The organism is Nannocystis sp. RBIL2 (genome assembly GCF_026626745.1).
Classification (GTDB): domain Bacteria; phylum Myxococcota_A; class Polyangia; order Nannocystales; family Nannocystaceae; genus Nannocystis.
Window position 1 is genome coordinate 2,304,877 of sequence record NZ_JAPNJW010000002.1, and the last position, 57,671, is coordinate 2,362,547.

General features: G+C 72.2%; 47 protein-coding genes (1 of these 47 running past the window's edge). 19 read left to right on the plus strand and 28 right to left on the minus strand.

The features are described from left to right. Nucleotides 1-89: 89 nt before the first annotated feature. The 4 genes from OV090_RS34255 to OV090_RS34270 are packed head-to-tail and all read right to left on the minus strand — an operon-like array spanning nt 90 to nt 4,014. Nucleotides 90-941, minus strand: coding sequence for a LysR family transcriptional regulator (locus OV090_RS34255; protein WP_267708896.1), 852 nt, complete (start codon nt 939-941; stop codon nt 90-92). Nucleotides 942-954: 13 nt separating this feature from the next. Then, nucleotides 955-1,254: a zf-TFIIB domain-containing protein gene (locus OV090_RS34260; protein ID WP_267708897.1), complete on the minus strand. Its 300-nt coding sequence runs from the start codon at nt 1,252-1,254 to the stop codon at nt 955-957. A 49-nt stretch (nt 1,255-1,303) separates the two neighbouring features. Then, nucleotides 1,304-3,733: a zinc-ribbon domain-containing protein gene (locus OV090_RS34265; RefSeq protein WP_267708898.1), complete on the minus strand. Its 2,430-nt coding sequence runs from the start codon at nt 3,731-3,733 to the stop codon at nt 1,304-1,306. A 53-nt stretch (nt 3,734-3,786) separates the two neighbouring features. Continuing rightward, entirely contained in the window at nt 3,787-4,014 is a 228-nt protein-coding gene (locus OV090_RS34270) for a hypothetical protein (RefSeq protein WP_267708899.1), read from the minus strand. Between the two features lie 154 nt (nt 4,015-4,168). Between OV090_RS34270 and OV090_RS34275 the strand changes: the two genes are divergently transcribed. Genes OV090_RS34275 through OV090_RS34290 form a run of 4 tightly spaced genes read left to right on the plus strand, consistent with a single transcriptional unit; the run spans nt 4,169 to nt 7,528 of the window. Next, entirely contained in the window at nt 4,169-4,900 is a 732-nt protein-coding gene (locus tag OV090_RS34275) for a response regulator transcription factor (protein ID WP_267708900.1), read from the plus strand. Further along, nucleotides 4,897-6,315, plus strand: a complete 1,419-nt coding sequence (locus OV090_RS34280; RefSeq protein ID WP_267708901.1) for an ATP-binding protein — start codon at nt 4,897-4,899, stop codon at nt 6,313-6,315. The genes OV090_RS34275 and OV090_RS34280 overlap by 4 nt, the downstream gene beginning before the upstream one ends. A 7-nt stretch (nt 6,316-6,322) precedes the next feature. Then, entirely contained in the window at nt 6,323-6,970 is a 648-nt protein-coding gene (gene pyrE, locus OV090_RS34285; protein ID WP_267708902.1) for an orotate phosphoribosyltransferase, read from the plus strand. A 15-nt stretch (nt 6,971-6,985) separates the two neighbouring features. Beyond that, nucleotides 6,986-7,528, plus strand: a complete 543-nt coding sequence (locus tag OV090_RS34290; RefSeq protein ID WP_267708903.1) for a hypothetical protein — start codon at nt 6,986-6,988, stop codon at nt 7,526-7,528. Between the two features lie 213 nt (nt 7,529-7,741). Here the strand turns inward: OV090_RS34290 and OV090_RS34295 are convergent, their stop codons facing one another. The 4 genes from OV090_RS34295 to OV090_RS34310 all read right to left on the minus strand — a co-directional run bounded on the left by OV090_RS34295 (nt 7,742) and on the right by OV090_RS34310 (nt 12,594). After that, a complete protein-coding gene (locus OV090_RS34295; protein ID WP_267708904.1) occupies nt 7,742-8,236 on the minus strand; it encodes a Spy/CpxP family protein refolding chaperone in 495 nt (164 codons plus the stop codon). Nucleotides 8,237-8,582: 346 nt separating this feature from the next. Further along, complete coding sequence (locus tag OV090_RS34300; protein WP_267708905.1) at nt 8,583-10,304, minus strand: protein kinase; 1,722 nt, start codon at nt 10,302-10,304, stop codon at nt 8,583-8,585. A gap of 165 nt (nt 10,305-10,469) precedes the next feature. Beyond that, the gene (locus OV090_RS34305; protein WP_267708906.1) at nt 10,470-11,756 is read right to left on the minus strand and encodes a sigma-70 family RNA polymerase sigma factor; all 1,287 of its coding nucleotides are present in this window, start codon (nt 11,754-11,756) and stop codon (nt 10,470-10,472) included. A gap of 85 nt (nt 11,757-11,841) precedes the next feature. Next, nucleotides 11,842-12,594, minus strand: coding sequence for a hypothetical protein (locus OV090_RS34310; protein WP_267708907.1), 753 nt, complete (start codon nt 12,592-12,594; stop codon nt 11,842-11,844). A 129-nt stretch (nt 12,595-12,723) separates the two neighbouring features. Here OV090_RS34310 and OV090_RS34315 point away from each other — a divergent pair, with 129 nt between their 5' ends. After that, entirely contained in the window at nt 12,724-15,681 is a 2,958-nt protein-coding gene (locus OV090_RS34315) for a serine/threonine-protein kinase (RefSeq protein ID WP_267708908.1), read from the plus strand. A gap of 234 nt (nt 15,682-15,915) precedes the next feature. Continuing rightward, on the plus strand, nt 15,916-17,619 hold the full coding sequence (locus OV090_RS34320; RefSeq protein ID WP_267708909.1) for a proprotein convertase P-domain-containing protein: 1,704 nt from the start codon (nt 15,916-15,918) through the stop codon (nt 17,617-17,619). 171 nt (nt 17,620-17,790) lie between these two features. Here the strand turns inward: OV090_RS34320 and OV090_RS34325 are convergent, their stop codons facing one another. Next, nucleotides 17,791-19,341 (minus strand): sporulation protein, encoded by a 1,551-nt coding sequence (locus tag OV090_RS34325; protein WP_267708910.1) that lies wholly within the window; start codon nt 19,339-19,341, stop codon nt 17,791-17,793. Nucleotides 19,342-19,781: 440 nt separating this feature from the next. Here OV090_RS34325 and OV090_RS34330 point away from each other — a divergent pair, with 440 nt between their 5' ends. Both OV090_RS34330 and OV090_RS34335 read left to right on the plus strand, forming a co-directional pair. Then, nucleotides 19,782-20,210 carry a helix-turn-helix transcriptional regulator gene (locus OV090_RS34330; protein WP_267708911.1) on the plus strand — a complete coding sequence of 143 codons (429 nt, stop codon included), beginning with the start codon at nt 19,782-19,784 and terminating at the stop codon, nt 20,208-20,210. A gap of 60 nt (nt 20,211-20,270) precedes the next feature. After that, on the plus strand, nt 20,271-20,660 hold the full coding sequence (locus tag OV090_RS34335; RefSeq protein WP_267708912.1) for a VOC family protein: 390 nt from the start codon (nt 20,271-20,273) through the stop codon (nt 20,658-20,660). Nucleotides 20,661-20,723: 63 nt separating this feature from the next. Here OV090_RS34335 and OV090_RS34340 read toward each other — a convergent pair whose 3' ends face one another. Beyond that, complete coding sequence (locus tag OV090_RS34340; RefSeq protein ID WP_267708913.1) at nt 20,724-21,326, minus strand: hypothetical protein; 603 nt, start codon at nt 21,324-21,326, stop codon at nt 20,724-20,726. Nucleotides 21,327-21,542: 216 nt separating this feature from the next. Next, on the minus strand, nt 21,543-22,013 hold the full coding sequence (locus OV090_RS34345) for a hypothetical protein (RefSeq protein WP_267708914.1): 471 nt from the start codon (nt 22,011-22,013) through the stop codon (nt 21,543-21,545). Between the two features lie 261 nt (nt 22,014-22,274). On the opposite strand from OV090_RS34345, the gene OV090_RS34350 reads away from it, so the two are divergent. Together OV090_RS34350 and OV090_RS34355 are read left to right on the plus strand one after the other, a co-directional pair. Beyond that, entirely contained in the window at nt 22,275-22,937 is a 663-nt protein-coding gene (locus OV090_RS34350) for a hypothetical protein (RefSeq protein WP_267708915.1), read from the plus strand. A 243-nt stretch (nt 22,938-23,180) separates the two neighbouring features. Then, nucleotides 23,181-24,242, plus strand: a complete 1,062-nt coding sequence (locus OV090_RS34355) for an ADYC domain-containing protein (protein ID WP_267708916.1) — start codon at nt 23,181-23,183, stop codon at nt 24,240-24,242. 242 nt (nt 24,243-24,484) lie between these two features. On the opposite strand, the gene OV090_RS34360 is transcribed toward OV090_RS34355, so the two are convergent. From OV090_RS34360 to OV090_RS34370, 3 genes are read right to left on the minus strand one after another with little or no spacing between them, the layout of a single operon-like run. After that, nucleotides 24,485-25,597: an aromatic ring-hydroxylating dioxygenase subunit alpha gene (locus tag OV090_RS34360; RefSeq protein WP_267708917.1), complete on the minus strand. Its 1,113-nt coding sequence runs from the start codon at nt 25,595-25,597 to the stop codon at nt 24,485-24,487. 2 nt (nt 25,598-25,599) lie between these two features. Then, on the minus strand, nt 25,600-26,127 hold the full coding sequence (locus tag OV090_RS34365; RefSeq protein ID WP_267708918.1) for an emopamil-binding family protein: 528 nt from the start codon (nt 26,125-26,127) through the stop codon (nt 25,600-25,602). A gap of 10 nt (nt 26,128-26,137) precedes the next feature. After that, nucleotides 26,138-27,562: a cytochrome P450 gene (locus OV090_RS34370; protein ID WP_267708919.1), complete on the minus strand. Its 1,425-nt coding sequence runs from the start codon at nt 27,560-27,562 to the stop codon at nt 26,138-26,140. A 493-nt stretch (nt 27,563-28,055) separates the two neighbouring features. Between OV090_RS34370 and OV090_RS34375 the strand changes: the two genes are divergently transcribed. Continuing rightward, nucleotides 28,056-28,772: a hypothetical protein gene (locus OV090_RS34375; protein WP_267708920.1), complete on the plus strand. Its 717-nt coding sequence runs from the start codon at nt 28,056-28,058 to the stop codon at nt 28,770-28,772. 13 nt (nt 28,773-28,785) lie between these two features. Here the strand turns inward: OV090_RS34375 and OV090_RS34380 are convergent, their stop codons facing one another. Next, nucleotides 28,786-29,148, minus strand: coding sequence for a DoxX family protein (locus OV090_RS34380; protein WP_267708921.1), 363 nt, complete (start codon nt 29,146-29,148; stop codon nt 28,786-28,788). Nucleotides 29,149-29,227: 79 nt separating this feature from the next. Here OV090_RS34380 and OV090_RS34385 point away from each other — a divergent pair, with 79 nt between their 5' ends. Then, nucleotides 29,228-30,028 carry an enoyl-CoA hydratase-related protein gene (locus OV090_RS34385; protein WP_267708922.1) on the plus strand — a complete coding sequence of 267 codons (801 nt, stop codon included), beginning with the start codon at nt 29,228-29,230 and terminating at the stop codon, nt 30,026-30,028. 74 nt (nt 30,029-30,102) lie between these two features. Here the strand turns inward: OV090_RS34385 and OV090_RS34390 are convergent, their stop codons facing one another. Both OV090_RS34390 and OV090_RS34395 read right to left on the minus strand, forming a co-directional pair. Then, nucleotides 30,103-30,546 carry a hypothetical protein gene (locus tag OV090_RS34390; RefSeq protein ID WP_267708923.1) on the minus strand — a complete coding sequence of 148 codons (444 nt, stop codon included), beginning with the start codon at nt 30,544-30,546 and terminating at the stop codon, nt 30,103-30,105. A 21-nt stretch (nt 30,547-30,567) separates the two neighbouring features. Next, nucleotides 30,568-30,873: a S24/S26 family peptidase gene (locus OV090_RS34395; RefSeq protein WP_267708924.1), complete on the minus strand. Its 306-nt coding sequence runs from the start codon at nt 30,871-30,873 to the stop codon at nt 30,568-30,570. A 56-nt stretch (nt 30,874-30,929) separates the two neighbouring features. Between OV090_RS34395 and OV090_RS34400 the strand changes: the two genes are divergently transcribed. Both OV090_RS34400 and OV090_RS34405 read left to right on the plus strand, forming a co-directional pair. Beyond that, a complete protein-coding gene (locus tag OV090_RS34400; RefSeq protein ID WP_267708925.1) occupies nt 30,930-32,945 on the plus strand; it encodes a hypothetical protein in 2,016 nt (671 codons plus the stop codon). A gap of 307 nt (nt 32,946-33,252) precedes the next feature. Continuing rightward, nucleotides 33,253-34,020: a hypothetical protein gene (locus OV090_RS34405; protein ID WP_267708926.1), complete on the plus strand. Its 768-nt coding sequence runs from the start codon at nt 33,253-33,255 to the stop codon at nt 34,018-34,020. 102 nt (nt 34,021-34,122) lie between these two features. Here OV090_RS34405 and OV090_RS34410 read toward each other — a convergent pair whose 3' ends face one another. Continuing rightward, nucleotides 34,123-35,016 (minus strand): carbon-nitrogen hydrolase, encoded by an 894-nt coding sequence (locus tag OV090_RS34410; protein ID WP_267708927.1) that lies wholly within the window; start codon nt 35,014-35,016, stop codon nt 34,123-34,125. 82 nt (nt 35,017-35,098) lie between these two features. On the opposite strand from OV090_RS34410, the gene OV090_RS34415 reads away from it, so the two are divergent. After that, nucleotides 35,099-36,349 carry a DUF2330 domain-containing protein gene (locus tag OV090_RS34415; RefSeq protein ID WP_267708928.1) on the plus strand — a complete coding sequence of 417 codons (1,251 nt, stop codon included), beginning with the start codon at nt 35,099-35,101 and terminating at the stop codon, nt 36,347-36,349. Nucleotides 36,350-36,432: 83 nt separating this feature from the next. Here OV090_RS34415 and OV090_RS34420 read toward each other — a convergent pair whose 3' ends face one another. Beyond that, nucleotides 36,433-40,593, minus strand: coding sequence for a TOMM system kinase/cyclase fusion protein (locus OV090_RS34420; RefSeq protein WP_267708929.1), 4,161 nt, complete (start codon nt 40,591-40,593; stop codon nt 36,433-36,435). A gap of 353 nt (nt 40,594-40,946) precedes the next feature. Here OV090_RS34420 and OV090_RS34425 point away from each other — a divergent pair, with 353 nt between their 5' ends. From OV090_RS34425 to OV090_RS34435, 3 genes are all read left to right on the plus strand, one after another. Further along, on the plus strand, nt 40,947-41,621 hold the full coding sequence (locus OV090_RS34425; protein ID WP_267708930.1) for a carbonic anhydrase family protein: 675 nt from the start codon (nt 40,947-40,949) through the stop codon (nt 41,619-41,621). Between the two features lie 639 nt (nt 41,622-42,260). Then, nucleotides 42,261-44,582 carry a DUF4215 domain-containing protein gene (locus OV090_RS34430; protein ID WP_267708931.1) on the plus strand — a complete coding sequence of 774 codons (2,322 nt, stop codon included), beginning with the start codon at nt 42,261-42,263 and terminating at the stop codon, nt 44,580-44,582. Between the two features lie 251 nt (nt 44,583-44,833). Continuing rightward, nucleotides 44,834-46,903, plus strand: a complete 2,070-nt coding sequence (locus OV090_RS34435; protein WP_267708932.1) for an isopeptide-forming domain-containing fimbrial protein — start codon at nt 44,834-44,836, stop codon at nt 46,901-46,903. A gap of 176 nt (nt 46,904-47,079) precedes the next feature. Here OV090_RS34435 and OV090_RS34440 read toward each other — a convergent pair whose 3' ends face one another. Next, nucleotides 47,080-48,132: an STAS domain-containing protein gene (locus OV090_RS34440; RefSeq protein WP_267708933.1), complete on the minus strand. Its 1,053-nt coding sequence runs from the start codon at nt 48,130-48,132 to the stop codon at nt 47,080-47,082. Nucleotides 48,133-48,137: 5 nt separating this feature from the next. Next, nucleotides 48,138-49,349, minus strand: coding sequence for an FIST N-terminal domain-containing protein (locus OV090_RS34445; RefSeq protein WP_267708934.1), 1,212 nt, complete (start codon nt 49,347-49,349; stop codon nt 48,138-48,140). 475 nt (nt 49,350-49,824) lie between these two features. On the opposite strand from OV090_RS34445, the gene OV090_RS34450 reads away from it, so the two are divergent. After that, nucleotides 49,825-50,370, plus strand: coding sequence for an MAPEG family protein (locus tag OV090_RS34450; protein WP_267708935.1), 546 nt, complete (start codon nt 49,825-49,827; stop codon nt 50,368-50,370). 72 nt (nt 50,371-50,442) lie between these two features. Here the strand turns inward: OV090_RS34450 and OV090_RS34455 are convergent, their stop codons facing one another. The 7 genes from OV090_RS34455 to OV090_RS34485 all read right to left on the minus strand — a co-directional run. Further along, nucleotides 50,443-52,536 (minus strand): DUF4215 domain-containing protein, encoded by a 2,094-nt coding sequence (locus OV090_RS34455; protein ID WP_267708936.1) that lies wholly within the window; start codon nt 52,534-52,536, stop codon nt 50,443-50,445. 233 nt (nt 52,537-52,769) lie between these two features. Beyond that, the gene (locus OV090_RS34460) at nt 52,770-53,234 is read right to left on the minus strand and encodes a hypothetical protein (RefSeq protein WP_267708937.1); all 465 of its coding nucleotides are present in this window, start codon (nt 53,232-53,234) and stop codon (nt 52,770-52,772) included. Between the two features lie 6 nt (nt 53,235-53,240). Further along, entirely contained in the window at nt 53,241-54,374 is a 1,134-nt protein-coding gene (gene cfa, locus OV090_RS34465) for a cyclopropane fatty acyl phospholipid synthase (protein WP_267708938.1), read from the minus strand. Between the two features lie 4 nt (nt 54,375-54,378). Then, a complete protein-coding gene (locus OV090_RS34470) occupies nt 54,379-55,137 on the minus strand; it encodes an enoyl-CoA hydratase/isomerase family protein (RefSeq protein WP_267708939.1) in 759 nt (252 codons plus the stop codon). An 8-nt stretch (nt 55,138-55,145) separates the two neighbouring features. Then, a complete protein-coding gene (locus OV090_RS34475) occupies nt 55,146-56,012 on the minus strand; it encodes a fatty acid desaturase (protein WP_267708940.1) in 867 nt (288 codons plus the stop codon). Nucleotides 56,013-56,016: 4 nt separating this feature from the next. Next, on the minus strand, nt 56,017-56,808 hold the full coding sequence (locus OV090_RS34480; protein ID WP_267708941.1) for a fatty acid desaturase: 792 nt from the start codon (nt 56,806-56,808) through the stop codon (nt 56,017-56,019). Nucleotides 56,809-56,951: 143 nt separating this feature from the next. After that, on the minus strand, nt 56,952-57,671 hold the 3' portion of the coding sequence (locus tag OV090_RS34485; RefSeq protein WP_267708942.1) for an HTTM domain-containing protein. 129 nt of this gene lie beyond the right edge of the window; only the last 720 of its 849 coding nucleotides appear in the window; its start codon lies beyond the right edge, outside the window; it ends in the stop codon at nt 56,952-56,954.

Genomic DNA, 57,671 nt, shown 5'->3' on the forward strand with positions numbered 1-57,671 from the left:
GGACATGTCCGATGGGGCATGTCTCGCGCGACATGACGCCCGGGACATGTCCGATGGGGCAGCTTCTGGGCGTCGCCGCGTCGTGGGGCTCAGCCCTCGGGCTGCGCCAGGTGCCTCGCCAGCGTCTTCATCACCGCCGACACGCGGGCGTCCTTGCGCAGGTCGGGGTGGGTCAAGATCCACGCGGGCCGGGTCAGCGCGGCGGTGGCGGCGCGGAACTGCTTGAGCTCGACCAGCTCGGGGTGCTCGGCGGCCAGGCGCGCGGGCATGAGGTTGAGGCCGACGCCGGCGGCGGTCAGGTCGACGAGCAGGCGCCGCGACGGGGTGGCGAAGGCGATCCGGTCGCGCGGCACGTGCTCGCGCTCCCACTGGCCGAGCCAGGTCGTGTGCAGCGGGGCGCCGAGCACCAGCCAGCGCGCGTGCTCCGGCTCGGCCGCGAGCGCCCGCGTGCCGAACACGCCGAAGTGGACCGGGAACAGCTTGCGCCCGACCAGGGTGTTCGGCGGGTCTGCCAGCAGGCCGAGGCCGATCTCGGCCTGGCCCTTGCGCACGCTGAGGCCGGCGTCGGAGATGTGCACGTCGACCCGCAGCAGCGGGAAGGCGGCCGCGAGCGCGGCGATCGGCGCGACCAGCAGCGGACCGAATCCGTCGATGGTGGTGACGGTGATCGTGCCGCGCACCTCCTCGCGGCGGTCGCGGGCGCGGCGGGCGATGCCTGCCAGGCTGGCGCCGGTGGTGCGCGCGAGCGCGGCCAGCTCGCGGCCGGCCGCCGTGATCCCGCGGGTGCGCTCGAGGCAGGCGAAGCCGACGGCCTGCTCGAGCGCGGCGATCCGGCGGTACACGGTGGAGGCGGCGACGCCGAGGTCGCGACCGGCGGCGGTGGCCGAGCCGAGGCGCTCGAAGGCCTCGAGGTAGCGCAGGTCGTCGAGCGAGCCCAGCATCGACCGCGGCGGCTCAGCCCTTGAAGAACCGCAGCATGCTGTCGAACCAACCTGGCTTTCCGGTCAGCTGCTCGAGCTCCCCGTCGTCGAGGAACACGCCGTTGCACGAGAAGCACTTGTCGACCTTGACGGCCCGGAACTGCACCTCGACCAGCTCGCTGCCGCACTTGGGACAGCGCATCCAGTGCAGCCGGCGCTGCTCCTCGCGCTCGTCGGACGAGAACTGAGACTGACGGATCTGGACGGCCTCGCGCCGGCGCGCGAGGTCCTCGCGCAGCTTCTGTTCCTGTTCGCTGAGAGTTCCGCTGCTCATCACGCCCTCCCCGGGCCCCGAAGTTGAGTTGAGCAGCCGCGGCGACCGCTCAGGGCGACTTCTTCCCGACCGGCAAGAGGTCCCCCGGATCCTCGGGCGGCGGGGGGTTCTTGCCGGCGCTGTCGTGCTTGGCGAGGTAGTTGCGGGCCGTCTGGTTGCCCGGCTCGACCTCGACGAGCTTGCGGTAGTACTCGACTGCGACGCCGTGCTTGCCGGCCAGCTCGGCCGCACGGGCGGCCCCGGCGATGGCCTCGCGGTTGGCGGGCGCCTGGCCGACCGCGCGCTTGAACCACGAGAGCGCGGAGTCGTGGGTGTTCTTGGCCAGGAAACCTGTCCCGAGGCACAGGCACAGATCGAGGTTCTTCGAGCCGCCGAGCTTGTCGTGGGCCTGCAGCAGGAGCTTGATGCCGCCGTCGGGGTCGCCGCCGCGGACCTTCTCGCAGCCGGTGGTGATGAGCGTGCCGGTGGCCTCGTTCTCGGGCGACGGCGTGGGGCGCACCGACGGCGCGCGCGAGCCGGGGTCGCCCGCCGGCAGGATCGGGTCTTCGGGCGGCGCCCCCGAGCCGGTCGGGTCGGCCGGCGTGGGCTCCGGCGGCGGCTCGGGCGGCGGCGGCAGGGTCTCGCCCTTCTCGGCGGCGCTGCGGTCGAGCGCGGCCCGCAGGGCGACCGCGGCCTGCATGTCGCCGACGCGGCCGAGCACGCCGTCGAGCACCTTGCGCGCGCCCTCGTCGTCGCCGCCGCGCCACAATGCCAGCGCGAGCAGCGACTGGTGGAGCGCCGACGGGTTGGGCACGCCCTGCAGCGAGGTGATGAGGCCGCTGGGGATCGGCGCGGTGGGTTCGCGCCACAGCGGGGCGCCGAGGACCAGCACGCGCAGCTCGGGCGCGGCGCCCTCGGGCGGAGCGTCGAGCTTGGCCTGCGCCAGGGCCAGCAGCGCCTGCACGCGCGCCGCCTGGATGGCGTCGGCGCTGGCGCTCGCGGCCTCGACCAGCGCGCTCGCGTCGGCCAGGTCGGCGTCGACGGCCTGCGGCAGGTCGCGGTTGCTCGGCTCGAGCATGATCGCGATCTGGGCCGACAGCACGCGCAGCAGCATGACCTCGGCCTGCGTCAGCTTGGCGGCGGCGACCACCGCCGGGTCGCGCTCGGGGTCGTCGACGACGCGCTCGAGGTCGGTGATGGCCTGCTTCGTCTTCGCCAGGCCGAGCGTGCGCATGGCGTTGCGGGCCGCGGCGAACTCGCTCGGTTCTTGCACCGGCGGCTTGACCTCGCCCTTGACGGCCACCGGCGCGTCGCCGCCGAGGTTCAGCACGCGCTCGCGGATGCCGGGGATGCCGAACACGATGCCGAGCGCGACCAGCACGCCGGCGAGCGCGTAGACCCCGGCCGCGCCCTTCTGCGGGCCCTCGACCTTGACGATGACGACGTCGGGCGCGCGCGGGCCCTCGGGGGCGGTGAGCGAGGCGGTGGCCGGGTGCGACGGCTCGAGCCCGGGGTTCGAGCCGAGCGGCGACGTCGGCGGCACCGAGATGGCCGCGCCGGCGACCGCGGCGCTGACCGCCGCCGAGGTGGCCGAGCGCTCGCCGCTCTCGCGCACCGGGCGGCGCTCCGAGACGTCGAACTCCGCCGAGCGCTCGCCGAGCCTGGCCGAAAGTTCAGGTCCGGGCCGCGACGACTCGGAGCTCGAGCGCGACTTCTCGCGCGCGGCGCGTTCGGTGGCCCGCTGGCCCTCGACGCGCTGCACCGCCGCGGCCACGCTCTGGGCCGCGCGCCGGGCCAGGTCGGACACGAGGATCGGCTGGCTGCGCTCGCGCGTGTCGCCGCGCGGGCTGTCGTCCTCGTCCTCGACGCGCGGCAGGCTGTCGCTGCTGACCGCCTTGGTGACCGCGTCGAGCATCGACGACACGTTGCCGGTGCGCCGCTGCGAGCGAGAGGTGCGCGGCGGCGGCGACGGCGTGTCGAACTGCGGCGGCGCCGGCAGCGGGCCGTCGTCGTCGAGCAGCGACAGCGCGGGCTCGGGCAGCTCGCCGCCGAGGTCGAAGCGGTGCGTCTCTTCGCGGCGGATCGGCGCCGGCTCGTCGACGCCGGTGCCGAACGTCGGCGGCGGACCGAGCTCCATCGCCGAGGGCGCCTCGATCGCGCGGAACATCCGCGAGAGGCCCTCTTTGCCGATGAACAGCGGCGAGAACTCCGGGATCTCGCCGAGCTTGATCCAAAACTGACCGGTGTGGGAGATCTGGTCGTCAGGGCGCAGGCGGCCGTCTTCGACCTGCTCGACGATCTCGCGCAGCGTGGGCAGCTCGAACAGGTGCTTCTCGACCGTCGCCATGCGCCACGGGCCGCCGCCGAGCTCGGGCTCCGGCTCCGGCTCCGCGTGGAACATGTGACTGCAGACCGAGCAACGCAGCGTCACGCCCTCGGGACCGACCTGGCTCGGGTCCAGGTCGAACTCGGTGCTGCATTTCGTGCAACGGATAATCAAGGGCTAGCTCGCTGGCGGCACCATAGCACAAAGCAGAAGGGGGCGGACACCTGTCAGCCCGCGCCCGAACCCGGGGCCACCGACATCACCAGCGAGGCGACGACCGCGACGAGGGACAGCCCCAGGAACACCGCGAACAGCTTCATCGGCAGCGGCGGGGCGTGCTGCGCCTCGAGCCCCGCCTCGGCCTTGCACCGCGGACACTGGAGCTCGCCGCCGTCGCCGTCAGTCCCGGCGGGCGCCGTGAGCACGTAGTGGCAGCGGGAGCAGTGGTACTGCATGGCTCATGGGGTACTCTGGGCCCGCTGTCGTGTCAACCACGGCACGCGCCCCGGCACCCGCGTTCACCCCCGAGCCACCGGCGCCACGCGGCTTCCGGCCGGCTTGCGCTCCCCCGCTCCCCCACCACCCGCTCCCACCCCACGAAGGGGAACCATGCAAACCCCGGCGAAGGTGCTCCTGATCGAAGACGATGTCCGCCTGGCCGAGCGCACCGCGGAATACCTCCAGGGCCACGAGCTCGCGGTCGAGATCGCCGGCGACGGCGAAACCGGGCTCACCCGCGCCCTCAGCGGCGAATTCGACGTGATCCTGCTCGATCTCATGCTCCCGCGCCTCGACGGCCTCGAGGTCTGCCGGCGCCTGCGTCAGCGCTCGGCGCTGCCGGTCATCATGCTGTCGGCGCGCAGCGAGGAGATCGACCGCATCCTCGGCCTCGAGCTCGGCGCCGACGACTACCTGCCCAAGCCCTACAGCCCGCGCGAGCTGGTGGCCCGGATCCGGGCGGTGCTGCGGCGGGCGGTGCCGTCGCCGGAGGGCCCCACGAGCACGCTGCGCTGCGGGCCGCTGGTCGTCGACCGCGCCCGCCGCCGGATCGAGGTCGCCGGCGCCGTCTGCGACCTGACCGCGCACCAGTTCGACCTCCTCTGGCTGCTGCTCGAGGCCCGCGGCCAGGTGCTCTCGCGCGAGCAGCTGTACCAACGTCTGCGCGCGCTGAGGGGTCAGCCGCCCGGCGCCTACGACCCCTCGGTCGACCGCAGCATCGACGTCCAGCTCAGCAAGATCCGCGGCACCCTCGCCGCCGCCGACGCGCGCGCCGCAGGCCTCATCCGCACCGTCCGCGGCGTCGGCTACGTCCTCGACGACTCGCCCGAGGGCGCCGCGTGAGCGATCCGGCCCCGGCCCCGCGCGCCCGCCCGCCGGCGCAGCCCCGCTGGCGCCGCGGCCTGTTCGGGCGCGTGTTCTTCACCTTCTTCGCCGCCGTGCTGGCGTTCGTGACGCTGGCCTCGATCGTCCTGTTCGCCACCGCCGAGCGCCACGACGCCGGGTGGGTCGAGGCCGCCGACGCCGTGGTCGAGGCCCACAAGCCGGCGCTGCTGGCGGCGCTGGCCGGTGAGGGCGACCTCGAGGCCGCGGCCGGGGCGCTGGCGGGCGCGCTCGAGCTGCGGGTGGCCGTGCGCAGCCCCGACGGCGCGCACCTGGCCGGCGACCCCGCCACCCCGCCGCTGCGGCCGCTCAGGCCGCGCCAGCGCAGCCGGCTCGAGCGCGGCGCGCCGGTGATGCTGCGCGAGAAGTCAGGCGAGCCGCAGCTGGCGTTCCCGATCGGCGACCGGGCGATCCTGATCGCCGACACCGGCGACCACGCCAGCCGGCGCATGCGCACCCTGGTGCTCGGCGTGGTCGGCCTCGTCGGCCTGCTCGGCGCCTCGGCGTGGCTGCTGGCGCGCTCGCTGACGCGGCGGCTCGCGCTGCTCGAGGACGGCGCGGCCCGGATCGCCCGCGGCGAGCTCGGTCACCGCGTGCAGGTCGACCCGCGCGGCGACGAGATCGATCGCCTCGGCCAGGAGATGAACGACATGGCCTATCAGCTCGGGGAGCTGATCCGCGGCCAGCGCTCGCTGCTGACCAACGTCTCGCACGAGCTCAAGACCCCGATCGCCCGCCTGCGGGTGCTCGCCGAGCTGCTGACCGAGCGCGCCGAGACCCTGCCCGATCACCCCGCGAGCGCGCGGATCCGCAAGGGCGCGGTCGAGCTCGAGCAGGACCTCGGCGAGCTGGCCACGCTCGTGCAAGACCTGCTGACCTCGGGCCGGCTCGAGCTGTCGGGCCCGCACGCCTCGCCGGTGCAGCGCACGCCGATCGACCTGGCGCCGTTCCTCGGCCGCCTCGGCGCGCCGTTCGCCGCCGAGCTCGAGGTCACGCCGCCCGGGCTGTCGCTGACCGGCGACCCGCTGCTGCTCGACCGGCTGTTCACCAACCTGCTGAGCAACGCCCGCCGGGCCTGTCCTCAAGGACATGTGTGGATCACGGCCAGCGGCGCGGCGACGGACGTCACGATCGCGGTCGAGGACGAGGGCCCGGGCATCCCGCCGGCCGAGCGGGCCCGCGTGTTCGAGGCGTTCTACCGCCTCGACGACGCCCGCGCGCGCGACCACGGCGGCGCCGGCCTCGGGCTCTACTTGTGCGCGCAGATCGCACGGGCCCACGGCGGCACGATCGCGGCCGAGAGCCGCGAACAGGGCCCCGGCGCGCGGCTGGTCGTCCGCTTGCCGCTCGCTGGCCCGCCCGCGCCCGTGCTATAGGCGCCGCGTGGACAGCTACAAGCAGCGCTTCATCGATCTCCTCGTGCGCCACGAGGTGCTCCGCTTCGGCGACTTCACGCTGAAGTCGGGGCGCCGCTCGCCCTACTTCATCAACGCCGGCCAGCTGCGCACCGGGGCCGCGATCGCCGGCCTCGGCGAGGCCTACGCCGAGTGCCTGCAGCGCGAGGGCCTCGCCTGCGACCTGCTGTTCGGGCCGTCGTACAAGGGCGTGCCGCTGGCGGTGGCGACCGCGATCGCGCAGGCACGGGCCGGCAGCGACGTGGCGTTCTGCTTCGACCGCAAGGAGGCCAAGGACCACGGCGAGGGCGGCGTGTTCGTCGGCACCGCCCCGTGGGACGGCGCCCGCGTGGTCATCGTCGACGACGTGATCACGTCCGGCAAGTCGATCCACGAGGCCGCCGACCTGCTGCGCAAGGCCGCGGCGGTGACCGTCGCCGGGGTCGTGGTCGCGGTCGACCGCATGGAGCGCGGCCGCGGGACCGTCAGCACCCTGCAAGAGCTGCAGAGCGAGCTGGGCGCGCCCGTGCGGGCCATCGTCACCATCCGCGAGATCGCCGCCTACCTCCACCCGCGCGTGATCGACGACGCGCGCCTGCGCGCGATCGAGGGCTACCTCGCCGAGCACGGCGCGTAGTGCTACGGTGACGCCGTGCGCCGCCGCGGGCTTCTGGCTGTCCTTTGCGCCCTGTCCCTCGGCGCATGTCCTGAAGGGCAGGCCGACCCGCTCGACCCCGACCTGCTGATCGCGCTGTCCGAGGCCGGCGGCGACGGCCGCGGCGAGGCGCTCGCCGGCCGCTACGTCACCGCCGCCCAGGTGCTCGAGTGCGACTGCCCGCCGCGCATGGGCGTCGACCTGTGCGCCGGCGGCTCGGCCCAGCTGATCGGCATCAACGGCCCCGCGCGGGTCGAGCACGTCGACGGCTGGCTCACCTTCGAGCCCGAGGTCACGTCGCTGCCGTGGTCGCTGTCCGGCGCGGTGGGCCGCGACCGCAGCTTCGTCCTCGGCGGCATCTCGGGCCTGGCGATCGGCCTGTTCACGGTCGGCATGTACGCCCGCTTCGACGGCGAGTTCACCGAGGCCGGCGGCCTGCGCGGGGAGCTCGCCCATCGCCTCCTCGGCGAGCTCCCCGACGGCCGCATCGACTGCCGCACCACCTACGCAGTGACCGGCGCGCGGGTCCCCGACGCCTGAGCGCCGCAGTCGCGCAGGCATCGCAGCGCCGTGACCGACGCCTGAGCGCCGCAGTCGCGCAGGCATCGCAGCGCCGTGACCGACGCCTGAGCGCCGCAGTCGCGCAGGCATCGCAGCGCCGGCTCGTCGCGCTTCACCGCGGACCCGGCAGATGGGAGCCGGGTGCGGTGACTCGCGGTGGTCGGCCGTCGCGCGGCCGCCACTCGCCGCGCTTCACACCCCGAGCGCGCGGCCCTTGCGGTCGCCGCGGCCGTCACGCGGGCCGCCGCGGTGGTGGCCCTTGCCCTTGCCGTCCTTGTGCTTGGCCTTGAACTCGGCCAGCTTGGTGCGCTGCGCCGGGGTCAGGACCGCGTCGATCTTGGTCTTCATCGCCTCGCGCTCGCTCTTGGCGACCGTCTCGTGGGCCGCGAGCTGCTCGCGCAGGCCCTTGACCTTGGCCGCGTCGAACGAGGGCTTGGCGTACTCGGCGGCGATCTGCTGCTCGAGGTCACGGATGGCGGCGCGCTCGGCGTGGAGCGTCGGCTTGTGGCTGGCGCGGATCTGCGTCAGCTGAGTCTTCTGCGCGTCGGTGCATTCGAGCTTCTCGCACATCTTCGCCCCACGGTCGCCGCGGTCGCCGTGGTGCTTGCCCGCCTCGGCGTCGCCCGCCGCGAACACGGTCAGCCCGAACACAGTCGTCATCACCAGCTTGGAAATCGTGGTCAGCATCGTGGTTCCTTTCGTCACGGCCCTTTCGACGCCCCCCGGCCGCGGCTATGCGCCCCCGCTCGCAAAGCGACGGCCAAGGAGGCGTAAAGCGACCGTAACCACCGCGCGCCCGCGCCCGTCGCGGCCGCTCCGTCCTCTACACGGCCGAGCTCGCTGAGCGACTGCACGCGACGCGCGACCGCTCCGCGCGCACCTGCTCGACAAGGCTCTCGCCGAGCGCAGCCCCAGCGCCGGGCGCCACGAACGCATGCGACAGCGGCGCCGTATCCGTGCGTCATGCATCGTCGCCTGTCCGTTCAGACAGGCGACCCGCTCCCGTCACGGCCTGTCCCTCCGGACAGGCGAATCACTCCGCCTGGTTCGGCGGGTGGAACACGTAGTTGTGCTGGGCCTGGCGGGCCGCGCGGGGGAACTCGAGCTTGAGCACCACCTTGCGCAGGCAGTCGGACAGCGGGCCAGGGGCCATGCGCAGCTTGAGCACCTTGCCGCCGCGACCGACCAGCGCGACCACCTCGACGTCGCCGGGGCCGTGCTCGTCGTAGCACTGGCGGACCCGCGGCGAGCGGTTGGTGCGCAGCAAAACCTTGCGGAAGTCCCCCGCGCTCAGCTGGTCGGCGCCGCCGTTGCCGGGCGCGACGTCGTCGATCGCCTCTCCGGCCGTCTCGACGATCACCACGTCGTCGTCGTCGGCCGGGGCCTCGGGCTGGGCCGACCCGCTGGTGAGCAGCTGCGAGGCGACCGGGAACGACCGCGGCTCGCTCGTGGCCGCCGCGGGCATCGACTCGCTCGCGGCCGCGACCGGCGAGAGCGGCGACGCGGCCATCGGCGGCGCGGTGGGCGGGCGCATCGGCGGCTTGGTGGCGGGCCGGCTCGCGGCCTTGGCCGGCCTGCTGTCGGGCTTGCTCGCGGCCCTGGTCTCGGCCTTGTCTTGCTTGCTCGCCGGCTTGGCCTCGGCCTTCTCGTGCTTGCTCGCGGCCTTGGCTTCGGGCCTGCTCGGCTTGAGCGGCGTCGCGGCGACCTCGGGCTCGAGCTCCTCGACCAGCGCAGTCAGCGAGGTGAGCGACGTCGCCGACAGCCCCTCCGGCGACGGCTCGTCGTCCTGGGCCTCGGGCGGCGGCTCGGGCTCGACCTCGACCTCGTACGACAGCACCGCGAGCTGCGGCGGCGGCTCGATGCGGTGCAGGCCGGTGTCGATCGTCACCTTGCCCTTCGCCGACGGCCGGTACGGCAGGTCGGCGCTCTCGAACACCTGGTCCCACGCCGAGTCGATGGCGCCCTCGGCGTGCTTGGCGGCGTCGGCGACGCCCGGCTTGAGCGCGTCGATCTCGGCGTTGCGCAGCTGTTGCGCCCACTCGGCCGCGCTCGGCCGCGCCTCGCCGCGGACCACCCGCGCGATCGGGGCGATCCACGGCGCCTCGTCCTCGCGCACCCCGGCCACCTCGAGCAGCACCGACGCCAGCATCGACACGTCGGTCGACGCGACCGGCTCTGCCCCTCCGGACAGGTGACTCGGCGCCTGCACGTCGAGGTCGACGAGCTTCACCCCGGCCTGGCTCCACACCAGGTTGCCCGGCGAAATCGCCCCGTGCGGGGCCCCGAGCGCGTGCAGCGTGGCCAGGCCCTCCGCCAGCTCGGCCGCCAGCTTGAGCAGGCCCGCGCCCTCGAAGCGTGGGTCGCCGTCGGCGTGGTAGAGGTTCTTGCCCTCCGCGTGCTCCATCACGGCGTACCACAGGCCGCCCATGGTGCCCTCGGCGAGCACCGCGGCGACGCACGATTGACGCACCCCGAGGCGACGGCGGGCCCGCTCGGCGATGCGCGCCACCACCTCGCGCTGCTCAGGCGCCGCCAGCACCTTGACCACGACCTGCTGGTTGCTGGCCTGGTCGCGGCCGGAGTACACGCAGCCGAGGTCGCCGGATCCGAGCAGCTCGGTCAGCACGTAGCGCCCGGCCAGCACGTGGCCGCGCAGGTCGCCCAGCACCTCGACCTCGGACGGCTTGCCTCCGGGGCCGATCGGCCCGCCGAGGGTCTCCGGCAGCGGATCCTCGTCGATCGGGATCGAGTGCATTGTCCAGCTGCGTGGCCGACGCGGCTTGGGCCTGGTGTCGGAGGGACTTGCCGGTACAACCATGAGCGGGGGTGGCGAAAGCGTGCAACGGTTGGCGCCCGCGGTCAACGGCCTGCCCGCGGGCCGGGCGCCGCACCCGGTCCATTCGGCCGCCCGCCGCCCCGGCTACAACAGGTTCCGGCGGCGGAACTCCCCGCGCAGCTTGGTGAGCGCCTGCTCTTGGAGCTGACGGATCCGTTCACGCGAGAGCGAGTAGCGCTCGCCGATCTCCTTCAGCGTCAGCTCCGGCTCCTCGCCGATGCCCATCCGCTTGCGCAGGATATCGGCCTCGATCGGGCTGAGCTGGCCGAACACCTCCTGCAGCTGCGACAGCAGCAGCGCGGCGTCGATCTGCTCGGCCGGCGCGACGTGGCTGGTGTCCTCGACCGCGTCGAGCAGCGACAGCCCGGAGTCGTCCGACAGCGGTTGGTCGAGGCTGATCGGCGCCTCGACCAGCGACCAGCGCATGCGCGCGATCCGCTCGGTGCTGACCCCCGTGAGCGCCGCCAGCTCGCTGTCGGTCGGGCGGCGGGCGTGCAGCGCCTCGAACTCGCGCCGCGCGCGGCTGACCTTGTTGTAGGCGTCGATCATGTGGACCGGCAGCCGCACGCTGCGCGCCTTGTCTGCGATCGAGCGGCTGATCGCGTGGCGGATCCACCACGAGCCGTAGGTCGAGAAGCGGAAGCCCTTGCGGTGGTCGAAGCGATCGACCGCCTTCATCAAGCCGATGTTGCCCTCCTGGATGAGGTCCTGCAGCGGCATCTTGCCGTGGTTGTAGCGGCGCGCGATCGTGACGACGAGGCGCAGGTTGGCGCGCACGAACGCGTTCTTGGCCAGCACCAGCGCGTGGTGGTCGCGGCGGACCGCCGTCGCGTACTGGAAGAACGGCGCGCTGCCGCGGCGGGGCAGCTTGACCTTCATGCTGAGGCCCGACGCGACCCCGAGCTCGACGCTGGCGAGGTCGGCGAGGATCTGGTCCGACACCACGCTGTCGACGTCCGCCAGCCCCATCTGCTCCGCCAGCGCCTCGCGCGCGGCCTCGAACGCTTTCTGGTGCGTCAGGAGATCGCGGTCACGCAGCGCGCGCGACGTCTGGCGCATCGCCGTCAGCGCCGCCACCGGGGAGGTCTCGGGCGGCAGCACCTCGGTGGCGAGCCCGCAGATCCCGTCGACGAACGGCGGGTAATTCAGGATCGAGCGCCAGAACCCCTTGCGCAGCTCGGCGATCTGGATCGCGGCCGCGAGCTCCTCTTCCTTGGTCATCACCTCGACCCCGGCGAGATCGCGGAAGTAGGGCGCGAGCAGGTTGCCGGCCTCCGCGGCGACGCTGACCGCGGAGACGGAAGCGTCGCCGTCGACGGGCTCGCGGGCGGGCGCGGGGGTGACGACGGCATTCGGCGATTGACGCAGCATGTGCAGTCCTTTCGTTCGCCGCTCACGATCGCAGGCGCGCGATCAATCGGGCGTCAGGAGTGCATCGGCTGCGATCAACATCCGATCAAGGTCGGGCCTGCTCCTGTGACACGGATCCGGGCGCCGCTGCCGCCGCGTCCGCGTCGACGTGTCCGCGCAGGTACGCGACGTAGACGATGACCGGGATCGTGTAGCGGAACGCCGGCCCCGCCCACTCCCACAGACGAATCGCCTGATACACCGGCCCGGCCGCGCCGCGCAGCACCAGCTTGAGACCCGCGCGGAGCAGGCGGTGCCGCACCTGCACCACCGCCTGATCGCGCAGCTTGTCGGTCGCCACGTGCGCCACGTGCCCCGGCTGCAGCGCCTTCCGCTCCGGCTGCGTATGCGTCACGAAGTCGTGCAGCACCCCGAGGTCGCGGACCCCCTCGGCGTAGGTGTCGCCGGCGCGGAAGCGGTCGAGCAGCACCTGCTGGGTCTCCGGCGGCAGCGCGTCGAAGTTGGCGTCGAGCGCGTAGCGGACCACGCGTCGCTCGATCCCGGGGAGCCCGTCCGCGGCTGGCTCTTCGGACAGGCGCAGCTCGACCAGCGCGTCGCACACGATCTGCAGGTACGCCTGCTTGCCCGGCCCCGTGCGCCCGAGGACGCTGTGCGAGCCGAGCCGCAAGATCCGCTCCACCACCGCCGCGACCCGGTCGGCGCGCGAGGAACGGGGGTCGCGGAGCCGGCGGTCGAACCACAACAGGCCGGACGGCGGCCGGCCGAGGAACTCGATCAGCACGGCCAGCTCCGCTTCGCTGCAGGCCATGAGCACGGGCGTCAGGTGTTCGTCGACCATGGTCGCCCGCAGGGTACTCCTCGCGGGGCCCGGCGACCATCGCCTGCGAACCGCGACGGGTCGCCGGCCGCGCGTGGGCGCGCCCGGGCCCATTGAGGCGGCCGGGCCGGTCGGGCAAGATCGGGCGCGGTGGAGGTCGAACGGACGCCCTCGCAGGAGACCTCGGTGTCCGGCGAGATCACCCGCGAGGGCGAGCTCCCGCAGGCCGCGGGCGCGGCCGTCGACGACCTGTCCACCGGGACATGTGTCGGCCGCTACATCATCCTCGGCCGCCTCGGCGCCGGCGCCATGGGCGTCGTCTACAGCGCCTTCGACCCCGAGCTCGACCGCAAGATCGCCCTCAAGCTGCTGCACTCGCGCGGCAACGCCAGCCTCGACGCCCGCGCCCGCCTGCTGCGCGAGGCCAAGTCGCTGGCCCGCCTGTCGCACCCGAGCGTCGTCGGCGTCCACGACGTCGGCACCTACGGCGAGCACATCTTCCTCGCCATGGAGTTCGTCGCCGGGCGCACCCTCACCGCCTGGCTCAAAGAACAGCCGCGCCGCTGGCCCGAGGTGCTCGCGGTCATGCGCTCCGCCGGCGAGGGCCTGGCCGCCGCCCACGCCGCCGGCCTCGTCCACCGCGACTTCAAGCCCGACAACGTCATCATCGGCGACGACGGCCGCGCCCGCGTCCTCGACTTCGGCCTCGCGCGCGCCTCCGGCGAGGCTCCCGAGAGCCTGTCGGGCGGCGACAGCGACGCCCTCGCCGCCATCGCCTCCGCCTCGACCTCCGCCGCGACCCGCTCGCGCGAGCACGAGGCCGAGCACGTGCTCATCACCCGCACCGGCGCGCTGATCGGCACGCCCGCGTACATGTCCCCGGAGCAGCACCTCGGCCAGCCCGCCGACGCCCTCAGCGATCAGTTCTCGTTCTCCGTCGCCCTCTACCAGGCGCTCTACGGCGTGCGCCCGTTCAGCGGCGGCCGCCTGTCGGCCCTCGCCTACCAGATCGTCAAGGGCAAGGTCGAGGCCGCCCCTGCCGGATCGCAGGTGCCGAACTGGCTGCGCAAGGTCGTCGTCCGCGGCCTCGCCATCGACCCCGACAGCCGCTGGCCGTCGATGCACGCCATGCTGACCGCCCTCGCCCACGAGCGCGGCCTCGGTCGCCGCGGCGCCTGGCTCCTCGGCGGCCTCGGCGGCCTCGGCCTCGGCCTCGGCCTGTGGCTCGCCGGCAATGCCGGCCCGAGCCCGTGCCAGGGCGCCGAGCAGCGGCTCGCGGGGATCTGGGACGCCGCCCGCGTCGCCGAGATCGAGCAAGCCTTCCTCGCCTCGGGCGCCCCCTACGCCGCCGACGCCTGGCAGAGCGTCCACAAGGCCCTCTCGGCCTACGCCGACGACTGGTCGGAGGCCCACCACGACGCCTGCGCCGCCACGCACATCTACGGCGAGCAGTCCGAGCGCCTGCTCGACCTCCGCACCCGCTGCTTGAACCGCCACCTCGGCCGCTTCAAGGCCCTCAGCGACGGCCTCGCGCACGCCGGCGCCGGCACGATCGAGCACGCCCCCGAGGCCGCCTCGCTGCTCGGTGACCTGTCCACCTGCGCCGTCACCGACGCCCTCGACAGCGTCGTCCCGCCGCCCGACGACTCGACCAAGGTCGCCGCAGTCGAGGCTCGCCTCGACGACGCCGGCGCGCAGGAGCTGGCCGGCGACTACACCCGCGCCTTCGAGCTCGCGCTGCTGGCCGTCAACGAGGCCACCGCCCTCGCCTACGCCCCGCTCGAGGCCGAGGCGCTGCGGGTGCGGGCGCGGATCCAGCGGCGCCTGGCGCGTCACGACGTCAGCGCCGAATCACTCGCCGCCGCGATCGCGGCCGCCGCCCGCGGGCGCGACGACCCCACCGCCGCGACCGCCTGGACCGACCTCGTCTACCTCGTCGGCACCCACAAGCCCGACGCAGTCCGCCTCGACGCCACGCGCCTCGCCGCCGAGGCCGCGATCGTCCGCGCCGGCGACGACGTGTCGCTGCGCGCCCGCCTCGACCTCGGCGTCGCCAACGGCCTGCGCCTGCTCGGCCGCTACGACGAGGCCCTCGCCCCGGCGCTGCGCGCCCTGACCCTCTACGAGCGCGACGACCCCGGCAACGCCCACAACATCGCCGACGCGCTGCACAGCCTCGCGCTGATCCACAACCGCCAGGGCGCCCTCGACGAGGCCCAGCGGACCTTCGATCGCGCCATCGCGGCCCACGAGCGGGCCTACGGCCGGGCCCACCCGGTCACCGCCAGCGTGCTGTGCCACGCCGCCACCCTCGCGCTCGAGCGCGACGACCTCGACCGCGCCGAGGCGCTCGCGCGCGAGGCCCACGCGGTGCGCCAGCGGACCTTGCCGCGAGGCAACGTCGCCCTGGCCGAGTCCGGCCGGATCCTCGCCGAGCTCGCCGCCATGCGCGGCGACCTCGACGGCGCCCAGGCCCGCTACGACGAGGCCCTCGCGATCTACCGCGACCAGCCCGACGTCGACGCCATGCACCGGGCCACCCTGCACAACGACCTCGCCATGCTCGCCGACATGCGCGGCGACCTGACCGGCGCGCGCGAGCACTACCGCGAGGCGCTCGAGCTGTATCGTCAGCGCTTCGGACCCGAGCACGTGTACGCGCGGATCGTCGAGCGCAACCTCGTCGAGGTCGCGCTGTGGCTCGGCGATCCGGCGGCCGCGCTGAAGGAGGCCGAGCGGCTGATCGCCAGCTCTCCGGGCGAGCCGCCGATCCAGCCGCCGGTGCCGTACCTGCACGCGCTGCGGGCCCAGGCCCTGCTCGCGCTCGGTCGCGGCGCCGACGCGCGAGAGGCCGCCGAGCGCGCCGTCGCCGATCTCGACGCCCGCATTGGCGGCGCCGCGGACGCCGAGGAGTCCGCGATCATCCGCGCCACTCTGGCGCGCGTGCTGCCCGGCGCCGGCGTCGACGGCAAGCGCCGCCTCGCGCTCCTGTTGCTCGCCGAGCCCGAGCTGCGCCGCGCCGCCGAGGCCAAGAAGACCGCCGCAGTGCGAGCCCTGGCCGCCGTGCACGACCTGTCCTCGCGGACCGGTCCGCCTGCGCGGCAGTGATCGACCTGCCCCTACCTGTCCCGAATGACCACACTGAAAGGACAGGTCGGATCGGCCAGTCGACGACGTCGGCGAGTGCGGCTCGCGGCCTTGAGCCCCCAAAACACGCGCGTCAGCGCAACGACGGATCGGCCGTCGGCTTCTCACCCGTCGCTCGCGGGGGTAAGTTTGTCCGACCTGGTCTCGCGGCCTTCTTACTGACTCCCGGCCGTATTTCGGCCTGATCGGCACGCCATGTACACGCACTACCTTCGCTCCACCCTCGCCCTCGTCGGCGGCTTCGGCCTCCTCACCGCCTGTCCTTCGAACGGCGGCACCACCACCGAGACGGGCACCGACACCACGGGGACGAGCACGACCGAAGAGCCGCCGGGGACCTCGCAGCCGCCCACCACCACCGATCCGCCGACCAGCACCACCACGACCACCGGGCCGACCACCACCGAGGGCCCGACCACCGAGACCAGCACCACCACCACCACCACCACCACCGGCGAAGTCGACGGCCCCCTGTGCGTCGCGCTCGGCGGCAAGGACGGCGTCGCCGAGCTGGTCGGGGCCGCGGTGAACGAGGTCCTCGTCGACGACAAGATCAACGCCTACTTCCTCAACAGCGGCGTCGACGGCGGCAACCTCGGCGCCTGTCTCGACAAGCAGATCGGCGCCCTGGCCGGCTGCGCCGGCGTCGAGTACGACTGCCTCGACATGCAGGCCGCCCACGCCGGCCTCGGCATCTCGGCCCTCGACTTCGCCGACTTCGCCGCCGACTTCGCGACCGCCCTCGACGCCCACCAGGCCAACCACCCCGACCTCGGCGACGGCGACAAGGACGCCATCCTGTCCGAGCTCGCCGCGATGGAGGGCGACATCGTCGAGGACGCCGAGAGCAACCTGACCGTCTACCAGCGGGTCGGCCGCAAGCCGGCGATCCGCGCCCTCATCGGCGCCTCGGGCGAGGCGGGCTCGTTCCTCGACAACGTCGCCCTGAACCCCGCGATCAACGGCTTCTTCGGCGCCGCCGACTACCCCCGCCTCAACACCTGTCTCACGCGCCAGGTCGGCGGCATCGACGGCCCGAGCAGGTACGGCGAGGAGGTCGACGCCCCCGCGCCCGCCGATCCGGGCGTCGGCGCGGCCAACCCGTGCAAGGACATGGTCAGCTCGCACGAGGGCCTGACCGACAGCAACGACATGATGGGCATCGACATCACCGACTTCGGCGCGCTGGTCGGCGACCTCGTCACCGCCATGAACACCGCCATGGTCGCCCAGCCCGACCAGGACGCCATCCTGGCCGTGCTCGGGGCCATGTGCGAGGACATCGTCATGCTCGAGTCGAAGAACGACTGCCCGACGGCGCAGAAGCTCGAGGTCGTCGAGGCCACCGCGCTCGGCGCCGTGGTGGTCGACGAGATCTACGACGGCACCCTCGACACCATGACCTGCGTCGAGCTCGAGGTCCCCGACGACCCGATCAACTACGTGCGCGACATCGAGGTCACCCTCGGCATCAACCACAACTGGGTCGGCGACGTCACCGTCAAGCTCATCAGCCCCGACGACAAGCTCCTCACCCTCGTCAGCCGCCCCGGCCTCGTCGACATGAACGACAACGGCAGCGGTTGCTGCGGCGACAGCGCCAACCTGTCCAAGGACTTCCCGATCCTCTTCCGCGACGGCGCCGCCAACACCGCCGAGGACCTCGGCAAGGCGCTCGTCAACACCAACCAGGTCATCTGCAAGGACGACAACATCGACCCGTGCGAGTGGGCCCCGAACCCAGGCTCGGGCCCCGGCATGAACTTCGGCGACTTCTACGGCGACGCCGCCGCCGGCAGCTGGCGCCTGTGCGTCTCCGACTCCAACATCAACGACGCCGGCGTCATCGACTCGATCAAGCTCGCCATCAGCCGCGTCAAGTACGACCCGATGCCCTGACCCATCGGCCAGGTCACCTGCCCCGAAGGCCCGGCCGCCCCGCGCGCCCGGGCCTTCGCGCTTTCTCGGACCCGGCGGCGCCGGCCGCTCGTGATCACATGTGCAAAGGGACAGGTCCCCAAGGACCTGTCCTTTCCGCCCGGTCCGCCGGGACATGTCCCGGCGGTCCGGCTACTCGCCCGCGAGCACCTCGCGCGCGCGCTCGCCGGCCGACGAGAACGGCCCGCGGGCGATCTCCTGCAGCAGCGCCTGGGCCTCGCGCGCCGGCATGTGGCCCTCGACCGCGTTGAGGGCCGCCCAGAACGCCTTCTCGTTGCGGTCGGCCGCCAGGCGCTGGCGCAGGAACTGCACCGCCTCGGGCAGCGGCATGAACTTGTCGATCCCGCGCAGCGCGTCGGCGCGGACGGCGTCGTCGGGGTCGTTCACTGCCGTGTGCACGAACAGCTGCCCGAGCTCCGGGTGCTCCTCCATATTGCAGCCCTGCCACGCCATCGAGCGCCGGACCTCCGATGAGCGGTCGGACAGCAGCGTCGTCACCAGCTGCGTCAGGCGCGGATCGGTCGGCAGCCAGTGCAGCCGCTCGGTGATCTCCTTGCGCACGTCGGCGCTCGGGTTGCCCTGCGCGTGCTGCAGGTACGTGTCGAACACCAGGTCGGCGCCGCCGTAGTTGTGCGCCAGGGCGATCGCCGACAGGCACTGCGCCTGGACCTCCGGCGACGGATCTTGCGCGGCCCAGCTCGCCACCCACTGCATCACGTCGAGCTGCTCGACCAGGCTCGCGGTGGCCCCGAACGCGTTGGCCCGCACCGACACGTCGCCGTCCTGGCACAGCTGCAGGATCAGCTCGCGCCGGCCCTGCAGGTCGTGATCGGCGTCGAGGTACAGCGCCGTCGCCAGGCGCGCCCGCACCTCGGGCGCCGGGTGCCGCGCCAGCTGCTGCACCAGCGGCAGGCCGCCCTCCTCGGCGAACTTGGCCGCCACCGACACGACCTCCTCCATCAGGTACGACGGCAGGTCGCGCCCGGCCAGGGTCTCGAGCGCCTTGATGTGCTCCGGCTTGGCCCGGTTGTCGAGCACCGTGCCCCACGCCGACAGCGCCGCGCGCCGGACCCCGTCCTCGCGGTGCGTCTCGACCAGCTTGAGCAGGAACTTGTGGATCCCGGTGAAGTTGTTGTCGCGGTCGTACGCCTCGCACTGCAGCTCGTGCAGCGCGTTCTCCAGCTCGTCGGTGTCGTGCGACGTGAGCCCGGGGAACCGCTCGAGCACCACGTTCTCGCTGTCACCGCCGCCGAGCATCGACTTGACCGCGCCGAACAGACCCCGGCCGCCGCCGAGCACCGTCAGCGGCGCCTCGGCCGACGGGTCCTTGACCCCCGGGATGTCCGCCGACGCCATGATCTTGTAGGTCGCGTCCGGCTTGGCGTCCTCGGGGATTTTGTAGCGGAACTCGAACTTGTTGAGGCTGCCCGGCGCGAGGTCGCGGTCCTGCGCGACGATGTTGCTCGACAGCACCTTGATGTCGATCGACGGCAGCGAGCTGCCCTCCTTCGACTGCACCAACACCGACACGATGTCGACCTTGAGCGCCGTCAGCTTGAGCGGCTTCTTGCCGCCGGTCAGCGTCAACGAGCCGGCCACGGTGCCGCCGGGCGGTACCTTGTCGAGGTCGAGCTTGAGATCGAGCTGTGTTCCACCACCGAAGAGTTTGTTGAGCAGTCCCATGCGTGGCGGGGATGGTATCACCGCGACCTCGGGCGCCCGTGACGGCCCGGTGTCGATTCACCGCACCGCCGGGCCTCCGCCGTCCCGCCCTCCCGCCGAAGATGCCGGTGAGACGATGTTTCGCCGCAACTCCGTAGTCCTCCCGACCCCGCTCGCGTCCACGTCGCCGGCAGATCGGCCCTGGACAGCCAGCACGTGGCCGAGGATCACGTCGCCGTCGGTCCGGCCCACGACGGCCCGGGCCGCCAGCAGCTCCCCGGACATGGACCCGCGGCGAAGCGGGAGTGACCGCCATGTCCCCGCGCTGCGAACGCCGCCGGCCTCGCCGCGCCGCGGACGTCGCTCTCATGCCCGGCTATCCTCCGGGCCCTGTCCATGCGGCAGCGCACCTCAAGTCGCGGCGCTACACTCAAAACCACGCCACCGCAGAGCCTCCGTCCATGCTGACCCACGATGCGCTGATCCGCCTGTGCCGCGCCCGCGACCGCCTGCGGGAGACCGAAGGCCGGGCCCCGATCGCCGACATCGCCCGCGAGGCCGGGCTCTCGCCGTATCACTTCATCCGCCAGTTCGCCGCGGTGTTCGGCGCGACGCCGCATCAGTTCCGCATCGACGCGCGCATCGAGCGTGCCAAGCATCTTCTGGCGCGCGGCAATCACTCCGTCACCGACGTCTGCTTCGAGGTCGGCTTCGAGAGCCTCGGCAGCTTCAGCGACCTGTTCGCGCGCCGCGTCGGCGTCCCTCCGTCGCACTACCGCCGGCGCTGGCAAGTGCCCTCGCGCGTGGGGACGCTGCCGCCGGCGCTGATCCCCGGCTGCCTGCTGCTGATGTGCGGCGAGGCGGCCTCCGCAATTTTCAAGAAGCACTGAGCTGCGAAGTCGTCACACTCGCGCGGTACGGCCCGCGTGCCGATTCCCCCAGAGGTCCTCATGCGCATCAAGCTCAACAGTATCTTCGTCGACAACCAGGACAAGGCGCTGCGCTTCTACACGGAGGTGCTCGGCTTCAAGAAGAGCAAGGAGATCCCGGTCGGCGAGTTCCGCTGGCTGACCGTCGTCTCGCCGGACGGCCACGCCGACGTCGAGCTCTCGCTCGAGCCGAACGCGAACCCCGTCGCGAAGACGTACCAGGAAGAATTGTTCCGCCAGGGCATTCCGCTGACCGCGTTCGAGGTCGACGACATCCACGCCGAGTACGAGCGGCTGAAGAAGCACGGCGTCGCATTCACGATGGAGCCGACCGACGCCGGCCAGGTCTTCGTGGCGATCTTCGCCGACACCTGCGGCAACCTGATCCAGCTCTACCAGCCGAAGCCGTAGCCGACGCGCCGACACGCCCCTGGTCGCCACGCCGCGGCCAGGGGCGAGCCTCGCCCGCAGCGGTCACGACCGCGAGCCGAAGTAGAACCCGACCAGCGCCGCCAGCCCTTGCTCGAGGCCGAGCCGGCCGACCCCGACCGTGGCCGGATCGGGCAGCACGTGGAAGAACGCGTGGATCGCCAGCGCCCCGACGGCCACCAGGCCGACGATCGCCCGCATGTCCTCGAGGACACGCGACGATCCGCCGATGCGCCGCTGCAGCCACCGCGTCACCCGCGTGAGCAGCAGCCCGAGCACGAACGCGGCCGCCAGCGCCAGAGTCACCACCCCGCGCTGCGCCGCCGCGCCCTCCTGGCGCATCACCACCACCCCGACGCCGACGAGGCCCGCGATCAGCAGCAGCCGGATCGAACCGCGCGGCAGCCACAGCGGCGGCGGCCCGTCGGATTTGTCGGCGGACGCCTGGGCCCGGGCCGCGAAGTAATGCCCGAGCACCACGAACAGCAGGCTCTCCAGCGCCTCCGGCGGCGGCTCGTCGGGCGCCCGCACCAGCAGCCCGCACACCGTCCCGACCACGCCCAGGGCCAGCAAGGCGCGCACGCTCCCGGCCGGCAAGCCGAGCGCGTGCCGCCGCCGCCAATCACTCGCCGTCGATGCCTCGCTCACCGCGCCATTGTAGGCTGCGCGCCGGCCCGCGCGGTCCGGCGATTTTCGCCCCTCGATCCTCGTGCGATCTCGCGAACCGACCCTCCCGCGCGGCCCTCGCCCCACCGGGCGGCCTGCGCGAGCTCGACCCTCACGTCCCACCCCCTGTCCCCCAGGAGCGCGCGGCCGATCGCACGAATGTCAACACATGTCCCGAAGGACATCTCGCCGCTCGGATCACTTCAGCCGCACCGGCACCGCCTCGGGGCTGTCGTTCTCGGGCAGGATGACCCCGATCCACGAGATCCGGTCCGTGCTCGACAACACCACCGGCTCCCCGCGCTCGAGGTTCGCGGTCGCGGCGCGCTCGAGCCCCTCGTCGGTCGAGAAGCACAGCCCCGCGACGCCCGCGAGCAGCAGCACCTCGTCGACCGGATCCGCCAACAGCCGGCCCTGCACCTGGCCCAGCGTCATGCCGAGCCGCAGCCCCTCCGCGGTGCAGGCCGGGTGCTCCTCGTGGATCCCCACCTGCGTGACCACCCCGTCTTCGATGAACAGGCTGACGTCCCGCGTGAGGACCACGCGCATCGCCCCACGCATCTCGACCGTGCGCTCGCCCTCCAGGAGCGCGACCTGCGGCTCGCCCGGCTCGCCGAGGCGAAACGGGCCGATGCTGCGGCCGGGGATGATTTGAAGCTCGTCTCCCATCACAGGTCTCCTCGGCGTTCGGGCCGACACTAACAGCTCGCGCGAGCGGACGGACCGCCGCTCGCTCGCCGCCGTGCCGGTTCGCGCTCGCCCCGCGCGAGCCTGGCGCCTCGCCCCTGCACGAGCCTGGCCGCTGCGGCGGCGACTCTCGAACCGCTCCGGCGATGCGGCCCTCCCCGGCTCGTCACGCGCCTGCGTCCGCTCGCACCGCTCCGTCCGCCGTGTGCGCCGCGGCAGCGGGCCTCGCACGCTCTGTCCGCCATGTTCGCCTGCCTCCGCCTCTTGCCGTTCGCCGTGCTCCTCGGATGCGCCGGCACCCTCGTGCCTGCGCCCGAGGCCCGGCGCGTCCCGGGCCTGCGCGACGCCGCGGTCGCGGACGAGGCCGGCGTCGAGGTCATCGCAGTCGCCAACGCCTGGCGCGGATTCCCGCCCGACCTCGAAGGCGCCGTCACCCCGCTGCTCGTCACCCTCACCAACCGGGGCGGGCGCGCCCTCGAGCTGCGCTACGAGCACTTCAGCCTGGTCTCTCCCGGCGGGGTGTATTACGCCGCCCTGCCCCCGTTTCAGATTCACGACACCGTCTACGCCCCCGTCGACACGGCCTATCCCGCGGCGGGATTCGGCGTCGCGCCGTACCTCTCGCCCTGGTACCCCGGCTGGTCGGTCTGGGGCGGCCCCTTCCCGTACCGCGGCGCCTATTACGACAGTTACAACCCCGCCTTCCAGCGCGTCGCCCTGCCGTCCGGCGACATGGTCGAGAAAGCCCTCCCCGAGGGCGTCCTCAGCCCCGGCGGCCGGATCACCGGCTATCTCTACTTCGAGCACGTCGAGGACGCGCGTCGCATCGAATTCGTCGCGCGCCTCGTCGACGGCGGCACCGGCGAGGAATTCGGCGCAGTCGAGGTCCCGTTCGTCGTGGAATGAGGGCGCCACCTCGCATTTGCGGCCGTCCGGATCTCTCACGCGCGCCGTGATTCGAATTGTGCCAACATCCGCGAGCCCTGCTGGCAATTGGGTCGTGGACTCGCCGATGAACCGCGCGACAGCTCATCCTCTCGCGACCGCGGCGACCTCGACGGCAGCGCTCCGGCGGCGATCCCGGAGCCGCGACGCCGACTTGCACGAGCAGACGACCACGATCATGCAGCGTGGAACAGGAGTCGTACGATGACGTCGTCCCGCGGATTTTCGATGTGGGTGGTGGGGCTTTGTGCCGTCGGCGCGTGCGACGGCGTGGCGCAGGAAGCGGACCCGGCCGTCGCCTTGCGCGACCAGGTCAATAACGCTCCGGCGCTCAACACGGCGGTGCTCAACGGCATGCGCATGAACGGCATGCGCATGAATGGCACCACGCTGAACGGCATGCGCATGAACGGCATGCGCATGAACGGCATCAACCTCAACGGCCTCAACCTCAACGGCAGCGTCCTCTCTGCCACCGGCGTGGTGAACGGCACCTCGCAGACGTTCACGGGCGCGCAGCTCGTCGGCGCCGTCATCGACCTCGACATCGACGGCGCCACCTGGCAGATGCGCTTCGACGACATTTTCAAGAACCCCGCCGCTCCGACCGGCGACGTCTGGTTCTACGAAGTCTCGATCCAGGCCCCCGGTGACCCAAATTGGGAGAGCCTCTGCTTCGACCACCTGGGCCAGCCGACCCAGGCCATCCCGCTCGCCAACTACTGGGACCTCGCCACCGGCGCGCGCGTCGCCGACGCCACCGTCGTCACCTTCGCCTGCCGCGACGCGGTGCTCGCCAAGTGTGTCGAGTGGGGCTACCGCCCCTGGGCCAAGGTGGGCACGACCTCGCTGGCGAACCATCACCAGGCCTGTACGCGAATGGCCCGCGCCGACTACTGCGGCGACGGCACGGCGCACACCTTCACGGGCACCCCGATCGACATCTTCGACAAGCTGGCCCCGCGGCTCCAGGCCCCCGCGACCCTGAGCCGCTCGAATTGGGGCCCCGAGGCCGAGTGGGGCCCCAACGGCGCCGTCTGCGTGGGCGACATGATGCGCCTCAAGCTGTACGACGACGCCGGCGTCCCCTACGACTACCCGGCCTGTCTCGATGCGCTCGACGACTTCAGCTCGTGCGGCACCCTCCCGAGCAGCCGCGGCGGCCTGGTCGCCAACCGCTTCTGCGACAAGTGGGGCGACCAGCCGCAGCAGTGCAACAGCCACGACAACGACAGCGACGACGACGAGGACGACAGCGACGACTGAGCCGCACCTCGCGCCGGCCCGATTGCGCCGACATGTCCCCGGGGACATGTCGCGCGATTGCGCACCGGTCGACGCTGCCCACGCCCGCGCCCGCGGGTGAGGCCTTCGCCTACCGCGGACGAATCATGCGACCCGAGCGGGCCGCGCCGGCCCCGTCCCTCGACCTTGCGAGGGCCCGAGTGCCGGCGACGTGATCCGGCCCGCACTCATGGGACGCGCACCGGGTCGCGTCCGCCGCCGCCTCAGCGCGCCTCGGCCAGCCGGCCCGAGGACGACGCCAGGTACTCTTCCCATTTGCGGATCGTCAGCGCCTGGAATGCGTGGACCGCCGGGTTCAGCTCGGCGATGGGCGCCTGCCAGTGGCGGTTGTAGCCGTCCTGCTCGGCCTCGACGGCGACGCCGTCCTCCTCGAGCAGCGGCTTGAACACCACGTGCTTGGCGATCTCGAGCACCGGCTCCATCACCTGCCGCGGCATCTGCAGCGGGAGCCCCGGGAGCTTGAAGCCGTCGAAGTAGAACAGGAAGAACGCGCGGGTGGTCTGCTCGTCGATCGGCAGGCAGAAGCACCAGTCCTTGATCTTCCCGTCGGTGTCCGACCACTGGTACGGGTATTGATAGCAGAGCGTCATCGCATTGATGTTGGTGCGCTTGCGATCGACGAAGTGCTTCATCAGCGGCCCGTCGGCCACCTTCGTGTCGTACGACACGTAGACGCGGTCGCCCTCGACGCGCAGGTCCGTCAGCGTCGAGTCCGTGAACGGGCGGAACCGCCGGTGCAGGTACGCGTGGGTGAAGTCGCTGACGTTGTCGATGATCATCGAGTGGTGAGCCTTCCACGTGAAGTCCACCAGCAGCTTGGCCCACGGCTTCGGCCCGTCGAGCTCCGGGATCTCCGGCATCGGCGTCGCGTCGGCCCGCGCCGGATCGCCGAAGAACACCCACACCAGCCCGTAGCGCTCGCGCACCGGGTAGTGGCGCAGCTCGATCTTCGGCAGCGGCTTGCCGAACAGCTCGTGCGGCACCTTGCACAGCTTGCCGTCGCCGCCGTACTCCCAGCCGTGGTACGGGCACACCACGTTGCAGCCCTCCACGCGCCCGCCCGACAGCTTGAGCTGCCGGTGCGCGCAGCGGTTGTCGATCGCGCGCAGGGCCCCGTCCTCGCCGCGGAACACCGCGACCGAGCGGCGCCAGAACGTCACCTCGACCACCTTGCCCGGCGGCACCGCGCGCGCGTACTCCACCGCGTACCAGTGGTTGGGGTCGAGCCCGGCGGCGCGGACCTTCTGCCGCTTGTTGCGCGCCTCTTCGAAGTTCGGCGGCGGCGCGCGGCCGATCGTGTGCAGGGTGTCCGTCATCGTCATCCTCGTCCTGTCTCGAACAGCGGGCGGACCTCGCCCGCGGGCCCGCGCCGCGGCAGCATGCGCCGCAGCAGCGCGAGCGGGAAGAGCACATAAGGCGCGTACAGCAGCGCCACCAGCCACGGCACCGTCGGCCGCGGCTCACCGAAGGTGTGCACCCCGAGGAAGATCACCATCGAGTACAGCATCACCGACGCGTAGATGATCGCCGGCCAGCGGATCCACTCGCGCCGGCGCACCAGCGCGACCGCCAGCACCGCGTAGAACGGGCCGAACACGAAGGCCGACACCCCCGACGCGATCTGCAGCCACAGCGGGTTCAGCACGATCAGCGGGTCGTAGGTGCTGCCCCACCAGTAGAGGAAGCCCTTGAGCCCGCTGTCCGCCGGCGCCATCGGCCCCGGCTCGATGGCGGCCAGGCGGTCGAACAGCAGCGACGTGCTGCAGAAGCTGAGCGCGAACACCAGCAGGACGCGGTCGATCCAGCGCATCGGGACATGTCCCTCGTGACCTGTCACGGCCGCCATGTCCTTTCGGTCATGCCCCCGCGGACTGCTGGACCCGGCGGTAGCGGATCCGGCACGGCGGGCGCGGGCCGACGATCAGGTTGGTGTAGTCGACCGGGTAGCTCGGGTCGAGCAGGTCGAACTCGAAGTTGCGCAGCAGGTGGCTCCACAGCGCGCGCAGCTGCAGCTGGGCGAACACGATGCCCATGCAGCGGTGGCGCCCGGCCCCGAACGCGATGTGGCCGTAGGGCCAGCGCTTGTCCTCCTCGCGGCCCGGCATGAAGCGATCGGGGTCGAAGCGGTGCGGCTCGGGGAAGATGTCCGGCACGCGCTGACCGGCCGCCGGCGAGGCGATGATCATGCTGCCCTCGGGCACGTGCTTGCCCTGGAAGTCGAACGCCTTGAGCACGCGCCGCATCACCAGGATGATCGGCGGGTACAGGCGGAGGGCCTCCTTGATGGTGGCCTCGAGCAGCTTCATCTTCTGCAGGTCGTCGTAGGTGATGCGCTCGCGGTCGCCGAGGATCTCGCGCTGCTCGGCGACCAGGCGGCGGAAGATGTGCGGGTGCTGGGCCAGCAGCACCGCGATCCACGAGAACGTCACGCCGCTGGTGTGGTGACCGGCGAACATGATCGTCAGGATGAGCCCCGTGATCTCGTCGACCGTCAGCTTGCGCCCGTCGGCGTAGTTCGACTCGACCAGCGTCTGCAGGATGTCCTCGTGGCCGTGCGGGTCGGAGCGCCGCTCGGCGACGATCTTCTCGATCAGCTCGACCATCTTGACGCGGGCCTTGTCGCGCCGGCGCATCGCCGGCAGCGGCAGGTACGGCGCGAAGAACGAGATCACGTTGATCCCGCCCTCGAGGTCGGCGTACAGCTCGGAGAACTCCTTGCTGAGCTTGAACCGCATCTTGTCGCCCAGCAGGCAGCGCGTCGAGGTGTAGAGCGTCACCTCGTTGCCGACCTCGAGCATGTTGACCTCGCCGGTCTGCCCCCACTGGCCGAAGAAATGCTCCGACTCGGCGATGAAGCCGTCGGTGTAGGTGCGCAGCCGGGACTCGCGCAGCGCCCCGTGGAAGAAGCCGAGCTGCTCCTTCATGATCTGCGGCTCGGCGTCGTAGGCGATGCCCTTGCCGAACACCGGCGTCATCAGCTGGTACGCCTCGCGCTGGCTGACCTCGTCGTCGCGGAAGCGGAAGTACTTCTCCTGCGCCGCGTGGCCCGTCATCACCACGCCGAGCGTGCCCGGCAGGCGCACGCAGAAGATGTCGCCGAACATGTCGCGCCCGCGCTGCACCATCGCCACCGGGTTCGAGCGCAGCTCGGACGCGTGGCCGACGAACGGCAGCCCGCCCGGCAACATGGGCGGCAGGTTGGGGGTGTCGAGCGGGAGGGGTTTCAGCGTCGACAGCAACGTCGTCGCCGTCTGACGCACGTGTTCGGGGACCGTGAACATCGAGGGGCAAGCTACCGCAAGCCCCCACGCCCGCGCCCGCGCGCCGCCTGTGAGAGAACTTCACGCGTCTTCGCCGCGGACGCAGGCGGTCCTCGCCAGCGATGGAGGCCGCCGTCGCGGCGCTCGGTGACGTGACGTCCGAACGCGTCGCGGGAGCCACGGCCACCTACGCCGGGTTCTTCCTCGACCCGAGGACAACCGCGCGTGCTCCCGGGCGCGCTCGTTCAGGGCTTTCCCCAGCCCGACGGCCGCCGCAGACACCACGTCCTCGACGTTCTGGCCTGTTCATCCTCACGCCCACGATCGTGATCGGGGCCACACTGCCGTGCGGAGGCCTCGATCGCGCCGATCGTCACCGAGTGGTCCTGGTCCCTGCGGGTCGGCGCCGATTCGTTCGCGCCGGCGTGGACCCTCGTCCTCCACGTCGGCCGCACGCAGGCGGCGGACCGGCATGAGTACTTCGCGTCGCGCCGACGCGGTACGTTGGGCGCTCATGACATCGCTTGGCTTCCCACGCACCCTCTTCCTCGGCCTCGCGCTCGCCGCTTGCGGCGGCGACAAGAGCGAGACCACCGCGGACACCTCTTCTTCCTCCGGCCCGACGACGTCCGGCACGAGCGACACCGACCCGCCGACCCCCACCACCACGGGCGAGCCGGACGTCTGCGCCGATCCGTCCGACCTCGACATCGGCCCCGCGGTCACGCTGACCCTGCGCAACGGCGGCGCCGCGCCGATCTTCCTCGTGGTCGACGACGGCTGCGGCGGCCAGCCGTTCTCGGTGGCGCCCGAGGGCGGCTCCCAGCTGCACACGCACGCCCTCGCCTGCGAGGCGTGCGCCACCGCGGCGCTGCAGTGCGGCTGCGACGACGGCTGCGGCAACGACGAGATCATCCAGCTCGATCCAGACGGCCGCCTCGAGCTCGTCTGGGCGGGCGACCACTTCGAGGCCTCGCCGGTCCCGTCCGCCTGCGTCGAGCAATTCTGCGGCTTCATGACTTGCCTCGCGCGCCGCCAGGTCGCGCCCGCGCGGCTCGACATCGTCGCCTTCGCCACCAGCGCAGTGGGCGAGTGCGGCGATGCATGCACGTGCACCGCCGACGCCGAGGGCTGGTGCGTGCTCGCGGGCCAGCCCGCGGGCGTCCAGCGCCTCGCCGAGGCCCAGCTCGACTACCCGGCCGCCACCGCCCTCGAGTTGGTGTTCCCCTGACCAGCCCCCGCGATCAATCGCGCGTGTACCACCACGCCCACGCCAGCAGCACCAGCTGCAGCGGCACGCGCACCCACAGGGCCGCCTGGGACGCCGGCAGCCCCTCGACCTGCACCTGTGCCATCGCGTGGTGGATGTTGGCCGGCCACATCGCCAGCAGCAGCCAGAACACGCCCCACGCGGCCGCCTTGCGCGTGCGCGGGATCAGGAGCCCGAGCCCGCCGGCGATCTCCAGCACCCCCGTGAGCAGCACCAGCTCGTAGTGCCACGGCAGGTACGGCGGCATGATCGCCATGAACCGGTCCGGGATCACGAAGTGACCGATCCCCGCCGCCAGCAGCAGCGCCGCCAGCACCACCAGGAGCACCCGCTTCATCGCCGACACGCCGCGCAGTGTGACAGATCGCCGCGCGCCGCACACCAGCGACGCCCCGGCTCCGGCTACCCTCGCGCGCATGGAGCTCACCGACGTCCGCTACGACCTCGAGGGTGCGACCGCCCTCGTCACCCTCGACCGCCCGGCCGCGCGCAACGCCTACAGCGAGGCGATGGTCGAGAGCCTCGTCCACGCGATCGACCTCGCCGAGCGCGACGACGCGGTGCGCTGCGTGATCCTCACCGGCGCCGGCCCGGCCTTCTCCGCCGGCGGCGACCTCAAGCGGATGCTCAACAAGGAGGGCATGTTCGCCGGCGGGGCCGCCGAGCTGCGCCGGCAATACATCGACGGGATCCAGCGGATCTCCCGCCGCCTCGCGCTGGCCGACAAGCCGATCGTGGCCGCCCTCAACGGCCCGGCGATCGGCGCCGGCCTCGACCTCGCGTGCATGTGCGATCTGCGGCTCGCGGCTCGCGGGGCCCAGTTCGGCTCGACCTTCGTCAAGGTCGGCCTCGTCCCCGGCGACGGCGGCGCCTACTTCCTGGCCCGCGCGATCGGCTTCTCCCGAGCGCTCGAGCTCATGCTCACCGCCCGCGTCATCGACTGCGACGAGGCCCTGCGGATCGGCCTCGTCCACCGCGTCGTCGAGCCCGACGAGCTGCTCCCGGCCGCCCGCGCCCTCGCCTCCGAGCTCGCCGCCCTGCCCCCCGTCGCCCTCCGCCTGACCAAGCGCGCCGCCTACCGCAGCCACGACGTCGGCCTCGACGCCGCCCTCGAGCTCGCCGCCACCTACCAGGGCGTGGCCCAGACCACCGCCGACCACCGCGAGGCCGTCGCCGCCATGCTCGAGCGCCGCCCCCCCCGCTTCACCGGCGAGTGACGTGGACCTCGGGGCATGTCCCGGAGAGCATGCTCCATGGGGCATGTCTTGCAGGGCATGTCCCGTCGGCCTGCTCAAAAACCGAAACAGTGCACTGCCCCCTCGATCTCCTCGGGGCAGTCGCTGTTGTTGCACGCGTCCTTGTGGTCGCCCTCGCAGAACGGCTGGCACGCCTCGGCGCACGGATACCCGGGGACGCACCCGCCCGGGTCGGGCAGGCACTTGGTGGACAGCAGCGTGCAGACGCCGTCGAACTGCTGGACGCACACATCGCCGTCGGCGCAGCCGCACGGGTTCTCGTCCTCCGTGGTCGCCGCGTTCGTCGTCGGCGTCCCGGTCGTGCTGCTCCCCGTCGTCGTCCCGACCGTGCTGCTCCCCGTCGTCGTCCCCGGGGCGGTCGTGCCCGCCTCCGTCGTCGTTCCGGTGGTAGCGCTCGTGCCGTCGGTCCCGGGGCCGCACGCGGCGGTCAGGGCGAACGCAACCAGAGCGAGGCGAAGCATCACGAGCGAGCCGGGCATGAGCTCAGGATAAACCAGCCGTCACGGCTCGACACCCACCAATCGCCCGAAGATCGCGTGCTTGCCGATCCAGCCGTTGATCTTGCCGTGGTTGTTGCCGATCTGGTAGCGCCCGTCCTCGGCGATCGCCTTGACGATGTGCAGATAGTCGGCCCCGCGGATCGTGCACAGCACCACGTCGCCGACCTCGAGCCTGTCCAGGTCGACCGGTTCGACCGTGCAGAGCTCCCCCGACTTGATCCGCGGCCGCATCGAGTGACCGTGCGGTCGGAACTTGACCGTCGTGCCCGCGCGCAATTTTTCAATGTGATAACGGGCCCAGCCCATGAGGCGCCGAGGATGCCCGCTTTCGTCGCCGCGCGCATCTGCGTATCCTCCGCGGCATGCCGGCCCCGCCCGACCTGCGCGTCCTGCTCGACGCCTACTTCGCCCCCGCGCTGGCGGCCGGCCCCGTCGCCCTCCTGCGCGCCGCCGCCGAGCTACGCGCGCGCTCGAACGGCGCGCTCACGAGCTCGGCGATGCTCGAGTTCCGCCGCCCGATCGAGGGCGGCCCGTGGTGCCCGCGGCTGTTCGGCACGCTCGAGCCGCTGCGCTGCCGCTGCTGCCGGCTCGTCGGCCCCGAGCACCGCGGCGAGACCTGCGAGCGCTGCCACGTCCTGTGCACCGACGAGCCGCTGCGCGAGCGCCTCGTCGCCCACGTCGATGCCCCGTTCGGCCTGGTCCACCCTGCGCTGGCGCCTCGGATCGCCGCCCTGATCGGCCTCTCGCCCGACCAGCTCCGCGCCGTCCTCCACGCCGACGCGGTCATCCTCGCCGACGGCCGGCTCGTCGCCCAGGACGACCCCGCGATCGACTGGGACGACGACATGTCCTACGAGACAGGCGTCCGGGCCGTGCGCCGCCGCCTCGCCGCACTCGACGATCCCGAGCTCGCGGCCGCCGGCCTGACGCCCGCGGACCTCGTGCTCACCAGCGTCCCGGTGCCGCCGCCGGGCGAGCGCCCGCTGTACCACGAGCCCCACCCCCACGAAGATCGCTGGTTCCGCGCCCTGTGGTCGGACCGGGTCGGCCGCGACAACGAGGCGATCAGTGCGCTCACCAGCCGGGCCCTCCGCGGCACCCGTCTGGTCGAGCTCGACGCCCCCAAGATCATCCTCGACCGCGAATGCGCCGACGCCCAGCAGGCCTTCGAGGCGATGCTCGACCTGCTCGCGCGCCCGCCCGGCGACCCCGCCCGCGCCCCCCGCCCGCTGTCGGGCTGGCTCCCCGCCCCGCTGCGCGGCGAGGACGAGGACCACGTCCCCGGCACCCTCTACCGCTTCTGCCTCGCCGGCGCGCCCGAGGTAAGCGACGCCCACGATCGCTACGTCCACCACCGCGCCCCGCACCGCCCCGAGGTCCCGCGCGCCTGCGTCCTCGCCGACGGCGACCGCGCCCTGCTCCAGCTCGGCTACCTCATGCTGCTCGTCCACTGGCCCACGGGACATGTCCTGTGGACCAGGCCCGCGACCGAGGCGAAATTGCTCGGCGTGAGTGGCGACTGGGCCCTGTTCGGCGCCAAGTACGGGCGCCAGCTCGACCTTGAAGACCCCGCGATCCTGCGCGGCCTGTACGCGCTCGACCTGGCCTCCGGGACATGGCTCGACGGACCGTACCCGGATCACCTGCCCGCGATCTTCGTCGAGAAGGGCGAGCCCGAGGACGCCTGGCTGACCGACTGGCGCGGCCAGCGAGGGGCCCCGGGCGCCGAGGACTGCTCGGGCGATCGCCCCGACGAGTGGGCGCGCAGCCCCGACCACCGCTACGTCTGGATGACCTCGAGCCCCGACGACGGCGCCATCCTCGACACCGAGCGCGGCGTCGCCGTCCTGATGCTCAGCCACATGCGCGAGCTGCCCGGCGAGGGTGTCCGGGCCATGGCGCTGATCGGACCCGAGCGCGAGGACGAATACGACGAGCTCGACGACCAGGTCGGCGCCGGCATCGCCATCGCCCGCCCGCGCGGCGAGTGGCGGACCCTCCTGCCCGGCGGCCAGCTGCGGCGCGAGGGCCGGGTCGCGCTCGAGTTCACCGGGGCCGTGATCGAGTGCGCCGCCTTCGACCTCACGGGCGACCGCCTGCTGCTCGTCAACCGCGACGGCCTTCACGTCGTCGACGTCGCCCACGGCCTGCTGCTCGCGCAGCTCGACCTGCGCCCGCTGGCGCCCGCGCTGGCGCTGCCCGAGTCGCTCCCGCGCGAGCTCGCCGACCTCCTGCTGGCCCACCACGGCACTCTGGCCGCCGCCCTGGCCCAGCCCGACGCGCGCCTGCGCGAGCTCGGCCTGGACGACGCCCAGCTCGCCGACCTGCGCGCCGAGCCGCCGCCGCCGCCCATCCCGGCCCTTCTCCAAAGGACATGACCGCGAGGACATGACCGTTGGGTCATGCCCTAAACGACATGCCCGATGCGACAGCCACGCCCCCGGTCCGCAGACGCGCCGGGCCCGTCCCCGTCGTCGACGTCACCGTCTGTCGGAAATGCGACCACACCTGCAGCTCGCTGCACGCGCCCATTCGTAATCGTGGCGCGACGGCGATCGCCCGCGTCCGCGCGAGGTGCACGGGGCGAAAGCCGCGCGGCGATGACGCAGCGCGCGTCGACTTGCCCGCCGAGATGCGATCGATCATTCTCCACGCCTCATGCTTCGACTTACTTGTTGCCTTACCTTGACCCTGCTCGCCGCCTGCGCCCCTGGCAAGAACGACACCGACGACGACTCCTCGACCTCGTCGAGCACCTCGACCGCGTCGACTGCCGACCCGACCGAGTCGACCGCCGCGACCGACCCGACTGACGCGACCGAGTCGACCGAGTCGACCGACGCGACCGGCACGACCGAGCCGCCCTCGACCACCTCCTCCAACCCCACCGAGCCGCCGCCGGAAACCACCGGCACCACGGGCAGCGAGGCGGACGAGTTCGGCTTCATCTGCGTCGAGCTGGCGAAGGCCGAGAGCGAGGAGAGCGACCCGTTCGCCGGCACGGACACGATCTACCTCACCCTCGAGCTCGATCCCTGCTTGAACGAATTCTACCAGACCCACCCCGAATACGTGGACGGGCCCGAGGGGACGGCGGTGCTGGAGGAGTGGCGGGGCCGGCTGTGCAGCGAGACCGTCGCGCCTGGGCTCGTGTCCTGCGAGGTCGATCACTTCGAGACCAACATGGGCCAGGGCGTCCCGACCCAGTTCACCGTGGCATACAAGGTGCTCGACGCCGCCCAGATCGACGGGCGCACGCTGCTGTGGGGCCCGGCCCCGCTGGCGGAGCTCGCCGGCTGCGAGCCGAAGGCGCGGCTCACCACGCCGGTCGGCCTGCAGGGCTTCCCCGAAAACGGCGGGCCGCTGTGGTCGGCGCAGAGCTGGGAGAACCCGGTCGGGCTGGTCAAGTCCGAGGCCAACGGGTGCATCAAGGTCCACGTGGCGAAGCAGTGAGGCCCGACCTCGACCAGGCCCGCCTGTCTCGCGCGGGCGCTCTGGCCGAACGAGGATGCCCCTCTGGACATGTCCAGAGGGGCATCCTCGAACGGTGCGACCTCAGTCGCGGAAGCGCTTGGTGAGCTCCGCGTAGGCGTCGATGCGGCGGTCGCGGAGGAACGGCCAGATCCGCCGCACCTGCTCGCTGCGGCCGCGGTCGACCTCGACCACCACGACCTCGGCCGACTCGCCGGCCTTGGCCAGGAACTCGCCCTGCGGGCCGGCGACGAAGCTGTGCCCCCAGAACTGCAGGCCGGGATTGACGCCGCTCGGGTCGGGTTCGTGGCCGACGCGGTTGGCCACCACCACCGGCAGGCCGTTGGCCACCGCGTGCCCGCGCTGCACGGTGATCCACGCCTCGCGCTGGCGCAGGCGCTCGTCCTCCGAGTCGCGCATGTCCCAGCCGATCGCGGTGGGATACAGCAGCAGGTCGGCGCCGGCGAGCGCCATCATGCGCGCGCCTTCGGGGTACCACTGGTCCCAGCAGACCAGCACCCCGAGCTTGCCGACCGACGTCTCGATCGGGTTGAAGCCGAGGTCGCCGGGCGTGAAGTAGAACTTCTCGTAGTAGGCCGGGTCGTCGGGGATGTGCATCTTGCGGTACTTGCCGGCGATGCTGCCGTCCTTCTCGAGCACGACCGCGGTGTTGTGATAGAGCCCGACGGCCCGGCGCTCGAACAGCGAGGCGACGATGACGACCCCGAGCTCCTTGGCCAGCGCGGCCAGCTCGTTCGAGGTCGGGCCGGGGATCGACTCGGCCTGGTCGAACACCGCGGTGTCCTCGGTCTGGCAGAAGTACAGCCCCGCGTGCAGCTCCTGCAGCAGCACCAGCTCGGCCCCGCGGCGGGCCGCCTCGCGGATGCCGGCCACCGTCGTGCGGAGGTTGTGCTCGCGGTCACCCGTGTTCTGCTGCTGCACCAGCCCGATCGTCCAGGTCGCCTTGCGCGTGGTCATGACGCGCCTCTATACGGCTTCCGCCTGCCTGGCGCCAGCACTTCGTGCGCGAGCGCGCGTCGGCTTGTGGCATGCTCGAGCCATGGCCTCGCTTCCCTTACGCCCCCCCGCCCGCACCTCCGTGGTCATCCTCACCGCGCTGGTCGCCGCCCTCGCCCGCCCCACCCCCGCGGCCGCGTGCGGCGGCATGGTCTTCCCCGGGCACGAAGCCCGCGTCGGCGGCATGAGCGACCAGGAGCTCGCAGTCGTGTTCGGCGCCGAGGAGACCGTGCTGGTCGCCTCGGCCCGCTACGAGGGCGTCGACGCGGCCGAGTTCGCCTTCGTGCTGCCCCTCGCCAGCGCCCCCGCCGACGTCCGCGACGGCAACCCGGCGCTGTTCCTCGCCCTCGACGAGTACAGCGCCCCGCGGATCGCCATCTATCAGAACGAGGACGAGCGGATGGGCCTGTGCGGCAGCAGCGACAAGGCCGGCGGCGGCAACAGCCTCGGCGACCCCATGGGCGACGGCGGCGACGTCATGGTGATCGACCGCGGCGAGACCGCGACCTACGAGTACGTCGTGATCGGCGGCGACACCGGCACCGCGATCGCCGACTGGCTGACCGACGCCGGCTACCCGCTGCCCGCCGACTACGCCGCCGCGCTGGGGCCGTACGTCGCAAACGACTGGTTCTTCTTCGCCGCCAAGGTCAAGCCCGCGGCCGACAGCGGGGTGCTGGCGCCGATCGAGCTCCATCTCCCCCCGGCCCAGCCGGCGACCTTCGAGGTCCCGCTGGCCATCGCCACCCACTCGATGAAGCCGAACGCGGAGCTGCGGCTCACCACGTACTTCATCGGCGGCGGCCCAGTGCTGCCCGAGAACTACGCGGCCCAGGCGGTCGACGATGACGAGCTCGTCGCGCTGTCCGAGACCGAGACCAACTACGCCGAGCTCGAGGCCGCCGTGCTCGCCAGCGACCCCGAGGGCGCGTGGGTGATCGACTACTCCAACCCGCTCTACGCCGGCGGCCTCGCCGAGGCCTACGACCAGGGCACCTGGGCCGGCCGCATCGACCCCGAGACCGCCGACCGCGCCTGGCTCGAGGACTTCACCGCCCGCGCCGGCCTCGACGGCCTCCACCTCACCCGCCTGCGCACCGCCCTCAAGCCCGCGCAGATCCGCGACCTCACCCTGCGCGCCGCCTCGGGCCCGCCGGTCGACGCCGTCCACGGCGTCGAGTACGACCCCGACGCCGGCCAGGGCTGCCAGATCGACCGCACCGGCCGCCTCCCGCAGCTCCTGCTGCTGGTGCCGGTGCTGGCGTGGATCCGCCGCAAGCCGCGCCGCCGCTGACCGATCGGGCATGTCCGTGAGGGCATGCCCGTCGGGGCATGTCGCTTCGCACATGCCCTTCGGCGCATGCCCCCGAGGACAGCTCACCCGAGCCGCTCGAGCAGCGCCCGGGCCTCGCGCAGGTCGGCGGTCTCGAGCCCCTCGGTGAACCATTCGTACACGCTCGAGACCAGCTCGCGGGCCTCGCCGGGGCTGCCGCGCAGGACCAGCAGGCGGGCCTGGCTGAGCGCCAGGCGCAGCTCCCACGCGCGCGCCTGCTGGCGGCGGGCGACCTCGAGGCCGCGGCGGAAGCAGTCCTCGGCGGTGCGCGTGCCCGACGTCATCCCGGTCGACAGCAGCAGCTCGCCGCGCAGGCGCAGCACCTCGGCCTCGAAGAAGCGCTCGCCGGAGCGGCGCATGAACTCCTCGACCTCGTCGACCTTGCGCATCGCCTCGTCGTGGCGGCCCGCCCGCCACAGGCCCCAGATCGCGGCCGCCTGGAAGAACGAGATGCCGGCCTTGGCGCCCGTCCGCGTCCACTTGGCCACGCCCTCGGCCAGCTCGGCCGCCCCCGCCTCGCGCTCGCCGACCCCGAGCTGGGCCCAACCGCGCTGGATCTGGCACATCGCCAGCCACAGCTGCAGCTTGTGCTCGGTCGCCACCCGCTCGGCGCGGTCGGCCAGGTCGCGGGCGGCCGCGAACTCGCCGCGGTAGTTGTGGATCGTCGCCAGATAGTTCATCCCGAACGCGATGCTCAGCGGGTGCTCGATCTGCTGGGCCAGCGCCAGCGCCTCGCGGGCGCGCGCCACCGCCTGATCGGGGTAGCCGAGGAACCACAGCACCCACCCGAGGTACAGCCCATTGGTCACCCCCGGGTCCTGGCCGTAGCGCAGCGCCAGCTTGCCGTGCTCGCGGACGTCGTACAGCGCGAGGCCCTTCTCGGTCAGCTCGCGGCAGCCGGCGATCTCGCCGAGCAGCATCTGGCTGGTCCCGAGCGCGCGGTAGGCCAGCATCAGCATCGTGCGGTTGTCGGTGGTCTCGGCCTGCGCGACCAGCTGGCGCCCGAGGTTGGCCGAGATCTCGGCCGCGCCGCCGACCATGTAGAACTGCCACAGGCCGAGCACCGACGGGAACAGCTGGGCGTCGTCGCCGGCGCGGCGGCACAGCTCGCGCGCGCGGGCGTAGGTGTCGTGGACCTCGGGCGCCGCGTAGCCGCGGATCGACATCAGCGGCGCGCCGAGGGCCAGCTGCAGCCCCAGCTCCTTGCGGTCGCGCGCGTCGCCCTCGGGCCGGTCGCGCAGCAGCGCGATCGCCCGCGAGTAGTGCGACACCGCGTCGGTGTTGGCCGAGCGCTGCACCGCCTTCTGCCCGGCCTTCTCGAGCCACTCGATCGCGCGCTCGCAGTCGCCGGCCTCGACGAAGTGGTGCGCCAGCAGCTCGGGCTGCAGCTCGGCGAGCTCGGGGAATTGGCCGAGGATGGCCCGCGTCGCCTGTTGGTGCAGGTACTGCCGGCGCGGCCGCAGCAGCGAGCCGAGCGCCGCCTCCTGGATCAGCGCGTGGCGGAACACGTAGCGGGCCGCCTGCTCGCTGCCCTCGGCGCGGACGATGCCGGCCTCGACCAGCTGCATGAGGCCGGTGCGCAGCGTGTCCTCGTCGCGGTCCGACGCGTGGCGCAGCAGCGCGTAGGTGAAGTCGCGCCCGAGCACCGCCCCGAGCTGGGCCGCCTCGCGCCCGGCCTCCTGCAGGCGGTCGAGGCGGGCCAGCAGCAGCTCCTGCAGCGTGGCCGGGATGGCCGCCAGCGCCGAGCTGGCCTTGCGGACATCCGCCTCCCGGCCCTCGCGCTGCCACACCTCCGCCGCGGTCTGCGTGATCTCCTCGACGAACAGCGGGATGCCGTCGGCACGGGCCACCAGTTGCTCCACCAGCGCCTCCGGCAGCGCCTGTCCGCGGGCCGCCAGCGCCACCATCGCCGCGGTCTGGTGCGGCGACAGCCGGCGCAGCGCCAGCCGGTGCAGGTGCGGCCGCGCCGGCCAGTTGGGCGCGAACTCCGGCCGCGACGTCGCCACCACCATCAGCGGCGCGTCCTCCATGCGGGCCACCAGCAGCTCGAGCAGCTCGAGCGTGCTCTGGTCGCTCCAGTGCAGGTCCTCGACCACCAGCAGCGTCGGCCGCTGGGCGGCCAGCGCCATGACGGTGCGAATCAACGCCTCCTGCACCCGGTTCTTCAGCAGGTCGGGCGACAGCTGCGGCGCCGTGTAATTGCCGTTCAGCGGGATCGCCAGCACCGTCGCGAACAGCGGCACGGTCTCCTGCAGCGGCACGCGCAGGGCCGCCAGCGCCGCCTCGACCCGCGCCAGGCGCTCGCTCGCCGCCGTCTCGGGGTCGATGTCCAGCGCCCGCATCGTCGCCTCGAGCAGCGGGTGCAGGGCGCTGTTGCGGAAGTGCGGCCAGCACTGGCACACCAGCCGCTGGTGGGCCTCGCCGGCCGTGTACGCGCGCAGCGTCTGCACCAGCCGCGACTTGCCGAGCCCCGCCTCGCCCGACAGCAGCACGAACTGCCCGCGGCCCTCGCGGACCTGGGCCCACAGCCCGCGCAGCGCCTCGATCTCGGCCTCGCGCCCGACCAGCGGCGTCAGCTCCTCCGCCGCGCGGTCGAACCGGCTCACGGTGCGACTCGGCCGCAGCGCCCGCAGCACCTCGATCGTGCGCCCGCCGCCGGCCGGTCGCCGCTCGCCGCGGGCCTCGACCTCGATCGTCCCGCGGACCAGCGCGCGCGCCCGGCCGCTGAGCAGGATCTCGTGCGGACCTGCCTGTCCTTCGAGCCAGGTGACAACATGCGGCAGCTCGCCGAGCAGCCGCGGCGCCGCCTCGTGCTCGCGCTTGTCCGCGACCACCGAGCCGCTGCAGATGCCGATCCGCGCCGCCAGAGTCGCCCCGCCCGAGCCGGCCAGGCCGCGCACCGAGTCGACGATCAGAAACCCCGCCCGCAGCGCCCGCTCTGCGTCGTCCTCGTGCGCGGCGGGCCAGCCGAAGCACACCAGCGCGTGCCCCCCGTGGGCCGCCACCACCGCGCCGTCGAGCTGGCGCGCCACGGTGGCGCAGATGTCCAAAAAGCCATCCAGCAGATCGGCGTAGGCGTCGGCGTCCAGCACCTCGGCCAGCGCCAGCGCCTCGACCAGCGAGCACGACAGCAGCGTCACCTGGCGGCGCTCGCTGGCGCGGCGGGTCCGCGGGCGCTCTGCCGGCTCCTCACCCGCGCGGCCCGGTCGCGCCAGCGCCAGCTCGAGGCCGACCAGCGCGTCGAGCAGCTCCTCCGCCGTGCCGAACCGGCGCGCCACGTCCTTGGCCAGCGCGCGGGCGGCCACCACCTCGGCCAGCTCGGGCAGCTCGGGCCGGAACGCGCGCAGGAGCGGCGCCGGGGCCTCGGACAGCACGTTCGCGCGCACCTCCGACAGGTGGTCGCGCCAGAACGGCGAGCGCCCGCACAGCATCTCGAACAGCATCACCCCGACCGACCACAGGTCCGTGCGGCCGTCCTGGTCCTCGCCGCGCCACTGCTCCGGCGACATGTAGCGCGGCGTGCCCGACAGCGGCGACGTCTGGTGATCGACGCGCCCGGCCACCACCGACGCCAGGCCGAAGTCGACGATCTTGGCCCGCCCGTCGCGCGTCACGAACACGTTGGCCGGCTTGAGGTCGCGGTGGACGATGCTGGCCCGGTGCGCGTGCGACAGCCCGCGGACGATGTCGATGATCATCCCGACCACGCGGCGGGCGTCGAGCGGGCCCTCGGCCAGCACCGCGTCGAGCGGCCGGCCCTCGAGGTACTCCATCACCAGGAACGGCACCCCGGCCGCGCTGCCGAGGTCGAACACGCGGACGATATTCTCGTGGCTGAGCCGCGCGCTGGCCCGCGCCTCGCCGCGGAACCGTTCGACCAGCTCGCGCCCGCTGTCGTCGGTCGGCGCCTGCAGGATGAACTTGATCGCCACCGGTCGGTCGAGCAGCGTGTCGCGCGCCAGGTAGACCACGCCCATGCCGCCGGCCCCGAGCCGCTCGAGCAGCTCGAAGCGCAGGCCGTCCTCGCCGCCGATCCGGTCGCCCTTCTTCGCCAGCGGCATGAACCCCGGCTTCTCGCCCGCGCCGTGGAGGATCGTCGTCTCCTCCGCGTCCGACAGCAGCTCCGCCGGCCCGCCGCTCCAGCGCGTCACCATCTGCCCGAGGAGCGTCCCTTCCAGAGCCGACGGCGCGACGGTGTCCTTCACATCCCGCTTCTATCACGGGGGCGACGCCCTCGATCGTGCGTCATGGCCCGCGCGGTCCGCATGGGGGTACAGGACCGCATTCGCAAGCGGGCGGAACCGCCCGCATCATTCGCTCGCCACGGCAGAGACCGACGATTCGAGCGCGCCCTTGTCCTATCATTGGACCACGGATCGGCGAATCTGCGGACTGCCCGCGAATCGTCGTTCATCGCGCCGGCGACCGCCCGCTCGAGTTCGCCCCGATCCGTTCCCGCGCGCCGCCCGTCCCGGCCTGCGAGCGGCCTCTGCGGCGCTGCGGCGGCCGCTGGCGGCCCCGCTTGCCGCTCCGCCGAGGCGCGCTATCAGGACCGGTCATGCCAGCACCCCTCGTGACCCCGCAGCTCACCCAGCAGTCGCCGATCAAGCTCCATACCATGAAGAGCTATTACGCGCCCGAGCTGAGGCCGCTCGAGTTTCAATACACCAAGGTCGGCGGCACGCTCGTGGGCGAGGAGCTCGTGCTCGACCGGACCGGCGCCGGTTGCCACGTCGTCTTCGACGGCATGGAGTGCCCGCTGCGCAAGCTCCACTTCCACGCGCCGGGCGAGCACCGCATCGACGGCATGGTCTCCGAGCTCGAGCTGCACCTGGTGCACGAGATCCTCGAGTACCCCGACGCCTATCCGTCGGCCTATCTGGTCGTCGGCGTCATGCTCGCGACCAAGACCGACAAGGCCGGCCCGGCGCAGGCGCTCGCGCCGTGGCTGCGCGGCCACTTCGACGCCCGCGCAGTCACCCGCGCCGCGCGCGACGACCGGCAGGAGTACGAGGTCGATCCGTCGATCTACCTGCCCGAAGACCGCGCCTACTTCCGCTACGAGGGCTCGCTCACCACCGGTGACACCGAGGAGATCGTGACGTGGACCGTGCTGCGCGACTACAGGACGATCGAGGGGCCCGCGTCGCTGCAGCTCGACGCCGAGGGCAGCCGCCTGCTCCAGCCGCTGATGCGCCGCTACGTCCTCCGCAACTTCGCCCTGATCGCCTGAGCCGCCCCGCGCGGCCGCACGGCCTCCTGACCCGCTCGGCGCGCCGCCGGGCGGGTTTTCATGCGTGGGAAACAAGTCATCCATGGTGCCCGCGATCGGGCACCCCGTCCTCCGCGGCGGCGACGACCTCGAGAGCACCCCGTGCTCCGCGACCTCGATCCCCGGTGACAGCGGGCTCGACCGGCGCCTCGCATTCATTGCAGAATCCGCCGCGTCGCATGGATCGGTGCTGTGATTACCTCCCGGCGCGATCCGACGCATCTCGCTGCTATCACCATTGAGCAGACAGGTGCGCCCGCGCTCGGCGCCGGAGCGCCATTGAATAGGAGGATGCTCCGCGGTCGGCGCCTGAGCCTCGCCGGAAGACCTGGGCAAGCGGCTTCCTGCGCGCCTCCCCCAGGCGAAACTCCTCGCTGCGGACGCGGCGCACGGCGGGCGGAGCGCCCCGATGCGAACGTTCCGCCATTGTGCATACATCGGCGACCACGCGGTCGCCGCTGCGCGGTCCTACGAATCTATTTTCGCCTGACGTGACGCTGTCGGCCGCTGCGGACGCTGGTGTGTCGACGCGGCCGGGTGATAGGTTGCGCGCGGGAAGGTCGGGAGACAATGCGTAGACTGGGTGGCGGCAGGAATGTCATGAGTTTGGCGTGCGCGCTGGTGCTGTGGAGCGGTTGCAGCAGCGACGTGCCGGCGACGACGACCGAGTCGGCGGGCGGGAGCACCACCGAGGTCGGGACCGGCACCACTGCGCCCGATCCGACCACGGGGACGCCCACGACGGGAGCGCCGACGACGACGTCCGGCGCGACCGCCTCGGGCGACTCGACGGACGGAGACTCGACGACGGGGATCGCCGGCGAGACGACCACCGGCGACCCGACCGAGGGGGACACCTCGGACGCGGTCTGCGGCGACGGCGTGGTCGAGGGCGACGAGGCGTGCGACGACGGCCGCGACAACGGCCCGGCCAAGCCGTGCACCGACGCCTGCGCGCTCAACACCTGCGGCGACGGCGACAAGAGCCCCATGGAGGAGTGCGACAACGGGGCGATGAACGGGGACATGAACGGCTGCAAGGCCGACTGCACCGTCAACGTGTGCGGCGACGGGGCGGTCGGACCCGGCGAGGGCTGCGACGACGGCAACCAGAACGACGGCGACGACTGCACCAACGCGTGCGCGGTGGCCACCTGCGGCGACGGTGCGGTGGCGCCGACCGAGGCGTGCGACGACGGCAACCAGGACAACACCGACGAGTGCACCGCCACCTGCACGCTCCCCGCCTGCGGCGACACCTTCGTCCAGGCCGGCGAGGGCTGCGACGACGGGGCCGCCAACAGCGACAACGGCGCCTGCACCCTGAGCTGCCAGTTCAACGTGTGCGGTGACGGCGTGGTGTTCAACCTCGAGCCCGGCACCGAGGAGTGTGACCTCGGGGCCGACAACGGCCCCGGCAAGGCGTGCAACGCCACCTGCGAGCTCAACGTGTGCGGCGACGGCGACAAGGGGCCCGACGAGGACTGCGACGACGGCAACTTCGCCGGCGGCGACGGCTGCTCGGCCACGTGCAAGCTCGAGCAGTGCGGCAACCTCATCGTCGACCCCGGCGAGGACTGCGACGACGGCATCGACAGCGACAACGACGACGGCTGCACCGACGCGTGCAAGGCCCCGACCTGCGGCGACAGCTTCGTGCAGGCCAGCCTCGGCGAGACCTGCGACCTCGGCGGCGGCAACAGCAACACCGGCGTCTGCACCCTCGGCTGCCAGACCGCCGCCTGCGGCGACGGCTTCGTCCACGCCGCGGTCGAGCAGTGCGACGACGGCGCGAACAACGGCGACACCAAGGCCTGCAAGGCGAACTGCACCTTCAACGTGTGCGGCGACGGCTTCGTCGGCCCCGGCGAGACCTGCGACGACGGCAACACCAGCAACGAGGACGGCTGCACCAACGTGTGCAAGCCGGCCAGCTGCGGCGACGGCTTCAAGCAGCCGGGCGAGGCCTGCGACCTCGGCCAGGCCAACAGCAACACCGGCGCCTGCACCCTCGCCTGCGCCCTGCCGATCTGCGGCGACACCTTCACCCAGGCGGGCGAGGAGTGCGACGACGGCAACCTGTCCAACGCCGACGCCTGCCTCGGTACCTGCAAGCTGGCCAAGTGCGGCGACACCTTCGTGCAGGCCGGGGTCGAGCAGTGCGACGACGGCAACGCGAGCAACACCGACACCTGCACCAACACCTGCAAGGCCGCCGTCTGCGGCGACACCTTCACCCAACCGGCGATCGGCGAGCAGTGCGACGACGGCAACCAGGTCACCACCGACGCCTGCACCAACACGTGCAAGTCGGCGGTCTGCGGCGACGCCATCGTGTGGGCCGGGAACGAGCAGTGCGACGACGGCAACGCGGTCAACACCGACGCCTGCGTGGCCGGCTGCAAGACCGCCAAGTGCGGCGACGGCTTCGTGCAGATGGGCACCGAGACCTGCGACGACGGCAACGTCGCCAACAACGACGGCTGCAGCGCGAGCTGCCAGGTCGAGATCTCGAAGTGCGGCAACGGGGTGATCGACCCCGGCGAGCACTGCGACACCGCCCTGCCGACGCCGGGCCCCGGGGTCGGCTGCAAGCCAGTGACGTGCCTCTACGACTTCAGCCAGATCACCCAGCTCTACTGCAACGGCACCTGCACGTGGGCCGGCGCCCAGGACTGCGATCAGGCCGACGCCAACATCCTCTGCAAGCTCAAGACCGGCAACCCGAACAGCATCGCCACCAGCTGGACGCCGGCGACCGCGCAGCCCACGTTCGGCTTCTCGTGCCCCGGCTACGGCGGCAGCCTCGGCCCCCTGCCGGCCTACGGCGTGAACGAGAACGTGTGGTACCAGCCCTCGAGCATCCTCGCCAACCACAACGCGGGCAACATCATCCTCAACCCGGTCTGCACGAACCCCTGAACCGCGGCCGCGCCGACGCCCTCGCCGCGAGGGCGTCGCGCGCGAGCGAGACGAGCGCGCCGCGGCTCGGGCGGTTTGCGCGTTTGAAAAACGGATAGCCACCGCTGCGCGCGGCTGGGCACCCCGACGAGCGCTGGCGCGCCCTCGTGGGCCCAGCGGTGAAAGTCTCCGGAAATTTCGCCGGTCCGCGCTGACGCTACTGTCGCCGGGTCCTTCCCGGAGTCATCGTCATGCGCAAACTTGGTTTTGGAGTGGTTCTGCCCGCGATCGCGGGCTCGTTGTGGATGGCGGCCGAGGCCTCGGCCGCGCCGACGCTGCGGGTGCAGGTCACCCAGCGCGGCGACTTCGCGCTGATCGGCAACACGCTCGGACAGAACTGCCATCCGGCAGTGCCGATGCCGGTCGTCGGCACAGTCGGGATGTGCGGGTCCAACACGGGCGACGCGGCGATCGACGTGCACTGGCGCGCCGACTCGCCGGGGCCCGACCAGGCCGAGGCCAACGCGACGGTCACAGCTGCGGACGCCCGCACCTCCGCGGTCCTGGGGCTGCCGGGGGAAGCCGTCGTCACCCACGCGTTCCTCTACTGGGCCGCCTCCATCGACGCACCCATGGCCGATGGCACAGTCACGCTCGACCGCCCGGGCGTGTTCTCCGCCGACGTCGACGGCGCGGCGAACTGCGTGACCAGCGACTTCAGCGCCTACCAGTGCAGCGCAGACGTCACGAGCCTGGTCCAGACCCACGGCCCCGGGTCCTACCGCCTCGGCGGGGTCGACACCTCGACGCTCGCGAATGTCCCCAGCGAGGGGCTGTTCGCCGGCTGGTGGATGGTCGTCCTCTACCAGGACCCGGGCGAGCCGGTCCGCAACCTCGCGGTGTTCGACGGGTTCGACCTGGTGGCCGCCAATATGTCGCTCGACATCCCTCTCGCGGGGTTCTTGGTCCCCGACGGCGGCATCGAGGGCAAGCTGGGCCTGGTCGCGTTCGAAGGCGACACGGGCCTCGGGGGCGACAGGTTCACCTTCAACGGCGGCCAGCCGATCGGCAACGCGCTCAACCCGGACACCAATTTCTTCAACAGCACGCGCTCGCACCTCGGCAGCGCGCTGTCGGTCGCCGGCGACCTCCCGCAGCTGACGGGCGAGCCACACTCGATGTCGGGCATCGACCTCGACACCGTCGACGTCACCGACAAGCTCACTGCGGGGCAGACCGAGGCGATGCTGAAGGTGAGCACCACCGGCGACCAGTTCTTCCTGTCGGGCTACATCACCTCGATCTCCGACCTCCGGCCCGACTTCACGACGTCGATCAAGTCGGCCGTCGACGTGAACGGCGGCATGCTCGTGCCCGGCGACGAGGTCGAGTATACGATCGAGGTGACGAACACCGGCAGCGACACCGCGATCGAGGTCGTCCTCACCGACCCGCTGCCGGCCGGGGTGATCTACGTGCCGGGCTCGCTCGAGATCACCGCGGGCGCGAACGCCGGCGCCAAGACCGACGACGCGAGCGACGACCAGGGCGAGTACGACATGAACAGCAACACGATCGTCGTCCGCCTCGGCACGAACGCCAGCGACTCCGCCGGCGGGACCCTCGACATGGGCGCGTCCTCGACGGTGAAGTTCCGCGTGGCCGTCGCCGCCGACAGTGCCGGGCAGATCGACAACCAGGCCGTGGTCAACTCGGCCGGCATGCTCGGCGCCGCGGCGACTGACACACCGACCGGCGACGGCAACTTCCCGGGCGCGCCGACGTCCGTGTTCGTCGCGGCGTGCGAGACCGACGCGCAGTGCACCGATCCGAACCTGCCCCACTGCGACGCCGCGAGCGAGCCCAGCGCGTGCGTCGAGTGCCTCGAGGACGGCGACTGCACCGCCGGCTCGGCCTGCGACCCCGCGACCCACACCTGCAAATGCGCGCCCTCCGGCGAAGAGGTGTGCGACGACGGCATCGACAACGACTGCGACGACGCGATCGACGAGGAGTGCGAGTCCGACACGACGACCGGCGAGACGTCGACCGGCGGCGACACCCTGACCGGCGACATCCCGACCAGCTCGGCCTCCGGCGGTGACTCGGCCTCCGGCGGCGACTCGGCCTCCGGCGGCGACACGTCGACCGGAGGCGACGGCCCGACCGGCGGCCCCGGCAGCGACGGATCGAGCGGAGCCGCGGGCGACACCGACAGTACGGGCACGGACCCGAGCGGTGTCGGCGAGGGCGGCTGCGGCTGCGACACCCGCAGCCATGACGCGGGGGGCCTGCTGCTGCTCGGCATCGCCGGCCTCGCGGCCAGGCGCCGCCGCCGGTGATCCGGGCGGCGCGTCGGCTCAGCGCTCCGGACGGCGAACAGCTGCTCACCGTTCGTCGTCGGCCGTCTCGCGTCGAGCCGCGTTGGTTTGCACGAATAGAACTCCGATGACCGCGGATGCCCATCGCTGGGCACCCCCGACAGTCGCCCAGCGACATGCGGCGGAAGACGCCACGCTCAGCGGCTCGCGCGTTCGGCCTGCTCCTGCAAGCAATGCCGGAGCCCGGCGCGCAGGTCACGGAATGCGCGCAGGACACCGAATTCGACGCCGAGCCCGGCCAACGTGTCGGCGACCCCGGGGCGCACACCCGTGAGCATGCATCGGGCGCCGAGCAGCGAGGCGGCCCGGGTCACCCGGAGGATGTGATCCGCGGCCGCCGCGTCGAGCGCGTCGACGCCGGTGACGTCGAGGATGACGCTCCGAGCGCGAGTGGCGACCAGCCGCGTCAGCAGGCCCTCCATCATGTTCTCGGCGCGATGCGGATCGATCTCGCCGATGATCGGGAGCACGAGGATGCCGTCCCAGAGCTCGAGGACCGGGGTCGAGAGCCGGCGGATCGTCTCGGCCTGGGCGGTGATGGTCGCCAGACGCTGCTCGAGCTCCTCGCGCTGGCGCGCCAGCGTCTCGTGCATCTGCTGCACGCGCTCGTGCTGCGCCAGCGTCTGCATCAGCAACACGTTGCGCAGCACCGTCTCGAGGTGGCGGGCGACCCACTGGAATTGCTCGACGTCCGCCTCGATGAAGGGCACCCGGAAGCGCGCGGCTCGGGCGTCGAAGCCGGCGAGCGCGAGCAGCTGGAGGTCGGGACGCGGGCCGATCGTGCACCACAGAAACCGCTCGAGCCGCAGCGCGCCGGCGAGGGCGGCGAGCGGCCCCTCGGGCGCGTTGAGCAGCCCGCCCCGACGGGCCCGCAGCTCGGCGACCAACCCGGGGCCCGCGATCGCGGCCGGCGGCTCTCCGAGGTGCGAAGGCCAGGACAGCGCCTCCACCGCGTCGTCGCCGATCCTCAGCACCACCGCGGCCTGAAAATCGAGCTCGTCGAGGAGGAGCCCGCACCACCGATCGCAAGTCGATTGCAGGTTGGCCTGCGCGTCGACGTCGTTCTCCAGCGCGTGAAACGTGCTCCACCACGACAGCGCCCGCTCGTGCTGGCGCCGCAACGCGTTGAGCTCCGCCTCCCGCTGGGCGAGCAGCTGCGATTGCTTGCGCAGGAGATCCTCGTCGGACATCGGCCTCACTCCGCCAGCGCGAGCATGGGATACGTGAAGTTGTAGTACGTGGCGTGCGGCCCGTACGGCGCCACCTCGCCCCACGCCAGCATGCCGAGCCACTCGGCGTCGGGAGCCAGCGCCTGTTGGACCAGCGCCTGCTCGCGCGCCGCCTCTTGCTTGCCGAGCAGCGGCACGGTCCGCGCGCTGCACTCGAAGCCCATCACCAGCCGGATCTCTCGGCCCTGCAGGCGTCTCCGCAGCGCGTGGGCGGCCTGTTCGGCGCCGTCGATGGCGGCGCGGATCGAGCGGAGGTGGAAGACGATGCGGATGCCTTCGGGGAGCGGCGCCGCCATGACGAGCCCGCCCCGCTGCGTGTCGAGGGCGAACGGGGAGCGCACGACGTACGGCGTCAGCGCGTCCGACTCGGCGCGCGGCGCCTCGAATTCGACCCCCAGGGCGACCTTCGCGGTCGCCTCGTTGTCGAGCTCGCGCAACACCTCGCGGCCCTGGAACTCGCTGTAGACCGCCAGGGCGGAGCGACCATCGAGCTCGAGCAGGACGTTGCCGTCGGTGCGCGTGACCGTGGCAGTCGAGGTGGTCGGCTCGGTCCCCGTCGAGGTGGCGATCTCTGCGGCGAACTCGCCACCCAGCGCGACAGCCACGGCGGCGCCGCTGCGCACGCGGTCCCCCATGTACTGGTACGTCTGGGCGAAGACACCCCACGGCTGACCGGCGCCCCCGCCGACTGCAGGGCAGCCGAGCTCCGCTTGCACGGCACGCGTGAACGATTCGAAGTCGGCCCCGCCAAGCGGATCGCCGTGCACGATCACGACCCGCGGCGACGCACCCTGCAGCCCTTCGCGGAGCTCTCGCCCCACCGCGTGCCCCCTGGCGATCGTGTCCCGCGCGAAATCTTCGACCATCGCCGCCGCCGCCCGCAGCGCGGGGCCGCCGAGGCCGACGATACCGGCGGCGTAGTTGCCCTCGTGAAACGAACCTCGCCCCATCAAGCCGGAGGTCGAGCAGCCGATGATCGGCGTCGAACCAAGCCCCTCGCGCACGACCCCGAGCAACGCCTCCTGATCGTGGTCGACCGTCGCGTACATCAGGGCGACCGCCGGAGGCTCCGCGCCGAACGCTGCGCGTATCTCCCGCGCCAGCGTCCCTCCGGCCGCGCGCGAGAGCTTGTCGCGCGAGACCACGGCACGTGCGAGGAGCCGAGATTCGGTCGTCATGGGCGGAACCATAGAGGGTCCCGTCGAGCCGGTGCAAGCCTGCGAACCACGAACATCGCGCGCGGAACGTGCGCGACGCGAGCCCGACCGCGTCGCGCACACAGGGGGATCGACCCCTCGCTGTCCGCCTGTACGCGGACGACAGCACAGGTCGAGTGTTCGGACATCGATCCTCCGCGAAGCGAGAGCGCGAAAGGTCGCTCCATCCAGCCTCTGCCGCACAGAGTCGCGGCGTGCTGACCTCGTGCATCATCGCCGACCTCGACTGGTGAGCCAGGTGGACGCCGATGTTCAGGTGGCTCCGCTCGGACTGCGACTACGTCACCGCGCTGTCGAGAGCTGCACGCCGCCGACGCGACGCGGTCCTGACGACTCGCCGGCGCGCGCCCGCGAGCGCTCGTCCGCGAGCGCGGAGCGTCGGCGCGCTCGTCGGCGATACGCCGATGTCGTCCGCGCGTGGTGTATCGTCGCGGCGATGCACTCCGATCTCGCGGCCAAGCGCGCCGTCGTCATTCGTCTGCTACCGATCGGGCTGGTCCTCACCCTGAGCCTGGTCGGCATCCTGTACTTCCTCGTCCCGCCGCTGCGCGACGTCGACACCCCCGCCGATCGCATGGTCGTCGCCCTGCGCTGCGCCGGCGTGGCCGCGTTGACCCTGCTCGCCGGGATCCAGGCGATCGCCGGCCACCGCGGCAAGTCCGAGGCGATCGACCCGATCGCGGGCGCCGGCCGGGAGTCGCGGGTCTTGCAGATCCACGCCCGCTACACCCAGAACACCCTCGAGCAGCTGGTGCTGTTCGTGCTCGTCCTCGGGGCGCTGAGCACGTACCTCGACGCCGGCTCGATGCACCTGCTGCCGATCCTGACCGCCGTGTTCATCCTCGGCCGGATCGCGTTCTGGCTCGGCTACCTGCGCGACCCGCTGCTCCGGTCGCCCGGCATGGCGGTCGCCTTCATGATCAACGGCCTGTCGCTCGTCTACATCGCCTATCGCACGCTGCGCCTGGTCGTCGGCGTGTGAGCCGGGCGCGTACGGCCGGGTCACCCGGCGGCCGCGGGCGAGCCCGCGACCGCCGTCGACCTCACGCGAGGCTCACTGCATCATCGTGAGCGTCAGCGTCACGCTGTCGATCGTGCCGACGTCCGAACCGGCGCGGTCGCCGACGCAGAACTGCCACATCCCCTTGGCCGGGCTGCCGTCGAAGTCGGCGAAGCTCAGGCCGGGGCCGGCCCCGTGGTTGGGGAAGTAGTCGCAGGCGCCGTCGACCTGGCACACCGTCAGGTTGTCGGCGAGGGTGTTGCCCATCAGCTCGGCGCTCTTCAGCCCGCCGTCGCGGAACAGCACCGGGAAGTTCTTCGACAGGTCCGACGAGTCGCCGCCCGAGCCGGACACGCCGTCGTCGGCCAGCTCGGTATAGCCGGGGCGGCTCATCACCGTGAGGATCTTGAAGTCGGGGCTGACCAGCTTGAACACCAGGTCGCCGACCCACGTGTGGGTGATGCCGACCTGCAGCGTGACGTCGGCGACCTTGTTGGGGTTGTTGACGTTCAGGTTGACGCACGCCATCGTCGCTATCGAGCCCTTGTAGGTCCCGTCGGGCACCGCCACGCCGAGCCCCGTCAGCTTGACCTGCGCGCCGAGCTCGATCTTGCACGCCGCGTCGCAGCCGTCGCCCGCGACCGCGTTGCCGTCGTCGCACTGCTCGAGGTCCATGCGCAGGAAGCCGTCGCCGCAGGTCGCCGCCTTGCACTGCGCCACGCAGGCGTCGGTGTCGATCGGGTTGCCGTCGTCGCACTCCTCCACGCCCGTGAGCACCAGGCCGTCGCCGCACTCCGCCTGCTGGCAGGCGCCGGTGCACAGCGCGTCGTCGGCGTTGCCGTCGCCCTCGTCGCACTCCTCGCCCGGCTGGACGAAGCCGTCGCCGCACGCCGCGTTCTTGCACACATTCGTGCAGGCGTCGTCGTCGCTCACGTTGGCGTCGTCGCACTCTTCGTTCGGCCCCTTGAAGCCGTCGCCGCACACGCTGTCGGTGCAGTCCGACTTGCACCACGCCTCGTCGTCGTTCTTGACGCCGTCGTCGCACTGCTCGTGGTTCTCCCACACCAGGTCGTCGCCGCAGGTCGGCAGCTTGCAGCCGAGAGTGCAGTCGCCGGTGTCCTTGTTGTCGGGTCCGAGGTCGCACGCCTCGCCGATGCCGGCCTGAAGGAAGCCGTCGCCGCAGATCGGCAGCTTGCACAGCGTCGTGCAGTCGTCGTCGTTGTCCGCGTCGCCGTCGTCGCACGCCTCGCCGACGTCGAGCACCCCGTTGCCGCACGCCTCGAGCTCGCACGCCGCGTTGCAGCCGTCGCCGGGCTCGGTGTCGCCGTCGTCGCACGCCTCGCTCGGGCTCTGGTCGCCGTCGCCGCACACGTTGAGCACGCAGCCTGCCAGGCACTCCTGCCCGGGCCCGTTGTCCTTGCCGAGGTCGCAGGCCTCGACGCCGTCCTGCACGAAGCCGTCGCCGCACGCCGCGTGCTTGCACTCCGCGGTGCAGGCCGCGCTGGCGCCGTTGCCCACGCCGTCGTCACACTCCTCGCCGTTCACCGCCTGGACGAGCCCGTCGCCGCAGGCCGCGAGCGTGCAGGCGTTGGTACACCCGTCGTCGTCGACGTCGTTGCCGTCGTCGCAGGCCTCCATCACCCCGGCCACCCCGTCGCCGCACTCCGGCACCGCGCACGCGTTGGTGCAGGTGTCGCCGTCGCGGCCGTTGCCGTCGTCGCAGCCCTCGCCCGGCCCCACTGCCCCGTCGCCGCACACGTTCGGCGTGCAGTCGGCCTTGCACGCCTTGTCGTCGCCGTTGTCCGCCCCGTTGTCGCACTCCTCGCCGGCCTCGACCACGCCGTCGCCGCACACGACCGGCGAGCCGGTGGTCGAGTCGGTGTCCGTCTCGCCCGGATCGTCCGTGGTCGACGTCGCGGCGGTCCCCGTCTCGCTCGCCGACGCCGACTCCGTGGTCGAGCTGCCCGGCGTGCCCGTCGTCGTCTCGTCGACCGCCGTCGTGCCCGTGCCCGTGCCCGTGCCCGTGCCCGTGCTCGTCTCGTCGACCCCCGTGGTCGCCTCGCCCCTCCCGCCGCAGCCCGCCGCCAGCGCCGCCGTCATCGCCAGAGCGCACAGATCGCCCTTCACTACCCAACGCTCAAATCGCATCCGGCGACAGTAGAGCCCGGCAGAGATACCGGCAACGCGCAATGTCGTGCCCCCACGAGCGAATGCGTGAAGTCGTATGATTTCGCCCCGCGGACAATTACGCGGCGGCGATCGCAGGCGTCGGCGCTGCACCAGCGTGATTCAGCGCCGGCGACGCCGCGCGGAACTTCGCCCTGATGAATCATCGCACCAGGGCCCGACTCACGGCCCGCCGGCACGCGCCCGAAGCCGCGCTACGGCGCCGAATCGCACACGCACGCGCACGCCGGATCGGCGGCGTCCGCCGCGACGCCCGATTCGCACGGGTCGTAGCCGAGCACAGCGGAGAAACACACGTCGACAAGCCGCGTGACGCCCGGCTCCTCCTCGCGGAACCCCGGCGCGCTCAACTTCCCGGGCTGCCCCGGCTGCGATCCGAGGCAGCCGCGAATCGGCAGACAGGCCGGCGGGGCCGGCCGCTCGACCACCGCCACGCACACCGGCTCGTCGACGGTCTCGCAGTCGCCCGTGACGACCACGCTCCGCACCCACGCGCAGAAATACGAGGAGTCCCGGATCGCCTCACACGCGGCTTCCGACCCGGCCGCCGCGCACGCGGCCATGGCGGCCTCCTCGCCGTCCTTGCCGCCGCAGGCGACGAGCATCGCCGCGAGCGACGACCCGAGCACCCACCCCCAATACCTGATTCGCACCTTCATGCCCTCTCAGCGGATCGATCGGTACCCGCCCCGCACCCCGCGCTTCGACAGCACGATCTGCCACAGCTGATTGCGACAGCCCGCGCGGAACGACCCGGCCATCGTCTGTAGATAATAGCTCCACATCCGCCGGAACCGCGTCGGCATCGCCGCCCCGCGGGCCTCGGCGTGACGGAGGAAGTTCGCGTGCCAGGTCGTGACCGTGCGGTCGTAGTCGGCGCGGAAGTTGTGCCAGTCCTCGATCACGAACAGGCCCCCGACCGCGCGGCTGATGTCGGCGGTGGCCGGCAGGGCTCCGTTGGGGAAGATGTGGCGATTGAGCCAGGCGTCGGTGCGGCCGTGCTCGTTGCCGATCGTGTGCAGCAGGAACAGGCCGTCGTCGCGGAGCAGCCGGTGCGCCGATTCGAAGAACGCGCGGTAGTTGCGGTGGCCGACGTGCTCGAACATCCCCACGCTGCACAGCTTGTCGAACGGGCCCATGCGCGCGAGCGCCGGGTCGCGCCAGTCGAGCGCGTGGTACTCGGCCCCGCGCCCGTCGTCGTGGGCCGCGGCCCAGTCGCGCTGCGGCGCCGACACGGTGACCCCGACCGCCCGCGCGCCGCGGCTGTCGACCGCATGGCGCACCAGCCCCCCCCAGCCGCAGCCGATGTCGAGCAGCGACTCACCTGTCCCGAGGTACAGCTTGGCGCAGACCAGCTCGAACTTGGCCCGCTGGGCCGCGTCGAGGTCGTCGGCCGCGCGCCAGTACGCGCACGAGTAGGCCATCGTCGGCCCGAGCATCGCCGCGAACAGCTCGGTGTCGAGGTCGTAGTGGACCTCGGCCACCTGCCCCGCGCGCCGGCTCGACTGCAGGTTCACCAGCCGCGACGCCGTCGCCAGCGCCGCAGTGCGCCAGTCGAGCACCGCCTCGTCGCCGCTCGACGCCAGCACCCGCGCGGTCAGCTCGTCGATCGCCGCGCAGTCCCACCAGCCGTCCATGTAGCTGTCGCCGAGCGCCAGCGATCCGCCGAGCGCCACCCGCCGCCAGAACCGCGGGTCGTGCACGTGGATGTCCCATGGGTCAGGTCCGTCCACGCGCGCCCCCGCGCGCTCCAGCGCCTGCTCGACCGCGCGCCGCGCCGCGCTGCCCTCGCCCGCCACGCCGTCAGTCCCGCTTCTTCAGCGCCGCCAGAGCGCTCGCCTGGGCGCGCACGCTGTCGGGAGCCATGACGACCTGCATCGCCATGCGGTCGAGCTCCGGGTGGGCGGCGATCGCCGCCATCGTCGGCTGCTGCAGCGCCTGCTTGCTGGCCGCGTAGGCCGTCGCGCTGTCGACCCCGATCCGCCGCGCTTCATCGAGCGCCGTCGCCAGCAGCTGCTCCGGCGCGACCACGCGGTGGAGCACGCCCAGCCGCTGCGCCCCGGCGACGTCGTAGAGCTGGCCCGACAGCGTCATCTCGGCGGTCGCCGGCGTCCCGAGGGCGTAGCGGACCATCTCGATGTACGTCCACGGCATCGGGATCCCGACCGGCACCTCGTTGATGGCGAAGCGCGCGCGGCCCTCGGCGCCGACCCGCACGTCGCACGCGACCGCCAGGATCAGCCCGCCGGCGAACGTGTTGCCGTTGATCGCCGCCACGGTGCGCCGCGGCAGGGTGAACACCCGCAGCAGGCTGCCGCGGAACTCGGCGAACCACGCCTGCAGCTCGTCCATGTCGTTGCGGGCGAACCGCGGGAACACGTCTTCGAAATCGAGCCCGGCCGAGAACGTCTTGCCCTCCGCGGTCAGCACCACCGGCAGCGCCGGGTGGTCGCGCTCGACCTCGTCGAACGCCGCGTGGAGGTCGGCGAAGAACTCCGGGTTCATGCGGTTGACCGGGTTCGAGCGCATCGTGACGATCACCGCGCCCTCGCTGCGTTCCACGCTCCACTTCATACGAATGGCTCCCCGCGCTCGCTCGCGCCGGATGTCTCTTGCGACAGGTTCGTCGGCGTCTTCAGGTCCCACACCAGGCCGAGCGCCGCCCACAGGCGCAGCACGTACCAGCCGACGTCGAACTCCCACCACACGTGGCCCTGGCGGGCCGACGACGAGAAGCGGTGGTGGTTGTTGTGGAACTCGCCGAGCGCCAGCACCCCGAGCGGCCAGTGGTTGCGGCTGAGGTCGTCGCTGGCGTAGCGGCGGTAGCCGCCCCACGCGTGGCTGAACGACTGCACCCAGTGCGTGATCTCCCAGATCAGCACCGTCGGCAACAGCCCGGCCCACAGCACCCCCTCCGCGCCCCAACAGCGGTACAGGCCGACGCACATCGCCGCGAACGGCACGAAGTGCCACGTATCGAGCCAGCGCAATTCGGGGTAGCGCGCCAGATCGGGGATCGCCTCGTGGCAAGTCACGCGGTTGCGGCGGTCGAGGAACCACAGGTAATGCGAATAGAAGAACCCCTGGAAATGCGGCGAGTGCAGGTCGCGGCTGGTGTCGGCGTTGCGGTGGTGGCGGCGGTGCGTCTCGGCCCACCAGATCACCCCGCCCTGCAGCGTCGTGCTGGCCAGCAGCGCCAGCACGAACTGGAACCACCGCGACGTCTTGAACGCCCGGTGGGCGAAGTAGCGGTGGAAGCCGACCGTCAGCGCGAACATCCGCACCGCGAAGCCGCCGGCGAACAGCGCCAGCGCGTGCCACGACAGGCCCGTGTAGACCACCCCGAGGCACAGCGCGTGGACCAGCAGGTAGAAGCCTGCGGCCGACCACGACAGCTGCGACAGCGGCAGCGAACCCTTGCGGCGCCCGTCGTGCATCTTCTCAGCTCCCGGCCGCCTCGAACGGCGCCGCCTCGGCCGGTCGCACCACCGGCAGCGGCGCCCCCGGCCGCCACTTGCGGTCGTATACGTATAGCTCGCGCGCCAGTCCGCACGCCGCCAGCGCGCGGATGACCGCCCAGCCGACGTCGAACTCCCACCACCGCGTCGAGAACTTGGCCGAGCGCGGGAACCGGTGGTGATTGTTGTGAAGCTCCTCGCCCGCGATCACCACCGCCAGCGGCACCACGTTGCGGCTGCCGTCGCGGGTCTCGTGATTGCGGTACCCGGCGTGGTGCCCGAGCCCGTTGATCACCCCGGCGCACAGCGGCATCCACATCAGCTGCAGCGCGAAGCCGAGGAGCCCCAGCCACGGCCCCAGCAGCCCGAGATAGATCGCGGCCAGCAGCGCCAGCCCGAGGTTGCTGCGCCCCTCGTAGAGGATGCGCTCCAGCCAATCATCCGGGCAGTCGTGCCCGAACCGCCGCAGCGTCGCCTCGTTGGTGCTCTCGCGGAAGTAATAGCGGTACCCGGCGAAGAAGATCGGCGCGATCCCGTGGACCACCGGCGAGTGCGGGTCGCCCTCGCGGTCGACGTACGCGTGGTGCTTGCGGTGGACCGCCACCCATGCCCGCACCCGCGTGCCCGTGGTCAGGAAGATCAGGAAGCGGAACACGTGCGCCGGCGCCGGATGCAGCGCCACCGCCTTGTGCGCCAGCGCGCGATGGGCGTACACGCTGATGCTGATGTTGGCCAGCCAACCGAACCCGACGCAGAGGAGAAGGACCGCGAGCACCGCGCGGATCCTTTATCAGGCGCCGCCCGCACAAGTCAACGCCGACGCCCGCCGCCGTCCGCACCGGCGGATCCAGGGCCGCCGCTTCACCCCATGACATGGCCCTTTCGCCATGATGCATCAAACATGTCTGAAAGTTAACCTCAGACATCGTCCGCCCGCGGCGCGACCGCGGCGACCGCCCGGTGGACCGCCGACGGATCGATCACCGCCAGGTACAGCAGCACCATGGTCGCCGAGAACGTGTGGACCGGCAGCAGCACGTACAGCCCGGCGTGGAAGGCCACGCCCAGCGGCAGCAGCCAGCGGTGCCACCGGGGTCGCCACACCCCGATCGCCAGCGCGAACTCCAGGGCGACGACCGTCCACGCCGCCGTCGCCGACACGATCGTCAGAGCTGTCCCCAGAGGCAGGTCCGATCCGGCGTAGTAGAAACCTGCGAGCTGCTCGAGCCGCGCCCCCGACAAAAAACCCGGCTCGCACTTGTCGATCGCGCTCCACAGGTACACCGCCGACAATTGCGCAGTCATGAGTCGCAGGCCGAGCAGCGGCCCGCGTTCTTCCGGCGCCGGCAGCCCGAGGCGACGCGCCCGCGCCAGCGCCCGCCAGCGATCGAGGGACAGCGAGCGCCCGCACTGCGTCAGCGCGCACAGCACGGTCGCCGACATCAGCAAGAAGTGGTGGTGGTGGATCCACGCAGTGCGTCCGCCCGCGGCCCCGACCGCGAAGTACATCGTCGCCACCACCATCGCCGCGGTCGCGGTCGCAGCGCGCGTCCACAGCCCGACGAGCATCATCGCAGTCGCCGCGAAGAACCCGATCGACAGCGCCAGCATCGCCGGGCCCTCGGCCTGCACGAGCAC

Coding starts and splice junctions, on each gene's coding strand:
- OV090_RS34255 (WP_267708896.1), bottom strand. CDS start 941: ATGCTGGGCTCGCTCGACGACCTGCGCTACCTCGAGGCCTTCGAGCGC.
- OV090_RS34260 (WP_267708897.1), bottom strand. CDS start 1,254: ATGAGCAGCGGAACTCTCAGCGAACAGGAACAGAAGCTGCGCGAGGAC.
- OV090_RS34270 (WP_267708899.1), bottom strand. CDS start 4,014: ATGCAGTACCACTGCTCCCGCTGCCACTACGTGCTCACGGCGCCCGCC.
- OV090_RS34275 (WP_267708900.1), top strand. CDS start 4,169: ATGCAAACCCCGGCGAAGGTGCTCCTGATCGAAGACGATGTCCGCCTG.
- OV090_RS34295 (WP_267708904.1), bottom strand. CDS start 8,236: ATGCTGACCACGATTTCCAAGCTGGTGATGACGACTGTGTTCGGGCTG.
- OV090_RS34300 (WP_267708905.1), bottom strand. CDS start 10,304: ATGCACTCGATCCCGATCGACGAGGATCCGCTGCCGGAGACCCTCGGC.
- OV090_RS34305 (WP_267708906.1), bottom strand. CDS start 11,756: ATGCTGCGTCAATCGCCGAATGCCGTCGTCACCCCCGCGCCCGCCCGC.
- OV090_RS34310 (WP_267708907.1), bottom strand. CDS start 12,594: ATGGTCGACGAACACCTGACGCCCGTGCTCATGGCCTGCAGCGAAGCG.
- OV090_RS34320 (WP_267708909.1), top strand. CDS start 15,916: ATGTACACGCACTACCTTCGCTCCACCCTCGCCCTCGTCGGCGGCTTC.
- OV090_RS34325 (WP_267708910.1), bottom strand. CDS start 19,341: ATGGGACTGCTCAACAAACTCTTCGGTGGTGGAACACAGCTCGATCTC.
- OV090_RS34330 (WP_267708911.1), top strand. CDS start 19,782: ATGCTGACCCACGATGCGCTGATCCGCCTGTGCCGCGCCCGCGACCGC.
- OV090_RS34335 (WP_267708912.1), top strand. CDS start 20,271: ATGCGCATCAAGCTCAACAGTATCTTCGTCGACAACCAGGACAAGGCG.
- OV090_RS34345 (WP_267708914.1), bottom strand. CDS start 22,013: ATGGGAGACGAGCTTCAAATCATCCCCGGCCGCAGCATCGGCCCGTTT.
- OV090_RS34350 (WP_267708915.1), top strand. CDS start 22,275: ATGTTCGCCTGCCTCCGCCTCTTGCCGTTCGCCGTGCTCCTCGGATGC.
- OV090_RS34355 (WP_267708916.1), top strand. CDS start 23,181: ATGACGTCGTCCCGCGGATTTTCGATGTGGGTGGTGGGGCTTTGTGCC.
- OV090_RS34360 (WP_267708917.1), bottom strand. CDS start 25,597: ATGACGGACACCCTGCACACGATCGGCCGCGCGCCGCCGCCGAACTTC.
- OV090_RS34365 (WP_267708918.1), bottom strand. CDS start 26,127: ATGGCGGCCGTGACAGGTCACGAGGGACATGTCCCGATGCGCTGGATC.
- OV090_RS34370 (WP_267708919.1), bottom strand. CDS start 27,562: ATGTTCACGGTCCCCGAACACGTGCGTCAGACGGCGACGACGTTGCTG.
- OV090_RS34375 (WP_267708920.1), top strand. CDS start 28,056: ATGACATCGCTTGGCTTCCCACGCACCCTCTTCCTCGGCCTCGCGCTC.
- OV090_RS34380 (WP_267708921.1), bottom strand. CDS start 29,148: ATGAAGCGGGTGCTCCTGGTGGTGCTGGCGGCGCTGCTGCTGGCGGCG.
- OV090_RS34385 (WP_267708922.1), top strand. CDS start 29,228: ATGGAGCTCACCGACGTCCGCTACGACCTCGAGGGTGCGACCGCCCTC.
- OV090_RS34390 (WP_267708923.1), bottom strand. CDS start 30,546: ATGCCCGGCTCGCTCGTGATGCTTCGCCTCGCTCTGGTTGCGTTCGCC.
- OV090_RS34395 (WP_267708924.1), bottom strand. CDS start 30,873: ATGGGCTGGGCCCGTTATCACATTGAAAAATTGCGCGCGGGCACGACG.
- OV090_RS34400 (WP_267708925.1), top strand. CDS start 30,930: ATGCCGGCCCCGCCCGACCTGCGCGTCCTGCTCGACGCCTACTTCGCC.
- OV090_RS34410 (WP_267708927.1), bottom strand. CDS start 35,016: ATGACCACGCGCAAGGCGACCTGGACGATCGGGCTGGTGCAGCAGCAG.
- OV090_RS34415 (WP_267708928.1), top strand. CDS start 35,099: ATGGCCTCGCTTCCCTTACGCCCCCCCGCCCGCACCTCCGTGGTCATC.
- OV090_RS34425 (WP_267708930.1), top strand. CDS start 40,947: ATGCCAGCACCCCTCGTGACCCCGCAGCTCACCCAGCAGTCGCCGATC.
- OV090_RS34430 (WP_267708931.1), top strand. CDS start 42,261: ATGAGTTTGGCGTGCGCGCTGGTGCTGTGGAGCGGTTGCAGCAGCGAC.
- OV090_RS34440 (WP_267708933.1), bottom strand. CDS start 48,132: ATGTCCGACGAGGATCTCCTGCGCAAGCAATCGCAGCTGCTCGCCCAG.
- OV090_RS34445 (WP_267708934.1), bottom strand. CDS start 49,349: ATGACGACCGAATCTCGGCTCCTCGCACGTGCCGTGGTCTCGCGCGAC.
- OV090_RS34450 (WP_267708935.1), top strand. CDS start 49,825: ATGCACTCCGATCTCGCGGCCAAGCGCGCCGTCGTCATTCGTCTGCTA.
- OV090_RS34455 (WP_267708936.1), bottom strand. CDS start 52,536: ATGCGATTTGAGCGTTGGGTAGTGAAGGGCGATCTGTGCGCTCTGGCG.
- OV090_RS34460 (WP_267708937.1), bottom strand. CDS start 53,234: ATGAAGGTGCGAATCAGGTATTGGGGGTGGGTGCTCGGGTCGTCGCTC.
- OV090_RS34475 (WP_267708940.1), bottom strand. CDS start 56,012: ATGCACGACGGGCGCCGCAAGGGTTCGCTGCCGCTGTCGCAGCTGTCG.